Source organism: Nitrincola tibetensis, assembly GCF_003284585.1.
Lineage (GTDB): Bacteria > Pseudomonadota > Gammaproteobacteria > Pseudomonadales > Balneatricaceae > Nitrincola > Nitrincola tibetensis.
The window spans coordinates 403,701-456,481 of sequence record NZ_QKRX01000002.1; the positions used below are offsets into that span (position 1 = coordinate 403,701).

The window sequence follows — 52,781 nt, forward strand, 5'->3', positions numbered from 1 at the left end:
GCGCATATTATCGCGTAAGGTATTCAATCTAGCCCACTTGAAGTCTAGGTGGGCCAACATCACAACGTTCAACGACCATCGCCACACTCTTTGCAACGCCCGTATAAAATAATTTCGTGATCTTCCACCCTAAACCCTGAGGGTGCCATCATCTGTAAATTACCGGGACATGCATCAACATCAAACACACGCTCACATTGTCTACACTGAAAATAATGATGATGTGTGTGCACTTCAAGCTCGTAGCGTGGATTCTGGCCAGGCAGCACTACACTCTTAATCCGGCCTTCACTCTGAAGGGCTTTGAGATTTCGGTATACCGTTGCAAGTGACAGACTTGGCACATGACTCGTTGCTAAGTCCAAGACTTCCTGAGCGAGCAACGGACGCCCGGCTGTCGCAATCACGTCAAGGATGGCTTCATGTTGACGGGTTCTTCGTTCCATAGATTTTCACTCATTTGTTATCAAAGGTACCTACCAAGATACCAAGCAATGACATAAGAGCCGGATATTGACAGCTATACTTAACTCTTGTCAATTCACTAATGATAATGCATTATTATTAGCAATAATGCAGACATTTTAAGACACATGCTAACTTTGCACTCAGTTAAGTGCCCAAACCGGATACTATAGATGAACGCTCTACTTCCTGATGTTTCATTAACCGATACAGCACCCGCGTTACGCCCTTTACAGTGGGTAGGCATGCAAAATATTGATATCCCTGTCACTTTAGAGGAAATCGGTTATCGGCGAGAGCTTCATGCACGTGCCGACGTACAGGTTAACTTACCTGCGCCCCATATAAAGGGCATTCACATGTCCAGACTCTATCAACTGCTGGACAAGCTCAGTCATGGGGTGGCGCTGTCACCCGCTAACCTACGAGAATTGCTAGAAGCAATGATCGCTAGCCATCACGATTGCCACACCCAGAGCGCTAGATTGCGGCTGAACGTTGATCTCCTAGTACGCCGACCCGCGCTGGTCACACAAGGCCTATCCGGATGGAAGTCTTACCCCCTTCGCCTAGATGCTGAGTTGATCGACGGTACCTTCCACTGTCAGCTTAGAGTAACGGTTAACTACTCATCGACCTGCCCTTGCTCTGCAGCATTATCACGCCAACTTATAGCACAAACATTCCTTCAGGAATTTGGCAGCACCGCTCAGGTGGAGTCATCAGCAGTTACATCTTGGCTTCAGCAGTTTGCCAGTCTTGCTACGCCTCACAGTCAACGCAGTGAAGCAGAAGTAAAGGTTAGTTTACCCCCTGATGCTGAGATGCTGGGCGCTTTAAAACTCATAGAACGCATCGAACACGCCGTTGGCACCCCTTTACAAACAGCCGTCAAGAGAGCCGATGAACAAGAGTTTGCTGCGCTCAATGGTCAAAATCTGATGTTCGTGGAAGACGCCGCACGCCGCATAGAATCGGCCCTTTTCGATTACACAAAACCCCAGGTTCATGTACGCCATTTAGAAAGCCTTCACCCTCATGATGCCGTGGCCTGGACGATGCCAGCTTGAAGGTAACCCCTTATCACTCAATCAACCGGAGGTTGAGCACCGTATGCCACCCAAATTAACGCTCGATAAACGACTAACGCAACAACACGCCGACCTGCTGATCAAAAGCGGCATCGCCATAACCCCCAGTGGGGCTGAACAACTTGATATTGCCTGTATCGAAGGCACCATCGTGGCACTCGGTGCGCTGACCGGAACCTGGACAGCGGATACTGAACTTGATGCGCGAGGGTTACATATACTTCCCGGCGTTATCGATAGCCAAGTGCATTTTCGTGAGCCAGGTCTGACCCACAAAGAAGATCTGGAAACAGGTACACGTGGCGCTGTATTGGGTGGAGTCACAGGTATTTTCGAAATGCCGAATACGAACCCACTCACGCTTTGGCCAGATGACTTACACGCAAAGCTCGATGCTGCAAAAGGGCGTGCTTGGTGCAATTATGCTTTTTATATGGGCGGCTCAGCGGTGAATGCGGATCAGCTTCATACCTTAGAAAAAATGCATGGCTGCGCAGGAATCAAAGTGTTTATGGGGAGTTCATTTGGTGATTTGCTGACCGATGATGACACAGTGTTACGACGTATTTTAGCAAATGGCCATCGACGCATGGCCGTCCATGCAGAGGATGAAGCGCGTTTGCGTGAGCGAAAAGCAATCGTTGAAGCCAGTCGGGACGTTCGTCAACATGCGATCTGGCGCGATGTTGAAAGTGCACTTAAAGCAACTCAGCGGATTGTTAATTTAGCCATTGAAGCGGAACGTCGATTGCACCTGCTGCATGTTTCAACAGCAGACGAAATGGTGTTCTTAGTGAGGCACAAGCGCTATGTCAGTGTCGAGGTGACACCCCACCATCTCACCCTATGTGCACCCGAATGCTATGAGCAACTGGGCAGTTTGGCACAGATGAATCCTCCTGTGCGTGAGAAGCGCCATCAAGACGCTTTATGGGAAGCCGTTCGAAACGGACTTGTCGATGTCATTTGCAGCGACCATGCACCTCATACCCTAGAAGAAAAGGCTCAACCCTACCCGAACTCTCCCAGCGGAATGACGGGCGTACAAACCCTGCTCCCCACTATGCTGAATCATGTGAATTCCGGTCGCCTGACGCTGCAACGCTTAGTGGATTTGACCAGCGCAGGCCCCGCACGCATTTTTGGTATTGCCGGAAAAGGACGCATCGCCTTGGGCTATGATGCCGATCTAACCCTAGTCGACCTATCGGCTAAGCGCAGAATTGAAAATAACTGGATTGCCAGTCGTAGCGGATGGACACCTTATGATGGCATGGAAGTCACTGGCTGGCCGATTCACACGGTCATCCATGGGCAAGGCGTGATGATCGATGAAGCGTTGGTGGGGAAACCCATCGGGCAACCCATACAGTTTCTAGAGATTCCCTCGAAAGCCTTATCTGACGTTTGAGACACACATCCACCTTACCCAGATCAACGCTTATCTGGGTAAGGTTATGAGTGAATAATTAGAATGTTAGCTTCACACCGACATACGCTGAACGCCCCATCCCTGGAACGGCTATGCCCCACGGAATACCATTGATTGCCATTGTTCGACCTTGTCCCATGTATGCCCCACCTGTAGGTAGGCTGTAATTGCGGTCAAACAGGTTTTCTACACCAAAATCCAAACGCACTTGCTTCCAACTGTGACTTGCACGCACATTGACCAAATGATAACCGGAGGTCTCTATCTCGTTACGAACCCCTGATACCTTCCGCTTATCATCTACCAGAATTAACTCCATGGCATTATCCCAGTTATTCTTTTGATGGGTTAGGGTGAAGCGAGCATTTAAGGGCATGATATTGTAGAGCCGATCACCACTGTCTCGATTCTTACCATCCGTGTAATTGATCACTGTATTAAGCCCCCATTGTCCCCAATCATTAGACATCAAAGGCAAACCCATGGCTAAATCAACACCGTATAAACGAGCCGACTGATTGGTAAACTGCAAGACATTAAATTGATTTGCTCCCCAACTAGGCCTTTTGATGGCGTCGATATAATCATCCACATGGGTATAAAAAGGCGTTGCGCTGATATTCCAACGACGGTCACGAGCATGCCAATCAAAGGTCGCAGATGCGGTATACGCCGTTTCGGGCTTAAGATTCACATCACCTATGTAGCCGTTGCCGTCCCCAACAAAATTGTTCATTGTCGCCGCCATCGGCCAACTTGACCAAGTATAGCGTTCGTACAAATTGGGTGAGCGTACTTTTCGTGCAAGCCCTAACTCAATGTCTAGGCTGTCACTGTGACGATAACGTGCCAACAGTGCTAAATCGATATTATGATCGGTTTGTTTACGATGCTGTGCGTTGAAAGCGGTCGATTCTGCTAGCTGATTGCCGGGCATATTCGCTGCTGCATATCCCTGCACGGCGTCAGCATTCATACGAACATGCTCATACCGAATCCCTGACAGGCTGCTCCAACGCTCACTGTGCTGTTGCTCTACTTCAGCAAACACAGCTGTGCGATCACGCTGTCCATTATTGATGTTTAGAAAGGTATTCGGTCCCATACCACCGCCCGAAGCGGTCCAATAATCATCCAAACGGTAACGTTGCAGATCAGAGCCAACTCGTAACAAGCGAGAGTTTGTCAGCTCAATATCGCCTTTTAAACTAACGCCTGTATTGTCACTTTCCGAATACATGGGCATTCCTGCTGCACAGGTCCCCGCCGGATCTCCATGAAAACGTATTGGATCACAGGGGTTTCCTGGCCCAGAGAGGGTTCCATACCAAAAACGCTTATCCGCACCAAAATCCATAAAATGGTCAACCCTTTCATGGTATACGCGCGCTTCCATTAACCCCCAATCAAAATCACGTTTCCACCCAACATTTACCAGCTTTTGAGTGTTTTTCAGTAAATCCATACGCTGATTCGGAAAGAGTTGTTCTGGCATCTCCTGATAACTGAAGCGAGTGTCAAAAAGGTTATCACCGGCTTGTATTGCGATACCGAGTGCATGATTCTGAGTATCATAGGCTGTCGAACCGACCTCATCTAAGCGCAGGGTGTGGCCTGGACGATCCGTGCCAGTGAAGTCTTTAAATGTGCCTCCCGCTTTGTAGTTGTCTGCTTGACTCCACGCTCCATCGTATTGAATGTTGATTTGTTCAGTTGCATAACTGGCTTTAAGATTTCCGCCTAATGCATTGTTATTGCTTCGATAAAAGGCACCAACCTCTCCTTTAACCCTAGACTCCTCTCCAGAGGATGCAAATTCAGGTACGGCACGTTCAGCGATAATCGTACCACCAATACTATCGCCTCCTACACTGACGGGAGTGATCCCAGCGTAGACTTTTAACAGGCTAATATTGCTTGGCTCAACATACGAAAGTGGTGGATTCATGTGATTCGGACATGCAGCAATCAAATCCATTCCATCCACTTTGACTCGTAATCGATCATCGGCCAAACCACGAATAGAAGGTAAACTCGATACACCACCCGCCCCGTATAGGCTCACACCCGGAATATCCCTAAGTAAACTGGCGGTGTCATTGGTAATTGATCGTAGCATTTCGATGTTGGCTGGACTTTGCCTGATAGCGGCATCCATGTTTAGCGGTAAAGGTTTAGTAACCTCCAATCGGGTATCCGCATGCACTGGATTAGCACCTCCTGTCTGACTGAATAGAATACAGGCAATCGCGCAGGATAAGGATGTCGGTTTAAAAATCAGCTCTTTTATGTTCACACGCATGTTATTTCCCAAAGAGTGGTATATCCACTTCAACGCCTTTTCTAATCCTAAATGTCCAGAAGACCCTCATGATTAGAAAAAACTACATTAGATATTAAATACCGATAAATTTTATGGGAAAAGCAGGAACATTACGTGTGACATGATGTCGCATCAGGCAGGTGACTCTGATCGCGGTATTCCCAGAGCTGAGCCTGAGCAGTGGTTAGTCACCGTATTTCATAAAGACGGCCTCTTCACCGTAACTTGCTAGCTTGCGCTTTAATGTATCGCTCGGGGTCGCTGGACAAAATCCATAACGCTGCCAATAGGCTTGAGAGCCTTGAACCGCTGTAAGCGTTGCCCGCGAGAATCCAAATGCTTCCGACGTGGTTAAAAACTGCCGCACCAGCAATTGCCCTGCTCCGGTTTTACGCGCATATGGGCTGACGGCCAAATCGTGTAAATAAACACAATCAGGTTCTTTACAGGCTTGATCATTGACTCGATTTAACTCAGGTGGGGCTGATGATGTCCAGGGTAAGGCCAATAGATAGCCAACAACCTTCTCTCCCTCACATGCAACAAAGCAAGTCTCTGGAGAGACCGCTAACTTTGAAGCCAAAGACTCGATAGATTCAAGAACCACTTCGGTATAACACATCGCTTGAATCTCAACGACCGACGCCAAGTCCTGCAACACCATACGTCTAACACTAGGCAAACCTGCCATTTACAACTCCAACAAGTAGATCCGTTAATTAAAAAAGAGCACTTAAGCGTAATGATCTATAGAATTCAACTCAAGTTTTGGTTAATTTAGCGCAGATTAATTGATGTCACTACGTTAAGGGTGAATCGGCACCTTATCCAACCCTTAAAGTAGTGACAAGAGCCCATGACTGAGATTCAAGGAGTGAACATGGCATCATCATTAGAAGTCAAATCGGCCACCTCTTCCATACTGCTGCTTTGCATCACAGCCTATTTCACATTTGATATACTTTGGGTTTGGCTATTTGTTCTTCTGATTGTCTTGCCTGTTTTATCAAGTCGATTTCCAGCCATTGGCTACCTTTTTGGTGCAAGTTTACTACTCACTCCATTCGTGATCATGCGTTTTGACACGTCGGTTTATCTTCTGCTGTTTTCAATCGGAGTGGCTATCTACGGTGGTTTTTTGATCAAATCGACCCACGCTCAAATTACACACCGTCAGGACTCGGCATCATCAACCCCACAAAACGCAACACGCATCGCTGAACAGACTGATCAAACGCCTTTATTTGATCAGATTAAGCAAAGACAACAGGAGCCCCTCCAAACACCCTTTCGGAAGAGTCTGTTCGAGAGCTTAGTTCGTGCCCTCGACGGCATAACGCTTGTGGCCGTTGGATTGGTCAGCATACCGACGTTTCTAGCGCTTTGTTATTTTGGTTTAAAGTGGCCAATCATACTTGGATTAATCACCTTTGCTGTGTACCTGTGGCGAGTAACCCGCTATCCAGACACTCTAGCCATCAAAAACCCTTGGGATCTGCGCTGGCACGGATTAGTGCTGTGCATGTGCTGTTTACTTTGGGTATTGCTGATCAATCTAGTGCCTCAACACACTCTACTGAGCTTCAACTCAACACTTCCAGCAATCCTGGCGAGTTCGGCTTGGTTTGAATACGGCAGCCTACTCAGCACTTACTTAAATCAAATCATTACCATGCTCACCACTGGTATTTTCTTGGCCATGTTATCAATACTCCCAACAGCTTTATGCCTTCTACTCTTGGGCTGGCTGTTTATTCGCGCGTACCTCGGCCTCTCCGGTGATATTCAGCAACGTTTTGACATTATGCGCTGGCCCTTCGCGGCCTCAATTTTAATCCTTATCATGATTTGGCCAAACCTGGAAACCGCTCACGCCTATTTATTTGATTGGATGCTCAACTACGAAATTCAACTCACTTACCTAGTTGAGCTTTTTATTATTGGTTTTTTACCTTGGCGCGTTTGGACGATTATTTTTAAATCACAACGACAAATGCTTGAATTTCAACGCACGTAAGCCATTGGCGACCACGAGTAAGCTCACTCCCATATCGGCAAAGACCGCCATCCACATGCTCGCCTGCCCCTGAAAAGCCAGCAAGATGAAGATACATTTTATCCCAATGGCCAACGCAATATTTTGCTTGAGCAATCGCATGCAGAATCTCGACAAACGAATATAGGTGGCGATTTTACGAGGGTCATCATCCATCAGGGCAATATCCGCCGTTTCAATGGCCGTATCCGTTCCTGCCGCGCCCATCGCCAACCCCAAATTTGCCTGAGCCAATGCAGGGGCGTCATTAATGCCATCACCGACCATGGCTACCTGATGCCCTTCCTTCATGATGTTTTTAATGGCTTCGAGTTTATCCTCTGGCATCAAGTTGGCTTGAACATCAGTTATGCCCACCTCCTGCGCGATAGCCCTCGCCGTATTAAGATTGTCTCCACTGAGCATAAGGGTTCTCAGACCCAACGAATGCAAGGCGTTAATGGCCTCCTGACTATTAGGCTTCAACGGATCAGCGACTCCAAACAATCCCAAAACACGAGCATCTTCTATTAATAATACACAGGATTCACCTTGCGATTCGATCCTTGCAACATCGGCGGTATAGGCTTCTAGGGGCACATTCATGGCGCGCGCAAGACGGTCATTGCCCAAACCATACCGATGCGAGTTAAGCGCCACTTGAAGACCTTGGCCTGGCAATGCAATCAGGGACTCTACCGTCAATCGTTCACCGACATGCGCCAACGTCAGCGTTTTTGAAACAGGGTGGCTGGAATGCTGAGCGATACTGGAGGCTAACCGCAGCACGTCTTCATCTGGCATCCCGCTGAGGTTTTTAAACGATCTTAGCTCTGGCTGTCCCTGTGTCAGTGTCCCGGTTTTATCAAATGCCACACGATTGAGCCTACTGCCTGCCTCTAAATGACTCCCGCCTTTAATCAAAATCCCTAAGCGCGCTGCTCTGGCAAGGCCACTGACAATCGTAACAGGCGTAGAAATAACCAACGCACAAGGACAGGCAATGACTAATAAAACAAGTGCTCTGTAAAGCCAATCCAAAAAGGCTCCCCCGAACAAAACAGGCGGTACGAGCGCCGTCGCCAAGGCGATGAAAAAGATAATCGGGGTATAGATGCGCGCAAACTGATCAACCAGACGTTGTGTAGGAGCCTTATCCGCTTGCGCCTCCTCTACACGCTTAATAATTCGTGCCAGCGTCGTATTCGACGCCTCAGCTGTCACTTGAAACTCAAACAACTCGGTTTCATTCAAGGTTCCTGCATACACCGAATCACCCAATTGTTTTTCAACCGCCAGACTCTCACCCGTGATCGCGGCTTGGTTAATAAACGTGTGCCCCTTCAAAATGCGGCCATCCAAACCAATTCTCTCACCTGGCTGCACCTGAACATGCTGACCAATTTTTACCTGTGTCACCGGAAGGCTCTGCCAGTGTCCATCGTCCATCAAGACCCGAGCGGTATCCGGTGCCAGAGACAATACGCTCTGAATCGCATGGCGAGCACGTTCAACTGACTTTTCTTCAATCCACTCAGCCAAGGTAAACAGCACTAACACCATCGCGGCTTCCGCCCAATGGCCAATCAACAGTGCGCAAGTGACCGCTAAGCTCATTAAAGCATTAATGGTTAAGTCGAGTTTAAGGAGCGACAGCCAACCTCGCTTGAGTACCTCTGTTCCACACAACGCAATCGCCACCAACGCCAACATAAGACTGATCCAGCCCCATCCCGGCAATGTCCATTCAATTACTTCCGCTAGCAAAGCAGCACCACCCGCGAATGACAGTTTGATATAAGGTATGGGGCTGACTTTCGCAGGAGCAAGACTTGGTGTTTGATTGCTAGAACAGGATGATGAGCCGCAACAGTTCGACATTTCTGGATCTCCTTGGGTTTTATCACTATAGTAAAAACCCTAAAGTTACTTCAGGGTCAAGCCCGGAGAGAAAATATGCTCAGCATTGGTCAACTTGCAAAACGGATTGAATGCCCAGTAGAAACGCTGCGTTATTGGGAAAAAGAAGGGCTGCTTCCCGCTCCCCACCGCGGAGAGAATAATTACCGTTGGTATCAAGACAGTCATCTTGAGCGCGCTTTGTTTATTCGTAACTGTCGTAATCTTGATATGAGCTTAGCGGAAATCCGTCAACTCTTACGTTACAAGGATCAACCTGACATGCGCTGCGATCAGGTCAACCGATTATTGGATGAACACATTTCGCATGTCACGGAGCGTATAGCCTCGCTTACCTTGCTCAAAGACACCCTGGAGAGTTTAAGACAGCGTTGTGTGACCGAAAAAAACATAGATGCGTGCGAGATTCTTGCGGGCTTGAGTTGCGATCAAGCACAAGGATCTACAGATAAGTGCTCATCACACCTACGCGGGGTTCATCCTGGCTCAGGTCGGAGTATTTAAAGGCAAGGGAGACTCACCTTTTACTGCACGTATTACAAAGTTGCTGTGAATGTCTTTTACAAACGGCAGCATTTGTATTTGTCGGAGCAAAAGCTCGTAATGTTGTAGATCTTTAACCACGACCTCAAGCCGATAATCTGCGGTACCGGATACCAAGTAGCAACTGATCACATTTGGCATGGCCAGTACAGACGCTTCAAACTGGCTACTGGCTTGATCGCCATGATGACCTAAACGTAGGTCAACAAACACGGTCATGCCTAGGTCAAGCGCGACACGATTAAGAGACGCCCGGTAACCTAGAATAATGCCCTCTTCTTCCAGTTGTTTAACTCGGCGCAAACAAGGCGATGGAGATAAATTCACCTTATCCGATAACTCAACATTGGTTAGGCGTCCATTCGCTTGTAACTGATCCAGAATTCGATAATCCAGCCCATCCAATTTCATCAAAAAAGCTCCAGTTTTTAAAAATGGCATTTATCATCAAAAAATAAATAATAATTGGCATTTTATGCCATAAAACTGAATTTCAACAGAGTAATTCGCAAGGACATGCGCTGTATTTTGGCATCATAATACACACTCATTTTAGTAAGGTGTTATTCAATGAGCGCATCAACTCCATCCGAACCTTCTGCTGATTATCGCGTCCTGACACAAGGGAAAGACTTTTACATGGGCGTATTGGCAGCCCTGGTCACGGTTTCTATCTGGTCAGGCTGGTTAATTTCGGTGCGTTTATCCGCATCAGGGCAACTCACCTCGTTTGACTTAGCGGTGATGCGTTATTTCGTGCCGGCCTTGGTTTTGCTGCCCTTTGTCTGGCGTCATCGTGAAAAGATCCGCAATACGCGTTTCAGGTACCTGTTTGGCATGCTGGTTGGTGCTGGCGTGCCCTTCTTTTACCTAAGCTCAACTGGGCTTCAATACGCACCTGCGGCTCATGCGGGTTTATTGATTCCCGGCACCTTTCCCTTGTTTGTCACGGCAATGGCGGTGTTTATTTATAAACAACCCTTACACCCCGCTCGCTTTTGGGGGCTGAGTTGGGTGGCACTTGGAGTGGCCGTGTTAATGAGTCACTCGTTATATCAAGGTGACTTACAAGTACTCAAAGGTGACCTACTCTTGTTGGGTGCAAGCTTTTGCTGGGCATTATTTACAGTTAGTTTACGAGTTGCAGGACTTCCACCTCTTGCTGCAGCGGGTTTACTCTGTTGTTTATCCTGTGGTGTACTCGCATTTCTTGCGCTTATGGGCTGGTATGAAACAGGTATTACCACCGCCTCCTCACAAGAGATTGCCACTCAGTTAGTCACACAGGCTCTTTTAGCGGGTTTACTGGCAGGTTTTTCATATGGTTTTGCAATCAACCGCATTGGTGCTGAAAACACCTCAGCAATTGGTGCTCTCACACCGGTTTTAACAGGTTTAGCTGCGATTCCTTTATTGGGCGAGTCACTGAGCCTTGCGGCCTTATTAGGAATGTTACTCATCGGACTAGGGGCTTACCGGGCAAGTCGTATCCGAGATGCTTAAATTGGGCATCCCACGCCCTTGTGGAGGGCACGCGCCGCCGAATCCATTGACACCATAGTCGTTGCTGATTTGGACACTGCCTTCAGAGAGCAGGTTTTTACTCAAAACCTCTGCTCCTTTACTGACGAGTAAACCGAGCAAGGCAGCTGATCCCTCTCTTGCAGTGCGAGGTTTGCTGTGTCTATTAATTTTTTCGATACTCAACAGTATAACGAATCTTGTTATTAGAACACCAATCATACGCTTGATTAGCAGAGAGGTACTCAGTGCTACGGATGTGACTATGCTCTATGCACTTACAAAATGTCTGGTATATACTTTGCTCAATATTAGAATTACATAAAATCATGTAGGTGTATTTTTCTTGCAAGCAAACACTTCAGGTATAAGTTCCGTGTTGACACATGCCCGCCGCACGTCGGAATCAGGTAGTTCCTGGTGGAAACGCCCAAGAATTTGGGTGGGAACTTGGCTATTTTACTCGCTCACCGCTCTTGGTTATCTCGCGTATGAAAGTGCACAGCGTGGATTTATTTGTGTGAGTATTTTTGGATGATGTTACGTGTAAACTGGTTTGACCATGAGGCACGTTTTGATACGTTACTGCATCCGTATCGTGTGCGTGCTGATCGTATCATGGTGGGAATGAACGCTTTTTTGCTCATTATTTGTCTTTTGTTAGTGCCACTCTACGATACCCTTTTCGCCGTAATGCTGATTGGAGTACCAACCTTGTTATTAGCCGTGCTACTTGCACGCCTATATCCCGGTGAGCTGATTACGCGCCTTTATATGGGCGCCGCATTTATGGTCTTTACTGGGCTTATCATCCATCAAAATGCCGGCGATATTGAAGCTCACTTTTCGGCTTTTGGTTTGATCGGAGTGCTGCTGTACTATCGCGATTGGCGCACTATTCTTATGGCAACGACCGTCATCTATCTGCACCACCTGATACTGGGCTATGCTCAAACCATAGGCATAGCGGTGTACGTCTTCGATACCAACACATTCTGGTTGCTGTTCTGGAAACATGTCGCTTATTTTCTTCCTTTTGTTCTTATGATGGCATATTTATCGATTTGGCTTCGTCGCGAAGGTTATGAGGATCAGCATGTAATTGCTATTGCTCAGGACATCATGCAAGGAAACCTAGTGGCAGACAAACATCTAGCAATCGACCAAAGACAAGCACCTCTGATTCAGTCGGTGCTAATGATGAAAAACCGCTTGCTCGACTTATTGCGTGTCATGCCCGTACCCGCAGCGGTGATTCGTCTCGATAATGAAACACTGGTCAATATTAATGAAGCTTGGGAACGTAAGATGGGCATCTTACCGATAGGCGCCAAAGTGCAGGATTCATTGATATGCTCTGTTCCGGGTACATGGGATCGCTTACTTGAGGCATTACACGCATCACCAGACAAACTTTTAGATAAACGTGAGATAAGTCTGAGATATCCAAATGGTAGTGAGGCCATTTGTGAAGTTTCAGTTATCCTGCACGAAGAGAGCCATCCAGTAATGGCAATCCTGACACTTGAGGATATAACCAAGCGAAAGCAAAATGAACAGACAATGCATCGTCTCGCCTTCTACGATATGTTGACAGAGCTGCCCAATCGCTCTCACTTGATGCATTATCTAGAGGATGCCTTTGTCCGTTGGTCTGAGAGCGGAATAGGTTTTGCGGTATTAACGATGGATCTCGATGGCTTCAAGCCAATCAATGATACTTATGGCCATGACTTAGGCGATAATGTACTGCAGATCATTGGCAAACGTTTACTCAACATAAAGCGAGAGAGTGATTTGATTGCTCGCTTAGGTGGGGACGAGTTTGTCGTGGTACTCAGTCACTGCATTGACCACACATCAGCATACGCTATGGCGGAGCGGGTAATTACAGTAATCACTGCGCCGATGCAATTAGGAGCAAATGATCAAAGTCGAATTACGGTTGAGGTTGGGGTAAGCATCGGCATTGCCCACATCGCCGAAGGTGCCGTAAGCATTGATGAGTTACTTAAGCAAGCCGATGTTGCTCTGTATCGTGCTAAGGAAGCAGGCAAGCGCCAAGCGGTGTTCTATCGAGCCGATTGAGCCGTGCTACCCGCTTATTCGTGTACAGCTGAGACAGCGACTACATCAAACTCACCTGTGAAGTCTGATTCGTAGTTGCAATAAACACCTAGAATACTTGCGCCGGGTGCTAAGTTTGAAAAAATATCGCCATAAAAGCGTTGCCATAGACCTGATATTTTTGATGAATCGGGATTCATCTCATCAGCGTTTCTAGTTCTAACCTTGATTCCTTTCACAATCTTTTCATCTATTTGAGTGACATACACGACTCAGTCTCCTAGTTTTTAACGCGAAATACATACTGCAGCGTAAAACAAACACCCTATACCTCAAAGCTAACACAGGAAATTTAGCTGTAATTAGCACACCTCACAGCTATTTACCCTAGCGGTACCTGTCTGTAAATGCAATGAGCTTAGGTGTTGTGTGGTACGCTATATGAATATGGCGGCCTGAAGATAATTGCCAAACCAGCTGGTTATTTTTACATGCATACGAAATACGTTTCAATCGCCCTTTTACAGGCGAGGCAATTCGCCTGAACAATCAGGCAGAATTTTAACCAACTGAGGAACTGCCATGGAAGCAAATCACGTCGAAATTCGCCACCTTACTAAACAGGATATGACAGAACTACGCGAGGCATCCGAGCAAGTCTATCAATCCGGTCCTTTGTTAACTTGGACCGAAGATGTCGTTAACGCCCTACTCACCAAGTTTCCTGATGGTCAGATTTGTGTCTGTGTTGATGGCAAAGTCGTAGGCTGCGCATTTTCGCTGATAATTGACTACAGCAAATTTGGTGATGACCACACTTACGCGCAAATCATTTCTGGCAACTCTTTTGACAATCATGATCCAGATGGTGATGTGCTGTATGGCATTGAAGTCTTTATCCATCCTGATTATCGAGGCTTACGTCTAGCTCGGCGTTTATACGATGTGCGTAAAGAGCTGTGCGAAAACCTCAATTTGCGTGCCATTATGGCTGGCGGCAGAATGCCAAACTATGAGCAGAATGCAGATAGCATGACTGCAAAACAGTACATTGAAAAAGTAAAACGCAAAGAGCTGCATGATCCCGTATTAAGTTTTCAGCTGGCCAATGGCTTCCATGTCCGCAAATTATTAAAAGGTTATATTCCCGGTGATGTTGAATCGCAAGAGTATGCAACTTTATTAGAATGGCTGAATATTTATTACACCAAGTCAGTAAAACTGATTAATGTATCCAAAGCTGAAGTACGACTAGGGCTGGTGCAATGGCAAATGCGCAGCATGGAAAGCATTGACAACCTATTTGATCAAATGGAGTTTTTTGTCGATGCCGTATCGGACTACGGCAGTGACTTTATTTTATTTCCAGAGCTATTTGCGGCCCCGTTGATGGCACACTACAACCATTTAAGTGTGCCCGAGAGTATTCGGCAACTGGCCAAATATACGGAGACCATTCGTAACAAGTTTATTGACTTTGCCATTGCTTATAACATCAACATTATCACCGGCAGCATGCCCTACATTATGGATGGAAAACTCTATAATAGCGGCTTTTTATGCCGCCGTGATGGTACTTGGGAGCAATACGACAAGGTTCATGTCACCCCTGCAGAAAGACGTAACTGGGCGATGACGGGAGGCAATAAAGTTAAAGTATTTGACACAGATTGCGGCAAAATTGGCATTATGATTTGCTACGATGTGGAGTTTCCTGAATATGCCCGTCTATTATCCGATCAAGGCATGAACATTCTGTTTGTTCCTTTTCTGACGGATACCCAAAACGGCTACACCCGAGTGCGTCATTGTGCGATGGCCAGAGCAATTGAAAACGAATGCTACGTGGCAATTGCTGGCGCAGTAGGCAACTTGGCTCGGGTAAACAATATGGATATTCAGTATGCCCAGTCAGCGCTATTTACGCCATCAGACTTTGCTTTTCCAACGACAGGCATCAAAGCAGAAGCAACACCCAACTCTGAGATGCTATTGATTGTCGATGTTGACCTGAATGCGCTAAAAGAACTTCACAGTCATGGCAGCGTTCACACCATGAGAGATCGACGACACGATGTTTATCAACTTTCTCTGGTCAATCCGACTTCGGCTACCAAATAACACACTTGTTTGATGCCTTATTTTTCAAATCAGATCAAGCCCGTACTTAGCGTTTACTAAAGCCAAGTGCGGGCGCTTCACAACAAAGATTTTCCAATGATGGTAGATGCCCCTAACTTTCGCTTCTTGCTGAGATTTTACAGCCAGCTCTTTTTACTTAAGCTGAATGAAACGATGTGTTTTCACAACGTTTACGCCTTCACAATAAGGTAGGCACCTGTGCCCACCATCAGTCCTCCAACCGTCACCTTAACAGCACCTTGCACCTTGTGTTGCGACTTTAATACGCTCGGCAAGGATACGATTTTACTCGCAGAATACGCATAGAATAACTTGACACCACCGACCGCCATCACTGTTAGCAGGCTAATCACGATGACATCTGAAGTCTTCAGGGTGGCCAAATCGACAAAAGCAGGAAACAAACTTGCATAGAAGAGAATGGCCTTCACATCACCAAGTGTAATAATTAAGCCCGTGAGAAAGCTTGCAGATAATGATGAGACTGAGCGACCTGCTGGAACCTGTACTCTAGCTTTGGATCTCAAAAGACTTATACCAAACCAGATGAGATACGCACCCGCAATATACCTTAGAATCAAGAAAAAACCGCCCATCACTTCTGCCAACGCGGTCATTCCGAAAATGGCCAGAAAAACGAAAACAAGGTCGCCGAGTACGATACCAACTGAAACAGCAGCGCCGTTTAAGAATCCAGCGGTTGAAGAACGAGCAACAACTAAGGCCACACTAGTGCTAGGAACCAGTGCTAGCATCACCATCACGGCAAATAGAACAACTATTTCAAGTATATTCATCACGACCTCTTGGCTTAACTGATAATCCTACTTTAAAAAATACCAGTGTAACGATACCTGCTTCGTCAAGCAGCCCTCCTTCTGTGGCTTCGATATTGGCCGCTGATGCGGCCAATAAAAAACTAATGTCCTTTATAACTGAGTAAAGTCCTATAAGAGTCATGCTGTTCCATGAGAATCTTGGTCGGTAGCCTTCAGCATGGCACGAATGCGGTCAATATGAATTTGAGAATCTTTAGCCCGCTGAGTGACTGATGAAGGAGCGTGTTTGCTTTCATTTTTACTCATGGTTACCAGCAAATTCTGGCGTTCTTCAAACATTCTCAGCGCTACCCAAAGCGTTTCTTCAATCTTTACAGTTTGCTGAGCCAGCAGTACCGAGGCGGTAAACGCATGACCTGTATGACAGCGGTACCTTAACAGCTCTCCTTCCTTCATTTGCCATAGAACTCCGCCACAGTCAGGGCAATTGTATGGTACCTGATCGCCTAACGTTTCGACTGAAGGCAAATCGCTCAAAACCCGCTGCGCGATTTTAGCCTCGATCATTATGTCTTCCGGTACCGGCTTGCTCTCCGGTAGCTCTCTCCTTAAAAGATCAGTCAGCAGCGCCCCCATCTCAGCTATTGGCAAGCAATAATCGGCACCAACATTGGCTATTACCGATTGTGGCATATCCGGATAAGACGCATCTTCAGGATCTTGTGCGATGCAGACACCACCGCAACGTTTGATCGCCATCATGCCGCTGGTACCATCATCCAGATACCCTGTCAGAATGATGCCTATGACTCTGTTGCCATAAGTCACAGCAGCAGAACGAAATAAGGGATCAATAGCAGGCCGTGAACGGTTTTCTCTGGCGCCTTTAGTAATCAGGATTTCCCCCTTCGCTATCAACATATGTTGATCTGATGGCGCTAGATACATAGTACCGACTTTGAATGTCTGTTTATTGTGCGCATGCACACAGGGTAGATGGCTGCTCTCATTTAATACTTTGACCAGCACGTCTCCGGTAACATCAGCGCTCATGTGTGTGACAATAAAAACAGGGGCCGAAAAATCCTTCGGAAGCTGTGCAACCAATTTTTTTAATGCGGCCATGCCACCCGCGGATGCTCCAATAACTATGAGCATTGAATTTTTGTTTTGATTCATCACCACCTCTATCGATGGAGCAGGTTCAAAAGATCGTATGTGGAGTCGCGTAACTGAAATCGAAACAAGGGATAGCGACGCCACCGTCAACTAGGATGCTTTACCCAGTGACCTATGCTATCAAATTTCGTGAGTTCCATATGCGCCATTGAGCACATACTAGCGAACATGCTCTTGATCATAGTTTTCCATTGTTTGGAAAAATAGCCCTGTGTCGTTATCCAAGGAATCGCGCACAGCATTTTGCAAAGCGCCCGTTTGATCTGCTTCCCATGTTGCATTTACAGCCAGACTAACAAGTTTAGTTGTGACTTCATGCTTAGGAACAACCGCGTTCGTGAGCAGTCGATTGTCCCTAGAAACACCTTCTGACCATGGCTTAGTTAAGTGATAATTTCTGTGCTGACCTCTGTTTTTACCGAGTTAGCAATAAAGCATTGTTCATGAGAAAGATGGTGGATTTTTTCAAGATCATCTCTTGAGGGAATCCGATCCCCTGAAAACTCTACTTTCGGGCGGAGCGTAACCTTGGTCATGGATATCTTCCCTGATCCATCTTTTTCCATGATGCCCTTAGCATCATCAGAATAACTTTCCACCACATAGCCTTTTTTGGCTGCAATTGATAGAAAAAAAAGCATATGACAACTCGACAAGGAGGCAATAAACGCTTCCTCGGGATCAACATTTGCTTCAACCGAATAAGGTAAAGGTACTACATGGGGTGACGATGAAGCAGGTACAGTAACACCCCCATCAAACTCCCATACATGGCCACGGCTATATTTATTGTCGACGAAGGGTTCATCCTTACCACGACCCCATTTCACTAAAGCAAAATATTCGGACATTTCATCTCCATATTAGTATATCTCCAAAGCTAGAACGCCCTATTCAGTTCTGGAGTGGGTTTGCTTGGTGTAACCCCAGCTATTTCCCTCCGGCCAGATCGATGAAGGATCCAGTAACATAGGATGCTTCATCTGATAATAACCAAGCAATAGCATTTGCCACTTCATCAGGTGTACCACCACGTTGCAATGGTATTTGAGGCGCTAAGCGGTCAACCCGATTGGACTCACCGCCATCGGCATGCATATCGGTATAAATAAAACCGGGCCTTACTGAATTTACACGAATACCCTGAGCGGCAACTTCCAAGGACAACCCTTTGGTCAATGAATCCATCGCCCCTTTAGAGGCTGCATAATCAATATACTCAAAGGGCGAGCCTGTCCGTGAAGCAACAGATGATACATTCACGATAGCGCCTGTCGATTTATTTCGATTGATAAATTCACGTGAGCAAAGAAAACAGCTCGTTACATTAGATAACATAACTGTGTTAAATCGTTCAACATCCATGTCGGCAAGACACGACTGAGGATACAAAATGCCTGCGTTATTGACTAAATGTGTAGCATGGCCATAGGTTTTTTCGGTTACATCGAATAACGCTACAACGTCAGTGTCTTTGGAAACATCAGCTTGGAACGAAAACGCTCTACCACCAAGCGCCGTAATTTCAGCAACGACAGCATCGGCACTTTTGGCATCTGAGCGGTAATTGACACAGACAGCATACCCTCTTGATGCTAACAACTTCGAAGTTGCCGCACCAATTCCTCGACCACCGCCAGTAACGATAACGACTTTATTCATCGTATTTCCCTGATAACACGTAATTCGAAATCACCCACCACATCATCTTGCAGCTACCTATCCGACACAGCGAGTTGTGCACCAAGACCCGCAAACGCTACCGCGCTTGTATGCATAATAGCGGCCTGGCCCAGAATAGTAGCCAACAAATGCGAAACTCCTCTGTAATTCCTTAGGTGTTACGATGACCGGCGAAAAACGCACTAAGTTCGGCATCCGGAACTTGATCATTCGAATAGTTAAACGTGCCATCTACAACCATTTCTTGCGCGGCCCTTCGCATGAGTCCGTAAGTGGCACGAGCGAGACTCCCTCCGATACTCGCTCTATAGCGAGTGGCAGGTCGAATAGTGGAGTGGATAGATCACCGGTAAAGTCTTCTATGTTTCCCCCTCCTCCATATTAATAGGGTATTCGTGTCAGCGCTTTTGTACCTGCAGTAATCGGTCAAATGGAACCGGTCCAAAGACACCGATGAACTTTACCCCGTGAAGCTCATTCCGTGGTGCCAAGAGCACGTCTCTGTGTGCCAGCCTACGAAACCTGGCCCCAAGTTCTTGCAGTTCATCTCGCATAATAGCGATGCTATGAATTTACAGTGACACACCCGCCTTGTTTCAGGATGCGCTTAGTTGAAGCTGGATTATTTGCTAACAGTGATTCCGGTCTTATAGGGCGTGGAACCAGGTTCCCGCCGCAGTTTGGGCACTGATGCTGCAAAACACTTTCTGCGCAACTTGAGCAGAAAGTGCATTCAAACGTACAGATGACCGCTTCGCTTGAATTCGGCGGCAAGTTTTTGTCACAGCACTCACAGTTTGGCCTAAGCTCTAGCATAAAGTCTCCTCTTCTGTACCTGTATAGCGCATTGCTTACTGGATTAGAACACTATTCTACGATTTTACTTGTCAGTAACTTAAAGCCAACTACTCCAAAAAATACAGCAAAAACAGCCTCAAATGCCACTTTGGATTTTAGATATTATCATTTGGCCTCAATCACGTCTCTGATAACACTTCCCAATTCGGCAATCGCAGTGTTTCTGTCTTCAAAGGACGCTGTCGTTTCTGTTATGTAAAATGCCACAAGTATCGGTAAGCGCTCTGGCGGCCAGATTACCGCCGTAATAGCTCTAGACCCGAATCCGCCCGCTCCCGTTCTATCGGCTATAACCCATTCTGCGGGCATACTTGCTCTGAATAAGCCGTCAGCCACTTTATTTCCGACGAGCCACTCTCGCAATTGGCTTTTAGAGTTGGGTGACAAAACATCACCCAGCAGCAACCCTTTAAGATTACCTACCATGGCATTGGGCGTGGTTGTATCTCGATCATCATTTGGAGTCGCCTGATTCAGCTCTGTTTCCCAACGATCCAATCGCGTGACATTATCGCCAATTCCCCTCGCAAATTCAGTCACGACCTCTGGCCCACCTATGGCCTGTAAAATGAGATTTGCAGCCGTGTTATCACTGGTCGTCAGTGTCGCTTCGCATAACTCAAAAAGTGACATTTCCCGACTATCGGCATGCTGCTCTGTAATAGGTGAGTAAGTCACAAGATCGGATTTTGAAAAACTGACTTTTCTTTCAAGTTGCTCTTCATTGCTATCAACACGCTGAAGCAAGGCCGCACAAGCTAATGTTTTAAAAGTACTGGACATAGCAAAACGTTGATCTGCATTATATTCCCAGCGCACTCCTGTCTCTGAATCATATGCGGAGAAACCGATCCGTGCATCAAGCACATTTTCTATGCGCTGGAGCTCGGTCATCAGGGCATCGTCCTGAGCCTGCACAAAAACCGAAGGGAGCATCAAACATACAGATAAAATACCGCTTAAGAAAAGCGGCCCACGGCGTTTACTCATACCTTACACTCCTTTAAGAATAAGAGTCTTCCTGAACCATTTTTCATAAGACAGATTCACGACTTTCACTGAGGGTTCAACCCTAACTCTTTTTGCTTACGCTTACTCAGCCCGAGCGAGACAATACGATAAGATTCTGACAAATAATATCTTAACTCTTCGTCCAACTCACTAAATGTGCCTATTTGCTGTATCCATTTCATACCACGGTTGGCAAAGTAAGGCGCTGGTATGTACCCATCTAGGTCGCTGAGAAGATCAAAATTCAAATCTGAAACTTTAAATGTAAATGCCGGTTGTTTATCTTTTCCCCATCCACCAATAGCAAACACCTTGCCGCCGACTTTCCAAACCTGCGAGTTTCCCCATTGCACAACGTGGGTAGTCGCTGGAAACGAACCACAAAAGTGATTGAACTCATCATAATTCATGTTTGTATTTCCCAGCCTTAAAATGCCGTCATAAGCCGCATGTGTTACTCATTGCGATTACTCCACCTCACTGATCAATGCACCGTACCCCTGCATTGCCATTTCTTCAATTGGGATAAACTTCATCGCAGCGGAGTTCATGCAATAACGTAAACCCGTGGGAGCCGGACCATCGTTGAAAACGTGTCCCAAATGAGAGTCAGCGAAGCGGCTACGAACTTCAGTCCGTACCGAGAAGAAGCTTCGATCCTCTTTTTCAACCACCCAATCTAGATTAATAGGTCGAGAGAAGCTGGGCCAGCCGGTGCCCGAGTCATACTTGTCACGAGATGAAAATAGAGGCTCGCCAGAGACAATATCGACATAGATACCAGCTCGCTTCTCATCATTGTATTGATTCCTGAAAGGACGCTCCGTACCGTCTTTTTGAGTAACGTAATACTGTTCCTCTGTAAGACGCGCCTTAAGTTCACTGTCGCTCGGTTTTACAAATGTATCAGGGTTAAATCCCTCTACATGAATTGACTGCGGGCTAGATTCGCTAGAATGAGCGTCCCCAGACACCTCGACATTTTGCGGATGGTACAGAGAATAATCGACTTCTCTATCATTCCCCCAGACGGCGTCGATGAACTGGTAACGCCCTGAGTTGCGTGTGTAAAACGTGTATCGTACTGGATTTTTCTTGTAATAATCTTGGTGGTATTCTTCGGCCTCGTAGAATACTGTGAAAGGGACTACTTCAATTACCACTGGTTTGTCATAACGGCCAGATGCTTCCAGCGCCATCACCGCAGCATCGGCTGCTTGCTTTTCTGCTTCGTTATGATAAAAAATGGCGGGACGATATTGCCGACCTCGATCAACATACTGACCTTCAGCATCCGTCGGGTTGGCGGTCCGCCATAGAGTCTGCAGAAGCCCTTCATAGGTTATCACCCCTGGATCATAATACACCTGCACCGCTTCAGTGTGTCCAGTAAGCCCACCAGCCACCTGCTGATAGGTCGGATTTACTTCATCGCCACCACTGTAGCCGGATACCGCCTCTACCACTCCAGGAACCTTCTCAAAGGCTTCCTCTACGCACCAAAAGCACCCGCCTGCGAAGGTGGCAACAGCTAACTTAGGGTCATCGGGTGCGTATTTAGAACCTAGATCGTTGGATGCGCTTAGCTGGAATCCAGCCAGCACCATGACTGTTGCTGTGAGCATTAATAACAGATAGCGTTTCATAACTTTATCCTCATATCCTGTGAATACTGGAGTCAGTTTGCATCAGATTCATCACAGGCAGCTCTCCAATTTATTACGTTTTTATAACATCGGCACAGTTAGGTGCATACACGGGTAGCCGTATGCAGAAAGATGCCCCTCCATTCACACAGTTTTCAACACGGATATCACCGCCTTGAAGTGCCATAATCCTGCGAGCAATCGCCAGTCCAAGCCCAGCATGGCCAGAACCCGAAGAGTCTCCCCGATAGAAAGGTTCAAAGATATGCGGCAAGTCTTGTTCTGAAATACCAGGACCTGTATCACGAACACATACCTCTGGTACGCCGCTCTCCTCATCAAGGATCACTTCAATGCGCCCCCCCGCGGAGCTATAAGCAATGGCGTTGCCGATCAAGTTATCCAACACACGCTCTGTCATGGCCAGATCAGCGTAGGCGATCGGTAAATCTGGATCTCCCTTCAGGCTAAGCTCCAGTTGATTGTCTTGAGCGGCTTGACCGTGCTTCTGGACCACGTCGTGCACGAGCTCAGCAAGTGGGAAGGGCTCTGGTACGGGTTGCTTTTCTCGGGCTTCAAGTGCAGCCAGCTCGAATAACTCATCAACCAAACGGCTTAAACGCCGACCTTCCTTGAGGGCAATATCAAGAAAGCGATCCTGTTCCTGCTGACTCAGCCGATCACGTCTTAATTTCAAACTTTCAATATATCCCTGCATGGAGGCCAAGGGTGTGCGCAGGTCATGTGACACCTGTGCAACAAACTGACGGCGCTGAGCATCTTTTTCCGTCAATTGTTCGATCTGAGTGGCTATCCGGCAAGCCATATCATCAAAAGTAGCACCTAGGTAATCGATCTCATCTCTCACCACGGGTCGCTTGTCTCGCCAAGTAATTGGCGGTGTCTCGCTCATGTCACTGTTTTCAAACGCTTCGACCAGACGCGTCAAATCGGTCAGTCGACGAGTCAGCAAACGGAAAACCGCCAGCCCTGCCACCATCACCACTGCCAGACTGATCAGCAATGCCCAGACGCTTAACTCCAGCAGTTGCGCACCCCGCGCCATGGTTTCCGCAGCATCGTATTCTTCACCCCGCAACACCACATAAAGATAGCCATCAGGATTCTCTACCGATGGCACTGGGGTTACGGAAAATATTTTCTTTCGGTCGTGACTGCGAGGGTCATCACCCAAAATGGGATAACGATTCATGTCTCCCATCAGCTGGTGAAGTGGCTCCAGTGAAACTTGTTTGCGCTTAATCTTTGTCGAATCGGCTGAATACGAAAGAATCACTCCATCCAAATCCAGAAAATAAATTTCGATGCTGGGGTTGATGGTCATGTAGAGTGTAAACAACGCTTCCAAGGCGCTACGGTCTAGCTGACCCTCGCTGACAAGATTCCTGTCAGATACAAGGCTCTTAGCCAGATCCCGATGCAACGCTTGGTTGACTGATGCACTGTATTCACGAAGCGAATACTGGCTGATAAAGGTATACAGAAGGCCCACCGCCAACAAGAGTAAAAATAGCCCGAGCGCCAAGCGAGTGTAGAGTGTTTTCAACATGGGCTATTCCCGAAAGCGATAACCCACACCCCAGACAGTCTGGATAAATTCCGGTTGGGCTGGATTGCTTTCAATCTTGCCACGCAAGCGATTGATATGGGTATTAACGGTATGCTCGTATCCTTCATGATTGTAACCCCAAACGGTATCCAACAACTGGACTCGGCTGAATACTCGACCCGGATGGCTGGCAAAATGCCAGAGCAGGTCAAACTCTCGAGCGGTGAGCTCCACCTCCTGATCGTTGATGAACACACGTCGACGCACTGGGTCAATACGCAGCCCATCAAGCATCAATTCGTCACTACTCGCTTCTACAGTAGGCGCAGAGGCCATCGCATCCACCCGCCGGAACAAAGCTTTCACCCGCGCGGCTAGCTCGGCTACGCTGAAAGGCTTGGTGAGGTAATCATCTGCCCCCATTTCCAGACCCAGAACTCGGTCTAGCTCCGTACTTTTAGCTGTCAACATCAGCACCGGAACATACCCTGATCCCGCACGTATCTCGCGGCACACAGACAAGCCATCCATTCCTGGCAGCATCAGGTCGAGAATCACAAGATCGATACCCCCTTCACGAAACCGCTCAAGACCCGTATCCCCCCGCTCACAAAGAACAGGGGTCATGCCAAGCTCGGCCACATGCATACTCACAAGCTCACCAATACCGGGGTTGTCTTCAACGATCAGTACGTTTCGAGTCATATCTTAGGCTCTGGCAATACAGGAGGCGTGCTATCCATGTAAGTCAGAAAATTTTCCCACAGGTCATGAGTTCGTTGTTTGGTTAGCGTTGTTCGACAAGAAATTGTTATAACGCCTCTAATTGTTCCTTCACGCCATTGTGTGTAAACAGAATCACAATGGGACGTGTAGTAAGCCTCCCAGTCCTTTTGCGCGACTTGGATTGCCTCGACAAGCTCGGGATCATCAGCATTGTGCTCTAGACTGGCTTGAAGATAGTGTTCCATCTCACGCTGGGCCAAATCAAGCTCAATGCTTGCGCACGCGTTTATTTCAAGCGTTGAGATCGCATTTTCACAATCAAGTGACTCATCCGCAACGGACACAGACACGAAAAATACGGTGAGTGCTATACCGAATGACTTTTTCAACAACATCCTTGGTACACTCCTTGATGAATTTATCGTTTGGCTTCACGTTCCACAAGATAACCAATACATAGCCATACTCCAAGCCAAAATATGATGGCCATAACAATACCAAACCCAGATGGACTGGACCAACCCCAGCCATCAGAGCTTTGAAACACAGGTAGCCCAATCAAGTTAAATCAAAAGCTGACTTTATTACGCAGTGTCTTCGTTTTACCACGCTGAGTTTTATCATCTACTCGGCGGCGCTGAGAGCCCTTGGTGGGTTTGGTTGCTCGGCGTAATTTAACCGGTTTAGTAGCCTCCTGAATCAATTCTTTTAGCCGCTGCAGAGCATCTTCCTTGTTCATTTCCAAAGTACGAAAGCGCTGAGCTTTGATCACAACCACCCCATCCTGGGTAATCCGCTGATCTGAATAGCTCAGTAACCGCTCTTTATAAATAGGCAGCAAAGACGATCGCTGAATATCAAAGCGTAAATGCACGGCAGAAGAGACCTTGTTAACATTTTGCCCACCCGCTCCTTGGGCACGAATCGCTTGGAAGTCAAATTCCCAGTCAGCTAAATGAATATTTTCAGTAATTTCGAGCAAAAGAGCCTCTTTGTTAAGCTATTATCTGCTGATCAGTATAACCGAAATGATCGATGTAGTTGCAAGGTGAAATTTAGCTGGACTTTATTGCCAATTAAAGCGATTAATGAAGTTCTAGACGAGCAAAAGGAAAACACCATGTCTAAAATCACTCTCAGTGGTTACATTGAAGTACCCGCTGAAGACCTAGCGGCCATTTGCCTTGAGTTGCCAAACCATATTGCCTTAACTGAACAAGAAGCAGGATGCTTGCTTTTTACTATCACCCGAGATCCAGTAAACCCGCATCGCTTTGACGTATATGAAGAGTTCACCGACAAGGCCGCGTTCGAGCAACACCAAGCCAGAGTCAAGACATCCCACTGGGGCTTGGTGACAAAAAATGTCGAACGCTTCTACAACATCACGAAATCCTCTTGAACAATGCCTTAGGCTGAATAACAGTTATGTTTTTGGGCATTATTGTTCTAATCCTTAGACTGAAGCTCAAAATTGCTATGATTAATCCGTTGATCTTGCCCATAAGTCGCCAAAACGATCTCGGTGACACAAGTATAAGCGAAGATCAAACTCAAGCTGGTGGTAGTCGGGCTCCATATAACAGCAGAGCTTGTAAAATGCCTTGTCATGCTCCTTCTCACGCAAATGCGCGAGTTCATGTACTAGAATCATCCGTAAAAATGGCTCCGGAACTTTACGAAATAAAGCAGAGACCCGAATCTCGTTTTTCGATTTCAGTTTAGCGCCCTGCACCCGCGATACATACGTATGTAAACCTAGCGCATTGTTAATGATGTGAATCTTGTCATCGTAGATCACTTTGCTGATCGGCGTTGAGCTGCGCATAAACTGATTTTTAATGCCTTGGGCATAGTCGTACAAAGCCCTCTCCGACGCCAACTCATGTGCTTGCGGATACTTCTTCTGTAACCAAACACCAGATTTGTTGTTATCCAATAACGCCAGCGCCTGCTGCTGAACTTGTGGGCTGTAACAACTGAGGTAATTGAGTATTTTTGTCTGACTCATAAAACTATGTATCACCCTACTAAAAAGGATAGGCCCTTTTTAATGGTTCCCTCCTCTATACTGTTTCGGGGTTACGCCAAAGTGGTTTTTGAACACTTTGCTCATGTAACCCACATCTGTCATGCCCACTTCATCTGCCAAACGAGATAAGGAGTGATGGCTATGACGTAACCGCCAAGCGAGATGTTTCAAGCGCATTTCTTGCCAGTAGGCGCGCGCCGTCAAATCAAAATGCTCCATAAACAACCGATCCAATTGTCGCCTACCCACTCCGACCTGAGCAGCTAAAGCCTCTATACTCATAGGCTCCCCAAGAAACTGCCGCATCAACGCCAACGCTCGACTCAAGCGCCGCCCTGTATCCGGTTCGGAATGCAGAGACTTAAGTCGGTGACTCGTTTCTCGTGTTTCGTCGACTAGCATATCCGCCAAACCTTTCAGGGCTTTTTCACGGCCACAGTGGCGACTTAATAGCTCAGTTGCCAGATCAATAGCAGCGGTTCCACCCGCACAGCTGATCCGCTTGCCATCCAGCAGATAGAGCTGCTCAGTACTCATTTCAATATTGGGAAACAAGATAGCAAATTCACGTGCATGTCTCCAATGCACCGCCACTCGATGATTTTTCAAAAAACCAGCCTGAGCCAATAAAAAACAAGCATTATCAATGCTAACCAGACTCAACCCATACTGATTGGCTTGGCGTAATATCCTACGGTAGCGAGTCGTTAACGCTGCACTCTGGCCTGCTTCTCGTGCGCCAAAGATCACCAAGTATTGATAGGCAGGCCAATCCAAATGCTCTGGAGTGGTCTGAATTTTGACCTCAACCCCACAGCTCGCAGCGACACTGGCACCCACTTCGTAGCCAAGCACCTGCCAGCGGCAATAGCGCTGCTGACTTAGGTCTTCATCATCAGCCGAAAAACGCAGCTTATCAAGAAACCCGCCGAATGGCAGCAAGGCAAAACCAGGCAGCGGTAGTAATAGAAAACCAACATCTGCTCGCTTCATGCAGCATCCTGTCTAATATTTACCAAATAATGTCCAATATTTACACATATAAAGCCGAATGTCGCCTGCATACTGAGCACATTGTTAATGTTATCTTGCTAAGGAGTTTTGTATGACACTGGAAACCTGGTTGATCTATCTTGTCGCCACACTGGGACTATCTTTGACCCCAGGACCCAACAGCTTGCTGGCACTAACACATGGCGCAATCCATGGACCTACACGCACGCTGAAAACCATTGCAGGTGGAGCTGTTGGCTTTGCATGCGTCATCGCCCTCTCGATGTTTGGCATCGCTTCTTTGCTCACTCTGGCTGAGGAGTTGCTGTTGGTAATGAAAATTATAGGAGGGATATATCTAGTGTGGTTGGGTATTCAAGTCTGGCGCTCACCTGCTCCAGGGCGGTCCGACATGACCAACGACGGTGTCTGCGGTTGGCATATGGCACGCCAAGGTTTTTTGGCAGCCCTCTCAAACCCTAAGGTAATCCTATTCTTTGGTGCGTTTCTCCCACAGTTCATCAACCCTAGTAATGACCTTTGGATACAGTTCTTAATTATGATGCTCACGTTTGTGCTAATTGAATGCCTTGTCGAACTGTTTATTGCCGGATTCGCCAAAAGCGTTTCCAACTGGCTAGGACGCTGTGGCAAAGGATTCAATCGAGTGTGTGGCAGTTTGTTCGTGTTGATTGGTGTAGGGCTTCCGCTGAGTAACTAAAGCCCTTGTAAAGCTATCGAGCTCTACGCAGCAATACACACTTCATTACGACCGCCATTCTTGGCCCGGTAAAGTGCTAGATCAGCGGCAAAAATTAGCTCCTCCACAGACCCAGTGATATCAGGATAGGCCACAACACCCACGCTGATGGTAATCGTGCCTAAGTTACATCCGGCATCAGCCCAGCACTCCGATTCGATATAGCAACGAAGTCGTTCTGATATTTCGTTACAAACATCATCTCAGGAACCTGCGCAAGCAATTCGAGTATAAACAGCCGTTAAGATTAATCAAACCACCAATGTGATTGGGTCATCCCGTAAATGGATGACAGTAATTATGCGAACAAAACTCAATTTAAAATAGCCGCTACTTAGCAAAATCCGTTAAAATACGCCCTTTTGTAAAGAACTATTTCTTAATGGCCAAATCAGGTTCCGCGACAACATCAAGTGCCCCGCAATTACATCCGCGTAATCTGCATCAAGGCCGTTACAACCTGCAAGCACTTACGAGCAGCCACCCAGCCCTTGCCTCATTTATACGCGACAACCCCAAGGGCGATGCAACTATTGATTTTACGGATGACAAAGCCGTGCTCTGTTTAAATGCAGCACTGTTGGCGCATTACTATCAGATTAAATATTGGCAGATACCCGATGGCTATCTTTGTCCCCCCATCCCAGGGCGGGTCGACTATATCCATTATGCGGCAGACTTACTGGCGACCTTCAATCAACAGACGCCTCCGCAAGGGCGACGTGTTAAAGTTCTGGATATAGGTTGTGGCGCAAACTGTATCTATCCCATCATTGGGGCACGCTCTTACGGCTGGCAGTTCGTCGGCACCGATATAGATGTTATCGCCACGCGCTCAGCACAATTAATTGTTCAATCAAATGCTTCGATCAGCAAGCTTATTAAAATCCGTTTGAACTCTTCAGCTGACGATATTTTTACCAATATAATTCAACCTTCAGATCGGTTTAGCCTGACCCTTTGCAACCCTCCTTTTCATGCATCACAACAAGAGGCCGAATCAGGAAGTCAGCGAAAATGGCGGAATCTAAACAAAAAACCAAATGACACACCAAAAACCCATCTTAACTTTGGTGGCCAAGCATCTGAGCTGTGGTGTGAAGGTGGCGAGCTGGCATTCTTAACGCGCATGATCCAACAAAGTGTGGCTTTCGAATCACAGGTGTGCTGGTTTACCAGCCTTGTCTCTAAAGATAAGAATGTCCACCTGTTAAAAAAACAGCTACAACGTATAGGTGCAGTTCAAATAAAGGTTATTTCAATGTCTCAGGGGCAAAAAACCAGCCGACTATTAGCTTGGAGCTTCATGAATAACAAAGCACAAGAAGAATGGGCCCTAACACATTGGAAAGGTTAAATAAAATATTTATTTTATTACGCAGTTATTGGAGTTAAAGCATGGACATCGGTGATCTAAGAAACGAATACTGCCGCGCAGGACTAACTCGGGAAAGCCTTGCTTTAGACCCGTTTACTCAGTTTGAACAATGGTTTATGCAAGCCAATGAGGCCAAAATACACGAAGTTAACGCCATGCAACTTGCAACCGTATCGGCTGAGGGCAAACCCAGTTTACGTACGGTGCTGCTCAAGTCATTTGATGAGAAGGGCTTTGTCTTTTTTACCAACTACCAAAGTCAAAAGGCTCAACAGATAGATGCAAACCCAGAAGTAACAACACTCTTTTTCTGGAAAGAACTTGAGCGTCAAATAGAAATCAGCGGTCGAGCCGAAAAAATCTCAACGTTAGAATCGCTGAAATACTTTACCAGTCGTCCACGCGGGAGTCAGCTTGGCGCTTGGGTATCGGCTCAAAGCTCTATCATCACCTCACGCAGCCTTTTAGAAATAAAACTGGATGAAATGAAGCGCAAGTTCAGTGCAGGACAGATTCCCTTACCCGATTTTTGGGGTGGGTATCGCATTGTGCCGCATACCGTTGAATTTTGGCAGGGACGACCAGATCGATTGCACGACCGCTTTGAATATCGCCGAACAGGCCCTGAAGAGTGGCAAATAGAACGTTTAGCCCCTTAAAGTTAGCCATAATGGCATGGTAAACATGAACAATCAGCCGAGCACCGAGCATTGGGACATCTTCTGTCGAGTCATCGATAATTTCGGTGATATTGGCGTGTGCTGGCGCTTTGCACGCCAACTCTCGGCAGAGCACGGACTCTGTGTTCGTCTCTGGCTAGACGATCTAAGCGCACTGAAAAAAATCTGGCCAGATGCCTGCTTAGATGCTGAACAGTATCTTGCAGGTGTATACGTACACGCATGGCCTGATACCTTTCCATTGATTAGTGTCGATGATGTCGCAGACGTGGTTGTCGAAGCCTTTGCCTGCGACATCCCCGATAGCTATGTCATGGCCATGAGCCAGCGGCCTTCTCCTCCTCGGTGGTTTAATCTTGAATATCTAAGTGCTGAAGATTGGACTCAGGACTATCACGCTCTGAACTCCATGCATCCAAAGTTTACGCTCAACAAAACATTCTTTTTTCCGGGGTTTAACCAAAATACGGGTGGGCTTCTGCGAGAAAAAGACCTCCTGTTCAAGCGTGATCAATTTCAATCAAACGCAGACATACGCACGCGCACGCTGAACCACTTCGGTATCGAGCCTCAAGCAAACAGCTTGGTTGTTTCGTTGTTTTCATACGAGAACGAAGCCTTATATGACCTTCTTGATTCAATGAAACAGAGTGATCGCGTGGTTCACTGCCTAATACCCGATGGCAAAATACGCCCACAGGTTGAGTACTGGTTGAACCTCGATGAAATGCATGAAGGTGAACTCTACACATCGGGCCAACTTCACCTTCAACGACTACCCTTCTTGCAACAAGATATCTACGACACACTGTTGTTTTGTTGCGATATTAATTTTGTTCGTGGTGAGGATTCATTTGTTCGCGCACAATGGGCCGCTCGCCCTTTTATATGGCATATCTACCCTCAGCAGGAGAATGCGCATTTGGAAAAACTGGAGGCATTTCTTAACCTCTACACAAAAAGCCTAAAAGACAATGAAAAACAAACTATTAGATCTATTTTTTTAGCTTGGAATCAAAACTTAGGTGCTTCTCATTTATGGCAAGAAATACTAGACTTACTGCCTATCTGGAAAGAACATTCACAAACTTGGTGCCAACAACTCAGCTCACAACCTGACTTAGTTGAAAATTTGGTGCATTTTTCTAGAAAACCGCTATATTAACCCGCAATTTTATCCATTACGTTGAGAGTCAACCATGAAAACAGCTCAAGAACTGCGCGCTGGAAACGTCATCAGCATCAGCGGCTCACCCTGGGTCATCCTAAAAGCCGAATTCAGTAAATCTGGCCGCAACTCAGCAGTTGTTAAAATGAAGCTGAAAAACCTACTGTCCGGCATTGCGACAGAGTCTGTGTACAAAGCGGATGAGAAGTTTGATGACATTATTCTTGAGCGCAAGGAAGTCACCTACTCTTACTTTGCAGACCCTCGTTATGTCTTCATGGACACAAACTACGAACAGTACGAAATCGATAAAGAAGATCTAGAAGGCGTGATGGATTACATCATCGACGGCATGGAAGATGTCTGCGAAGCCGTTTTCTATGAAGGCAAAGTCATCTCTGTGACCCTGCCCAACACGATTGTTCGTGAAATCGTCTACACTGAGCCTGCCGTTCGTGGTGACACATCAGGCAAAGTCATGAAAACTGCAAAACTTGCCAACGGCACTGAGATTCAGGTGTCTGCGTTCTGCGAAATCGGCGACTCTGTCTCTATTGATACTCGTACTGGCGAATATAAGTCACGCGTCAAAGCATAACGGCCCTCTGTGTCAATTTGCCCAAGGAACAAAGCATGCACTTCCCTTGGGCAAATACTCACCGCATCACCGGATAAAGACCAAACTCAAGCGCTCAATTAAAGTATTTGACGTAGATTTATCCGGCATTTAATGCGTAGCATCAACAATCCCCCTTCGATTACATGAAAGTTCGCTTAATTATGCTAAACTGTCATCTTAGTATTTTATTATCCCCATGATGCTGTGCAACTCTTAAATCGCCTTCAAGAGGTCTATTGCGAGAGAACAGTACTTCGCTTTTATAGTCCTTGATTGAGAGACACTCCAATGCAAAACCTTACCCAAGATGGTCAACAGTTCGTTAACAACCTTTGTGCCAAATATAACCTGAGTTACGATGCGGTCATGCACATGCTAAACGCCGTCAACAACGGATATGGCACCCAAGCCCAATTCAACTGCCAAGAGCTTGGTGGTCCTGGTCAATGGATGCAAGGTGGCATGACAATGGTGGGGGATATGTTTAATCACAACTTAAAAATGATAGTAGACAATCTGTGTAGTGAGCTTGCGAACGGCCTTGCCAGCCTACAAGTATTTGCACCTCTACCCAAGGGCACTCCAGGAAGCAATCAATGGTGGCCAGGCGACTTAGGTCAACCCTTTAGCAGTGGCGCTCAAAACAATATTCGTTATGCTGTTTTCCCTAACCGCTTAGCCGTTGAACTGAATGGCCAAGTCACCGTTTACGACACCTTAAATCACAATATTGGTGGGGTAAGCCAGCAACAGGGTAACGATACATCGCTCACCTTTAGCAGCCAGTACGGCACGCTTGCAGTCAGCCAGCTACCGATTGTGTCAGGTACAGGATTAGAGCCTGCACCACAACGGAATTTTGCCGAGCCTGCGCAAAACACCCAGCAAAATGACACTCCCCGTAATTACAACGCACGCGACAACTCGTCCTTCTCTTCGGTGGACGACATTCTGCAACTGATTGAAAAGCTGGCTAAGCTGAGAGATGCAGGTGCCATTTCAGAAGATGAATACTATGCTAAGAAAACAGAATTGCTGAATCGAATCTAGATGATAGGCCTTGTCTGCGCAAAGCAAAGACAAGGCCATCCAAATACCAGACTGCTGGATATCCCTCGGGGATACAAACAGCTGTTATCCAATCCAGCCTAGCTGTGCTTCTTTATTGCAACATTATTGCTAAGCTCATCATCCGGCTCAACTCCTGGAGACTCATCCGCATGTGGATCCTCCCAACCCGTTATCATGGTTTTGATGTGGGCTACCGGCGTATGGCCTACGGTTGCAAGATACACATGCAGCAATAAAAAACACAGCATCATAAAAGCACCAAGCGTATGTAAGGAGGCGACTTGCTTAAGAGCCAGAGGTACATAGTCAGCCATACTCCCCCAGAACAAATAGACCAAACCAGAGACCCAAAGCAGCGGATTAATCACCAACTTCACACCCAAATATGCAATGCGCTGAAGTGGATTATGCTTACGGTCGGGTGTTTTATGATAGGGATGAGGCTCTTTTTTGAACATGCCATACGCATAGTAACGCGCCATCTCTATAAGCTTCTCATGCGTCGGCACATAGTGCTTCCACTGCCCCGTAGTAAAGTGCCAAAAAATTGCAAATATCCATAGGGTAATTAACAACCAGGCAGCAATTTCATGCACCTCAACGGCTGTTTTAAAACCAATGACTGCATGAGTGCCATGAATGGCGAACCCACTAAATAACAGCGTAAGCACCAAGCCAGCCTGACACCAATGCCAAAAGCGCTCAAAACGCGTATACAAATAAATACGTTGATTCATGTCAGCCCCCAGACTTTTTGTTACGTGTTACAAAACGCATCGAGCCATGCCCCGCAGCTCCCAGAAGAATCAGCCCAGCCAACAAAAAGCCTGCCTGATCGAGCAAGGACTGCCGGTGATGCCCAGGCATCCAGATTCCTTTCACGCCAGCTAAACGACCCTCGGACGTATGACAACTCGCACAATCAAGCGCCTGCTCTTTAGGGGCCACCATGTGTGTAATCGGCCAATCCATTTGCGTATCGACAAAATCATAATGTCCACTAAAGGGCCGCCCACTACTCTCGGCACCAGCCAGCAGCGCTTTATCCCAATCAAAGTTGTACCAAAATGAAGTATCATTCGGGATTGCCACCTGTGGGACGAGCAGCGTTTTTAACTCGGTATCATAGGGCTGACGACCTTCAAAACGTTTAAATGGCCAAATGCGTGCATCAGCCGAGCCTGGCTCACCTAAAAAGCGATTAATGGCCACCCTATCGCTTGGATCAATTTGGCTATCGGGCTGAATGTAACTAACATCACCGTTGAACCATTGATACACAGGTTCAACATTTTGCCCTAAATTAAAAGAACCTTTACGACTATCGTACGTAATATTCCCTTCTTCATCGTAGGTGAAAAAAGGCTTTCCTTCCTCCGTCAATTTACCCGCAACAGACCAATCCCAACCCATTCGAGTAGGAACACCTCCTCTTGAGAAAGCAGGTATATGACAAGTTTGACAAGCGATGATGTCTGCATGCTGATTTAGACGTGATGAGTGCATTAGGTCGCCCTTATGCGGATCATTGCCATGACAAGACTGGCAGCTAGCAGGGTTTTGATACTCGGAAGGATGCTGCCCTCTCATCATCGCACCACCACTAGGGGCTGCTGCCATACTGATACGACTACCGGGCACTTGGTGCTTATCCGTTTGATGGCAGTCACTGCAGCTAAAGTTAAGACCATCTGAAGCCATATGCACATCTAACTCGCGACTTGGATGAACAAGAGATGAGTCTAGATCACCGTGTTTAACGCCATCACCACCGCCTCCATAAAAATGACAACTACCGCAGGTTTCACGAGAGGTTGAGCCTATTTGTTGAGCAACACCGATAAGATCGATAGCTTCAATAAACTTACCCGATCCTTTGGGCCACTCTTGACGCTCATAGGATGGATGACCTGCCATACCCGCAATTTTTTTGTACTCGCCGGTATTATGGCAAGCCAAGCAATCGATATTTGTAGGCTCGTTAAAATCAAAGGTGTTATCTTGCCACCCGTAGCCAATATGACAGCTGTGACAAAAGGCTTCGTTGGAGCGATCACCGATACAAAACCCATTTAACATGGTTTTTTTACCTAACACCTCTCCTGTGAGCGGGTTTTCATACTCCCAAGTCCAGTGACGCGTTTGCATCACTTGGTGAGCCGCCTCGGTATGGCAACTCAAACAAGCGGCGGTTACCTCTTGACCAGATGAAAAAGGCCCTTTCAGCACCTCAAATTGACTATGATCTGCCGTTGAAGCCTGTGTACTCAAGGACAATACACTGCAAAGCATCGACAGAATAAATACGAATATTTTCTTATGTTTATAAGCCACTATTTTCCCTTCACTGGATTCTTCAAGTTATTAGAAAGCAACTCGCACTCCAGATCATCGACAGCAAATAGCGTGCCGTCTTAATACTTAAGTAGAATATACTTATAATCAAGATTTATAAGAAGAAAATAGACTTACTTTTTACAATGAAAATCACAGACAAAATAATGACATTATTTACATGTCATAAAGAAGAAGCTATGCCAAAAATGACACAAGACTCACGCGTTAACAATATGTGCGCTTGATACATCAGCATGAAAAAGCAGTCTGTTGCAGAAAGGGTATTAGGGACTGTGCTGCTGCCTCATGCTGTCGGCAATCACTAGGCTCAAAAACTCGAACCCGGCTGTTTCAAAAACTCGATTTCTTCAGACGTAGATTCCCGGCCCAGGATCTGATTACGATGCGGATAGCGTCCAAAACGATCGATGATAACCTTATGCTTGAGTTCGAATTGATAGTTTTCAGCCGGTGCATACTCGCGGTACAAACGCTCCGCCTCGACATGAATGAGCGCCGACTCACTGTGCATGTACGGAAGCAACAAAAAGGCCCGTTCTGTTTCCGAAAGCTGCTCATGAAAACCCGCAGCCACGGCCTCCTGAGCAAGAACCAATGCCATCGCATCTTGTGAAAACGCAGCCGGAGTATTACGATAAATGTTTCTTGAAAACTGGTCTAGCACAATAATTTCCGCTAGACGCCCCTTCCCATCTTTACGCCATGGATACAACTCACCTTGCGATGCTTGCGTCACAAGAGCGCCAAACCGCGTTTTGATCTGATCATCAAAATCCGAGTCTGCAACCCACCACATCTTTGGCTCAATTTCTTCAAACCAGAATTTAAGAACACTGTTGTACATAACGAATTCCTCTTTATCTGCAGCTGGCTTCATTACCGATGTTCACTGCCTTAAGCTCCAAGTAACGGGAGATGCTTCAAGCTATGATACTTCAATGCCAACTGGAGGCAATGACTTAGTGGCCCGTCTTCAATAGAAGCACTCAAGGGAATCACAATAGCTCTATTCCCTTCATACTCGAATTCATCTTGATATATTTCCTTGAAGGTTCCGATTAAACGGGTCTGACAGTGAAAATACACCTTGATGACAGATGGATCTTTAGGCTTCCAGTCGATTCGAAGGGTACTCCCTCCTTTTACAAGGTAACTGGCTTCGCCCCACTTGAGCGTTTCTTCAACTCGACCCAAGCCATTATCGTTTGCAACTGCAAATATTAGGCGGCGGACATTCTCGAGTTGCATTTGCGCTTCCAAGGGATAGGTAGCGAATTTACTTTGTATTTCAGGTTTCATAAAGTATCTAAATCCAATCCCAAGAACTCTGTCCCAGGAACTGGATTGCTTGTCACAGGTGGATGTTGCACGAACCCATACGACTTATATAATCTCAAGGCAGTCTTGAACTCAGGCAGCACATCAAGGCATATTTTCTTATAGCCGCTACTGATCGCTTCTTGCAATATTCTCTCAACCAACTTAGCACCTAAATGCCTGCCACGAGCACTTGGCCTAATATACACCCGCTTCATTTCGCATGTAGCGTCATCCAACTTTCGAAATGCAGCGCACCCTACAGGATGACCATCTATTTTCAACAGAAATATTTTGGATTCGTCAGCACTGTACTTCTCAGTCAACTGGCCAAACTCCTCATCATTACCTTGAAAAGAAAGATCAGCTGAAGTGCTATCGATATACTCGTGATACAAATCAAGAACATCTTTTAGGTCGGCAGGAAAAACAGCCCTTTCTAATTTATACAAACAACCCTCCTAGTGGCAAATTGTACGAGCACTCGCGGAACAACTACGACAGTCCTGACCGCTTCAAATTGATTACGCTCAGTATAAAGTTATGAGGTAGAAGAGATCTATAGGAAGACCACCATCCGCCCCAATAAATCAGTGGAGTAAACGATAAGAAGCGATTCAGAATTTAAAAACTTTCTTTTTATAAGCACCAAAGGTTATGTTTTATGGTTCTTTGGTTGTTATTTTCAATTTTCATTTAACTAATTGGATATAAATTCATATAGTGTCTCTTCAGTCTAACTTATCGGATTTCAAAGCAATCAATATTGCACAGACGATACAAGTAAAGATAGCATTTTCTACTGAGATAACTCTATTAACTATTACGATAAAAAATTAAGGGTTTAATATTTTGGATACATACAAATTCAATGACAAAGAAATCAATTGGCAACGACTTGAAGCCTTTGATAACTTCCAATATTTTATCTTAAACATAGACAAAACCAATAAAATAATAGACTTACTTTTTAAATTTGAGGCAAACAGCCCAATAGTGTTGCACAGGCATTGTGCTTTGAACCATACGTTTGTAGTTGAGGGAGAGCATTGCATTTACAACGCTGATGGGACACTAAAAGAGGTAAGACCTACAGGGAGTTATACCGTAAGCCCTCCTGATATCGAGCCACACCGAGAATGCGGTGGAAATCAACCAACAGTTGTTTTTTTTAGCATCCGGGATCCGGGCAACACAACGTATGAAATACTAGACGATAATCAGAATATTATCGCGACATTTGGGCTTGCAGAGTTTGAAGGACTACAGGCATTACAGAATAAGTAAATTTATCAAAATATAATGAGAAACTGGGCCAAACCAACCAATGGAAACATATGCCTATCGTAGTTTTTCTACTGGCACTTTCTTTCCATTTCCAGTTCAACTCTTAACGCTGAATGAGCATCATTCGCTGCGTATTTTATCTGATGCTCATTCAGAGGATATATTGCCCAGTTTGATTTTTGTGCGCTCTTAGTGAGCCGTTGATTAAACAACATCGCAACCGCTACTCTAGCACCAACGTGTTGTTTTACATTCACATATCGCATCACTTTTGAAGACAACTCTTCTGAGTTGATTAATGTTATTCCATACTTTCGGAAAAGAAGCTTTTTGTCTTCTTTTAACCCAAAGCCCACCTTCTTTATTTCAGGGTCGGATAACACCCCTTCGAGAACAGTAATATTTTCATGAAATTTAGTAGGGAATAAATACGCTGTAGTTTCTGTGGCGAGCTGGATCAAATGAGGCCCATCACTCACCTCCCCTTTTTTAAAACAGGGTTTACTCTCTGTGTCGAACCCTAGACAAGCGTGCTTTTTTAACTCTGCTACTGCACGTTCGGCGTCTTTCTTGTTTGTCACAACGATGATGTTGTCCTGACCAAGACCATCATAAATAGGTAAGTCTCGGATCTGCTCCTTTGTTGGCCTTTCCATTGCATTCCTTACTTTAAGAGAAAATAGTACCGATTGAACAAATGCCTGCTCGCCCTATAACATCGGAGTTCAAAGCCGCCCTGCTTGTACCGCACCCATTGGAGCACAGACTTAGGGTACAGTAACCTATAAATTTGAGGCTCTACTGTTTTAATGCATACTAGACAATTTTCAGTCTGCATTTAACTCATGAATAAACGTGTTTATATCAGGAAGATTACCATACTGAACAGAGTTATCCGCAATAGAATCCCAGACTGCTTTTGAATCTGTACAAGGATGGGCAACAATTTCGACAGAAGTTGCGTCTATCAGCGCGCCGACCGGAACCCAATAATAAGCCATTCCTCGAAGCTCATTTGGAACAGGTGAACCACAATTGCTGCAGAAATCGGATGAAAAACCTGACTCCTTCACCCAGCTCTTAATGTGACTGCGACTTGATAACCACGAAAAATTTTCCACTGGGACTATCGTACCCAAGCTTGAAGAGGTTCCACTTTGGGCTCGGCACAAAGAGCAATGACATTGATATGCTTTAATTTTTGGCAAATCCAATTGAAACGTCGTTTGACCACACAAGCATTTACCTAGAATTAACCACCTCCCGAATACTACACATCATGGTTGATTATTAAGAGCTCTATTAACCAAATGCTCTATAGCCCCTTCCGGATGACTAATTAATGTCATCTTAGAACGTAACTTCATTTCTCCTAACACCACTACAGCCTGCATCCAAGCCCCAGAATAAACCCAGCGAATATTGTTTCTCACCCAGGTAGCGATATTGATAGTATCTTGTGCCCGCGATAATCGATCAACTATCTTGTCGAAACTCTCGGGTTGGCGATGGATAAAGAACATACGTCCTTGGATAGCATCCCTGTGATCTTTTTCTATTTCGCTTAGGCGATCAGCATCTGGAACTAGCTTCAGCTGACCTTTCAAAACCAATTCGTAATCAACGCCTTTTTCTGGCCAACGCTGTTTTTTCATCTCCACCACATCATTTTTCGCTTTTTCTGCTAAGAAAAGGTCAACGATACCTTTCTCCAACATACAGTCGACATCATACCAATGTCTAGCCAATCGATGTTTATCAGGCTCCTTTTCCATGGTCGAGAACTGATGAAGTGCGGTCAGCTTTTCCCAGACGATATAAGCAGGATCGTACGCCTGCACGTTTGCCTTTGGAAAATCAAAGCCCTGTAATTCAGGGACATCAGCCAAGTAGCTTTCAACCTCATGATCCACAGTAGGTTGGCCCCGATTTCGACCGCCAAATTCTAGTAACACGTAATCTAGGTGGTAGTTGTTTTCGCTCTCGGTCACCCTCGGAAACCGAATATTAATTTTTTCACCACGCGAGTCAGCTTCAAGTTCAGCCCCCAATTCTTCAATACCATAGTCTTCAAAACGCTGATTAAGCATCTCCACAAACCGGCTGGACCACTTCATCAGACGGGAGGTTTGGCGTTCACGGAACTTTTTCTGCTGACTTGGGTTTTTAGTTGACAGCTCCCAAGCAGCAAGCTCGTCCACTTCTTCCGCTAAATCCGCCCAATGAATGGATAGATCAATATCCTCTGAGAAACGATCAATAACCTTCCAGCATTTACTGAGTGCCGTTCCTCCCTTAAACGCGACAGCATAATCCCCTAATAGCTGTTCGTCATACAGCAAGCGCAGAATTTCGGTCACCCACAGGTCTTTTTCCAGAAAAAAATCCGGAAGACCTTCAGGGTGTCTTTGAGCGCCAAGCAGTAATATTTGTTTTAGCTCTTCACGCCCACTAGGAGATTGATACAAATCAAGTATATTCATCAGAGAGCCTGCTCCAGCTGTGCCAGCTTACTCTGCCAAGCATTCAGCATAGGTACCGTACTAAGCTTTTTGGCCACTATTTTGATTTCTGCAGGTGTTAGAGACAATCGTTGCCCGGCCTTTTTCAGATCCGATACGTCTACAGACTCAGGCGGGGTTACTAGAAGCCCTCGCAAAAAAGTGCCCTCTGGAGCTTTCTCCCAGCGCAGCTTTTGGTCGCAAACATGTCGCACCTCAACAACCTGATTACCAATACTAAACTCCCTAGTTGGCCCATTGCTCCAGTAAACCGTTTTCATCGGAGCTTGAGTTTGCAACCCCAAACGATACGCCGCTTCTTGCCCCTGGCTTACTAGTTTATAACCATTCACTTTAGCCCAAGCCTTAGCGACCTGTTCAGCACTCGCCGTCGTTTTGATAGACGGAATACTGGCTAAGGGTTTCGGACGCACGTAAAAGCCCTTAGCTACTCGCACAACAACACCTTCTTGTGCCAGACGGCTGATCGACTTTTGTACAGACGTATGATTTCCCAGAGCATAAAACCCTGTAATAGGAAAGGGAACACCGCGCTTCATGCGGTTAACCCGGGACGCCACTTTCATTGCAACAGACATGGCCACCATAGATCTGACTAAAAATATTAATGTACATTCATTGTAGCTCATTATTCATAGTACTTCCCAGACAAATTATGTCAGGATTATTGTAGCCACAGACTCCCTACCCGCTTTCCTAAATTTAATCCCACTCAAGCCCGTAACGCTTTGTACATGATGTAACTATCAACATGCCCCAATTTTCCATGGCGATAAGCTCTTGGAATTGTTCCGATAATCTTAAAACCCAATTTTTGCCAGAGCTGTACCGCCACTTCATTGCTCGAAACAACTGCGTTGAATTGCATAGCTTCAAAGCCTAATGTCATCGCCAGATCTTGAGAATGCTCACAGAGTTTTTTGGCAATCCCTTTGCCACGCGCGGCTTCAGTCACCATGTAGCCACAATTACAAACATGATTACCAGGCCCCATTGCATTCGGCTTAATGTAGTAAGAGCCCAAAATCTGCTGGTTTTCTTCAAACACAAACGTCTTCAATGGCATTTTGCACCAAAGCTCATAAGCCTCCTCAAAACTCATTTTTGGATCAAAGGCATAGGTTTCTTGCGCTTGAATAACAGCCTTAAAACAAGGCCAGAATGCCTCGAAATCCGATTTAGTCATTTCTCTTATCACGTAAATGCCCTCTACGACTTTAAACTCTGCACTTGTGCACCGATTGATTGGCACCACCGCCCTTGTGGTTACTCACTTTACGCCGACGAATTAAAGCCGCCTATAAAACACCTTCCAAAAACGCCAAAAAACGCTCCGGCTGATCCCACATAATAAAGTGATAGGCATCATCAACTTGCATCAGACTGGCTGTAGTGGCTTGAGAGTAAGCAGATTGATAAAGACTCGCCAGTTTCTCTGCCGTTATTGGCATGGTCCGGTCATAGGCATACAGAACATAGACAGGAGCTGTAATTTGATCCAATAGATTTCTGGCATCATAGGCGATTACCTCTCGGGATAATTGAGCATAAATGGCACGATTCGTAGTGTTGGCCCAAGTCACAATTTTTTCAACTCCCTCCGTGGACTTAACCATAATACCCGCAGCCTGACGGACATACGCTTCATACTCCGTTGCACTCATTGCCAGAAACTGCTGCTCTAAACCCATCGCAAATGGAGCCACTTGTGCCGACGTCGCTTGGGCATTAAACAGTAAGCTAAAGAAAGGCAACGCATCCACCACAACAACCTTACTCACGGCATCTGGATTGGCACTGCCAACCATTAAAGCCAAAAGCCCGCCCATTGAGTGCCCGATCAGCGACGGCGAATCCAATCGAGCATGCTCAATATACCCTAGGAGGTCATCACGCAACGCGTCCAGATAATGCTCTGGCACTGAAGACGGTGCTTTGCTTCCGGCAAAGCCTTTGATCGTCACAATATGAACTCTATAGCGGGACTGAAGCTGATCGACAGTGCTATCCCACACCTCCGGTGAAGAGGCCAGCCCATTGACTAAAATGACATCATGCCCCGAGCCCACAACCCTCACTGACACAGTGTTCGAGTCAAACTCGGTCGCATGAAGTCCGGTACTGCAGAGAAGTACAATCCATAAACACACTAATCCTTTGACCATTTTTAACTCCTAGATATGAATAACATCTTTCGCCTTACGTAACTATACCTGTTAAAGCTTGATAGGATAGCTTCTAAAATCGTGAGTTAAACGATAGCGAACCTACTCAGGCTAAGTTCGCTCCTTTTGTCACCGCCCTCTGAAGAGGTCCGCCAAATCGTGATCGCCTTCACGGCTTGTTTGCGGATAGGCGGGATGCTCCCACAAGCGTTGCAATACACGCCGCACCGCTGGGCGATGTGAATGATCAAAGATACTGCCATCTGGGAGCATGCCTGGAAGAATGTGCAACGCACCTCGATAATTGTTAAATGCAACCCCCTCAGCAATCTTTATATAATTTCGGTCAGAATATGCCAATGTCAGCAGAAACTCTAAAAACTCCGCCAGTTGATCAGGCGGCAAGTCAAGCAAGGCAGCAGAAGCTCCATCTTTAACCCCGATTGCAACCGTTGGGTCAGCGACAAGATGTCTAACCAGAAAACTCCACCCTGAGGGGTTTTGCCTGATCTCCTGAAAAAAATCGGTACTTGCCGGCTGGAAGTCAATATCCATAAAGCGCGTTGAAAAATGCTCCTCTACCAAGGCCTTAAACTCTTCATATTCCATTTCTACCTTCCTGATACTGTGATCTCGTGTTATGTTCCATAGCATGCCAGACAAGAAAATCAACAATCCCATCAAAAGCACGATAAGTATCTTTTTATTCACTCGCCCTCCTCAATTTTCACAACTGCTTCACTATCAACTAATAGATGGCCGTAGCGTAGACAAGGCAGTACAGTATCAGCTTCGAGCCAACTAGAGCTCTGCATTGGAGCGCAGAGGCATGTATTTCATGCCCTCTGCAATCTATCAATCCAAAATGTTTTTAAAGCCGAGTCAGACGCACGTGGATAGTGCGTGACATTTCTTCGGGCCAGATGTTGGCACGCATTTCAGCATCTCCAGCATCCCCCCACCCCCAACTCTCCGGACTATAAACCCGACAATACTCGTGCATGCGCATCTCCTGTATGAATGTATAAATACCGGCCGCTAGAACAACACAGGCTCCCGCGACCCAAAGCCATTTCATGCATTATTCCTCTTGCGATTGAAGTTCAATGAAGCCCCAAGGTTGCTCAGCTGGAGTATTGCCAGTAATCGGCAGACCAATGGCCCCTCCTTTTCTCCATAGAGCGTAATTCCTTGTCCCTTCTGCTCGCCCTCTCGTAAAAGGGATATTCGTACCAAGTCCCGGATGCGGAAAAGCTTCATGATCTGGCGGTATATCAATCTTTTGCCCTTCCTGTGTTTCACGATGTTCTCGCAAGATAGTGGCAATTCTGTCTGAATCCGACGGGTCACGCAGGCATAGCTCGTAGAAAGATCTCCGATAGAATGCCCTCACCGATACATCGAAATGATCGGCAAGAGATTGCCCAAAGCCCTGTCTTGCTGTCTGGCAAGCATAAGAAAATATTCGCCCACCTAATGAGAATATATTACTTGGCAGGCCAATGAAGTCGTCAGGTTCGAGATCTATATCTGGTCTCTCAGGATAATTCCATGCAATAGTTCCAGGCGTTCCATGGCAGAAGAAAACCAGATTTCTGATTTTGTGTTCCTTGCCATCAATTACCCGATTGCGCAGATGGTTTAAAACAGTCGACTTCGACATGCAACGCACGACATTCACTCCCAGATTATCGCGCAGATGTTAGCAAATAAGGCATTTTGGCGGCATCTAGCACTGCATAAGTGACCAGCGGCGGGACTTCATTACCAAACTCGACAGAATCGGCCTCTGTCGGATCACTGTGACCGAACAGCGCCTCGCGCAGTGCATCAGGGACATTTTTCTTCGGATGAACACTGAATTGCGCATCCAAGGGAGTGATGGAGCCAAGCTCTTCGATCTGAAGCCAGTTTTTGTCTTGCTCTACCTGCTCTGACCCACGCGAGGCATAGCAATGGCTCAGAAAGGGGGTCATAACATGACCTCATTGGATTGGGGGGTATTAACGCATGAAGATTTTTGTGAAAACATCAATGTAACCTACTGTTTAGCAGGACTGATGCTCATAGAAGAACAAGGCTGATGGCCGTTTGGCTCAGCGAAATGTGACGTTCATCCATGAAGCAACGACGGCTTCCTTGTTGTAAAGCGGAAATCTTAACAATTAACAGTCAGGAAGTTCAACCAACGTTTACAAAAGCAGCGACATCGCCCTACTCTTGCAAACAATCAAAACCCAGCGCCACTCTAGAATAACCAAGTATGCAAAAGCCGACCAGGAGCAAACGCAAACCCGCCCGCAATCAGAATACCACCGACATAGACACCAATCATATTATATTGATGCGTTCTGTAATCCTTCTTACGCGCCGCAAAAAATGCCGCGGGTACCGAATAGAGCACCAAGCCACTGAATAAATGTATGAAGCCAAAATGATTCAAAAGTGTTGGACCAACCTGTGCGGTCATAAACAGCGTAATGAGCGCAGTCGACAGCATGAGCAGCATATATACCTTTCCTAGCGCCCTATGCTTCAACGTGCCTTTTCTGTTTAACAATAGAAACGTCCCTATCAAAAATGCAGGCACAACCGTGACAAGGTGCATATATGCCAGAAAAACATAGCTCATCCTAGACCCCAATCCGTTTATAAAAACGTCCTTCGCTTCTCACTCTGCATTTAACTCATTAATAAAGGTTTTTATATCGGGTAGATCCGCATACTGCACCGCGTTATCCGCAATCGAATCCCAAGTCGCTTTTGAGCTTGTACAAAGATGAGCAATAACTTCGACAGAAGCGGCATCGATGAGCGCACCAACCGGAACCCAGTAATAAGGCATTCCTCGAAGCATATTGGGAACCGGTGAGCCACAATTGCTACAGAAATCGGATGTAAAACCCGACTCCTTGACCCAACTCTTAATGTGACTGCGACCTGATACCCACGAGAATTTTGCCTCGGGGACTATCGTACCCAAATTTGAAGAGGTTCCACTCTGGGCTCGGCACAAAGTGCAATGACATTGATAAGCCCTAACTTTTGGCAAATCCAACTCAAATACGGTTTGACCACACAAGCATTTCCCTAGCATTAATCACCCCTATCAAAAACCAAGATTACCGAAATATTCAAAAACCCCATATACCACCCAGCATTATGATGACACAACACCTAGCGCTACCCTAGGATAAGGGATGGCTCTGCAAGCATCAAATACAACGGATCGCTTTATCAATAAACGCCTGATATTCTTCCTTGGGAACAAAAGATCCACCCGTTGTCCAAATCAAATGCGTACTTTTTTCCATTACTTCATCCAATTGATGGTCCCGAATCCATGCCCTACCCTCTGGCGTATTCAGCATCTGAGGCCCTAAGCATCCAATCGCCGCTGACGGCTCCACCTCGATGTTTTCCAGCTTTTTCAATTGAAGTAAATGCTGGTACAAAGCGGCATCCTCCGCTGTATAGACCCCTGCCAATTGGTCTCGAATCGCATCACAAACCCACTGAGACGCCTGACCTACAGCTAAGCCATCCGCTTCAGTATCAATCGTTAAATCAAACTCGTACACACTCACAGGCTCCGCTCCTGGCCTACCCGCCATACCCAGTAACATGCAAGGAGCCTGAACGGGCTCAGCAAAAAAGCAATGCACATATTCACCAAACATCGCTTTCAAACCAAAAGTAATTCCACCTGGCGCGCCACCCACACCCGCTGGAAGATAGACGAATAAAGGATGATCCGAGTCAACCGCAATCTGTTGCTCCTCCAGCTGTGCCTTTAAACGTAAAGCGGCCACTGCGTATCCCATAAATAATCGCGGCGAGCTCTCATCATCCACAAAATAACTGCTCGGGTTCGCCTCCGCCTCCGCCCGTCCCGCTGCAACCGCAGCGCCGTAGTCTGCATCGTGCTCAACCACTTTCACACCGCGCTTACGCAAACGGTCTTTTTTCCACTCTTTTGCATCTACCGACATATGCACGGTGGCCTGAAAACCAAGCGCCGCCCCAATAATGCCAATACTAAGCCCAAGATTTCCCGTACTACCCACCGCTATTTCATACTGACCGAAAAGCGACCGAACCTCTGGCTGCAGTACCTTTTGATAATCGTCATGGATATCTTTTAAAACTTGATGATCTAGCGCCAACTGTTCAGCAAAACACAGCACCTCATGAATACCGCCTCGCGCTTTTATCGAGCCTGCGACTGGCAAACCATGATCGGCTTTAATCAAAGTGCGTGCCCCCATGGGCGCAATTGCCTGATGTAAATGAGGCGCCAACAACAATGGAGACTCAATAATCCCATTACTAACGGCAAGCTCAGGAAACAACTGACATAATACAGGCGCAAAACGCGCTAAACGTGCTTGCGCTTCATACATCTCTAGAACATCGGGCTTTGCAGGTGCAGACGAAGGCTCTTGATACTTTGGGTTTAGCCAGAGTAATGGTTGTCCTTGCCTGATCTGGCTTTGTTGTTCTTGGGTTATTGAGAGGTGAATCATGAATACTGACCTGTATTTAGATAGTTAATACGCCAAGTATTGCTTGATTTAACGCGACCATCAAACGATAGTTATTAAACCTATCTTTAGTTTTTCTAAACACAAGGATATTGTAGGAAGAACTCAACGCACACTGATGACTCTCGAACGTTTGGAGCCAATTGAATGTTAAACGCCAGAACCCTAACCGCATTAAGAATTTTTGAGGTGGTGGGACGTTTAATGAGCTTTTCGCGCGCAGCTGACGAGCTTTGTGTGACCACAGGGGCTATCAGTCAACAAATTCGAAAGCTGGAAGAAGAAATAGGTTCGCCTTTATTTGTTCGTAGTGCTCGTTCGCTCAGGATGACAGCAACCGGAGAAACCCTATTCGCAAACATTGTTCAACCGCTTAACACACTCGCTCTTGCGGTCGACTCTGTTAAGACTCGGGACACCGAACGTATCATTCGCCTTAAAGCCACGCCTTCCTTTGCGCTTCATTGGCTGATACCTCGCTTAACCGAGTTTCATCGAACTCATCCCTTCATTAGGGTAGAAGTGCTCGCGGCTCTCAGTGTCTTAAACGATGCACCCTTAGACTACGATATCGCCATCGACTACAGCCCAAGTCATCGAGCGAGTGAACATAACGTAGGGTTTATGATGAATGAATATTTACTTCCCGTTATGTCACCCCATTATCGCAGCAACTGGGATTGGACAGCAGCAGAGGCTTGGCAAGACATTGCCTTCCTCCATGATACCGAAGCATGGGCGAGTGCTGATCGACATAGCGAATGGAACGTTTGGCTTACGCAAATGCAAATCCAGCCACTTCAAAATGCGGATCATTACTACTTTAACCGTGTTGATATGGCCATTGAAGCCGCCGCCGCAGGCCTCGGCGTTGCAATGGCTCGCCTCTCACTTGTACAGGATAACTTGAAATCGGGTCGACTCATCGCCCCCTGTGAAAGCGTGATATCGCCTGCCAGTTACTGGTTAAGAATTTCTGAAACTCGAATGGAAGATCCTCATATACTTGCCTTGGTTCAATGGATTGGGGTGCAATGTGAGGTATCGAAGGTGATAGAGTAGTTTAAACGTTTGAGTTTGGATGGTTTTGAAATTCTATTTTTTTCAGGAGGAGGCTTCTGGTCTAATATGTCATTTTTATGCGGGCAGTATCCAACACGATTCAATAATATTAGGACCGTTTTGGAATTACTGAAGAGTGAAGCTATCGAGAAAAACGATATGCAAACCCAAACAAAGACAAACCGATTACTGACCAGATAAGACCAACAATATAATTGCCTATTTGGGGGCCGAAGAAATGAGAGAAAAGAAATCCTAAACCACAAGTAGTCCTGCAACTCAAATCAGATGTGACAGATAATGTTTTAAAGCCAGGAATGTAACTTGCACCTAAGATCAAGCAAAACATACAAAGCACTGTAATTAGCAAAAATAGTTTTGATTTCATTTAGTGTTAGCCCTCCATGATCAGCTAAAAAGACATAATCGGCATTATGAATTGAGCAGCATAAAAATTAAAATCAATCGCTTAATTTTAATTAAAAATGGAGGCAATTGAGACATCAAGCCACATATTATATAAAGCAAGAATAAGCATAAAATATCCAAAACAGCATAAGAAAACTAATATTACCTCTTCAAAAAAACCCCTCTATGTAAGGATTTAAAAATGGAATCGCGCACCCATACACGAACTTAATAAATAAAAAAATCAAAAAATAAAACAATATCCCCATTAGCTTACTACCAGAAAACTTCCTAAACCACCATGAAGAGAAGCCAAGCCAAAATAAAAATATAGGAACAATTAATATGGATGCAACAAGAGCACCGAAAAGTGAGTTAGGTCGAGCTACCAAGCAGGCTATTATAATAAGCAACACTAACTTTTTTAGGTAGCCAAAACGATCTTTTTTATACAAAGGTATATTAAGCTCTTTCATTATTTTATTTATCTATCAAGTCACTTCATCAACAGCCCAATAGAAAATCCTGAATTAAACTATATTAAAAAATTTTATTTTCATTTGCTTTATGGATAAAAAATCAAGAAAATCAGAAATAAAACATTCACTAAAACCAGCCTGCCTAAACAATTTTTTGACGTAATCAGGAGCGCATTTAGGACACCTAAATTGTAAAAAAGCTTGAAATTTATCACTTAAAATATCGAATTTACAGTTAAACGCATCAAGTATCAAAAGGCATCCTCGGATCTCTAACAATTTTAACAACTCTGGAATCACCGTTATCTCATTGCTTTTTTCCGCTGTTTTAAGCAGCTCAATCACCATACTATTTTCAACACAAAATGCACTAATCATATGGATTGCACCGCGCTGATCCGTACCAAAACTTTTGGACATCTTGCTAAGTGAGCACAATCACTTAACGAAGTGAATCATGTCAACAAAGAAAGTCCGCAAAACACATACCGCTGAATTTAAAGCTGAAGCACTGAAGCTGGCTGATAAGATCGTCGTAGCTGCCGAAGCCAGAGAATTAAAGCTTTATGAATCTCAATTGTATAACTGGCTCTCTGCTGACGAGAAAAAGTCTAATACCAGTGAGCGTGAATCTGAGCTTGCGGCTGAAGTGACACGTTTGAAACGACAATCAGCTGAGCAACCAGAGGATTTAGCCATCCTAAAAAAGGCGGCCACCTACTTCGCGAAGAACCAAAAGTAGCGCGGTTTAAGTTTATTCTGGAGCTTCAGCACCTGTTCTCGTTAATCAGAATGTTACCATCTTGGTTTGGTTGTAATCGTAGTGTTTATACCGCGCCATCCCTTGCCATCTCTGATGGTAAAGTTTAGTTAACGGTTTCTAGCCTTCATCCCCTGCCACACAAGCCAAGGGCTCTGGGACTAATCCGACAGTCTCAACGCCAGCCACACACGCGAGCAACTTGTTGCGAGTCGAGCGCCCAAAGGGCGCGTTTGTGCTGGCGTTTGTTAGGCCAACTTAAAACGGCGAATCAATGTCATCAATATGGTCACGTTGTTTTTCAGGATATTTGTCCTGAAGGTAGCGTTCCATTTGCTTTTGATAAAAAGTCATCTTTGCGAACTCATCATCCACTCTCATGTGAATTGAAGTACCGTCTTCCATTGGATGAAGATGTGCTTCGCCACTATTTAATGCAATCAGAATATTTTGATACTGGGCAAGCGTTTGAACGCTTGAATTAAGTACTGCAGAAAGCGCACCAATATGAGTTTGCTTTTTTTGTTCATTCTCTGATTCCGCAAGCTGAGCTTTTAATTCTCGAAGCTCAATTTTTTGTAAATGAACAGAAATCATTAACCAAACTACCGCTAAGCATGCAGCTAAAACGCCTATTGTACCGCTAACATAGCTACCAAAATCGTCCCAATCGCTATGTTTTGTAGATGCTCCCCCACTGAATGTAATGAAATACACCCCAGTAAAGAAAATCACTGCAAGCAGAAGCACTGCCAAGCTAACAATTATCGCAATATTATTTTTTATGAATTTCAACATCGAGATTCCATCAGGTGACCTAACGAGCTTGTAGAAAAACCTAATCTCGACAAGTTTTTCCGCCAGAGCCCAGTCTATATTATTCTTTTCAATTGCTGACTTCAGTCAGCAATCACGTATTTCATCTGTCTTTTTAGCTTTTACTTTTATAGGTCTTAAGCAATTGCCCCTTCAGAGCCTCACTCAAAAGCCATATCATCCTGATTTCCGCCTCATCCGCTCAATCCACCGTATTTCGCTAACTTCTCTACATTATGCACCAAACAGTACAATTGCCACTGACCCTGAACCTTGTTTTTACCTCGCAGGCTAAAACGACTGAGCCCTTTATTGGTACCAATGTTACCGAACACAGGCTCCACAACAGACATTCGATGGCTATAAATTTGCTTCCCTTTAGGACTATCCACTCGGTGATTCATCCAGTCAGTATAGGTCGGCGCACGCTGGTCGTTAAGTGCAATCGTCATCTTAACTGACTCTGGATCAGTGATATTGCTCTTCACTTCCTTGCTGCGCTTGCCTTTGCCCATCCTCGGCTGGTTCTGCTTTAAAAAAGCATCGATCTTATTGGCAGCCGCATCCAGTGTTTGAATGGTTTGAGTCTTGCGATTATTACGTTCAAGTGATTCTTCACTTTCACAGGTATCTTTTTCTTGATGCTCACTGAGATGATACTGGATCAAGCGCTTGAGTTTGTGACGCTTCTGTTCCAGTTCTTTAAAGGTGCCAGACCATTCCTTGGATGCATTAGAGCGCATCTTACAACCATCAATGGCAAAGAGTTCATTGCCTAACAGTCCTTGTTGATCACAGATGAGTAGCACTTGTTCAAATAAGCTTTCAATCGCCTGAACTCGGCTGCTGACAAAGTGAGCAATCGTAGTGAAGTGCGGCACGGTGTCGCAAGATAAGGCTTTGAAGATGATATTCGTTTCGCAGCACCACTGGATCTCACGGCTGGAGGTAATGCCCTTTGAATAAGCAAATACTAGAATTTTGAGCAGTATCGCTGGGTCGTATGCTGGGCGACCTTCAGCATCATTTTTGTAAGGCTTGTGAAAAGCCGATAAGTCGAGTTTTTCAGAGATCAGGTAATGCAGTGCAAACTCAAACGTACCAGGTTGGATCTGTTCTAGGTAGTTAATCACCACCATCGACATCTGGTTGTAATCATAATGTTTGAACTTTGCCATCCTGAAGCCTCCGTTTCCTGAAAGTCTTATCAAAGCATAGATAAAGAGCTTTTTCTACAGCCTGAACGCCTCCGGCGTTTTTCAAGCTAGTTGTCACCATTAGCCGTTTTAAGCGGCTCGTTTTTCTACTTGTTTAGTCGGCTGTTTTTCTGGATTCAGTGTTGTCGGTCCCACTGGTGTGCAGTTTCGTACT

59 protein-coding genes and 2 pseudogenes (1 of these 61 only partly in view) are annotated in these 52,781 nt (G+C 45.9%); 18 read left to right on the forward strand and 43 right to left on the reverse strand.

Annotation, left to right across the window (positions count from 1 at the left end; all coding sequences use genetic code 11):
• Positions 1–18, forward strand: the 3' end of a protein-coding gene (gene fabI, locus DN062_RS03985; RefSeq protein ID WP_112157735.1) for an enoyl-ACP reductase FabI. It extends 771 nt beyond the left edge of the window; 18 of the gene's 789 nt are visible here — the last part of the coding sequence; its start codon lies beyond the left edge, outside the window; the stop codon is at positions 16–18.
• Positions 19–68: 50 nt separating this feature from the next.
• On the opposite strand, the gene DN062_RS03990 is transcribed toward fabI, so the two are convergent.
• Complete coding sequence (locus DN062_RS03990; RefSeq protein ID WP_112157737.1) at positions 69–446, reverse strand: Fur family transcriptional regulator; 378 nt, start codon at positions 444–446, stop codon at positions 69–71.
• Positions 447–638: 192 nt separating this feature from the next.
• Between DN062_RS03990 and folE2 the strand changes: the two genes are divergently transcribed.
• Together folE2 and DN062_RS04000 are read left to right on the forward strand one after the other, a co-directional pair.
• The gene (gene folE2, locus DN062_RS03995; protein ID WP_112157739.1) at positions 639–1,535 is read left to right on the forward strand and encodes a GTP cyclohydrolase FolE2; all 897 of its coding nucleotides are present in this window, start codon (positions 639–641) and stop codon (positions 1,533–1,535) included.
• Positions 1,504–2,967, forward strand: a complete 1,464-nt coding sequence (locus DN062_RS04000) for a dihydroorotase (RefSeq protein WP_239995686.1) — start codon at positions 1,504–1,506, stop codon at positions 2,965–2,967. The genes folE2 and DN062_RS04000 overlap by 32 nt, the downstream gene beginning before the upstream one ends.
• A 58-nt stretch (positions 2,968–3,025) precedes the next feature.
• Here the strand turns inward: DN062_RS04000 and DN062_RS04005 are convergent, their stop codons facing one another.
• Both DN062_RS04005 and DN062_RS04010 read right to left on the reverse strand, forming a co-directional pair.
• Complete coding sequence (locus DN062_RS04005; RefSeq protein WP_112157741.1) at positions 3,026–5,290, reverse strand: TonB-dependent receptor; 2,265 nt, start codon at positions 5,288–5,290, stop codon at positions 3,026–3,028.
• Positions 5,291–5,495: 205 nt separating this feature from the next.
• Positions 5,496–6,002: a GNAT family N-acetyltransferase gene (locus DN062_RS04010; RefSeq protein ID WP_112157743.1), complete on the reverse strand. Its 507-nt coding sequence runs from the start codon at positions 6,000–6,002 to the stop codon at positions 5,496–5,498.
• Between the two features lie 189 nt (positions 6,003–6,191).
• On the opposite strand from DN062_RS04010, the gene DN062_RS04015 reads away from it, so the two are divergent.
• Positions 6,192–7,328: a hypothetical protein gene (locus tag DN062_RS04015; protein WP_112157745.1), complete on the forward strand. Its 1,137-nt coding sequence runs from the start codon at positions 6,192–6,194 to the stop codon at positions 7,326–7,328.
• On the opposite strand, the gene DN062_RS04020 is transcribed toward DN062_RS04015, so the two are convergent.
• Positions 7,293–9,227, reverse strand: coding sequence for a heavy metal translocating P-type ATPase (locus DN062_RS04020; RefSeq protein ID WP_112157747.1), 1,935 nt, complete (start codon positions 9,225–9,227; stop codon positions 7,293–7,295). The two genes, DN062_RS04015 and DN062_RS04020, sit on opposite strands and share 36 nt — an antisense overlap.
• Positions 9,228–9,302: 75 nt before the next feature.
• On the opposite strand from DN062_RS04020, the gene cadR reads away from it, so the two are divergent.
• The gene (gene cadR / locus DN062_RS04025) at positions 9,303–9,770 is read left to right on the forward strand and encodes a Cd(II)/Pb(II)-responsive transcriptional regulator (RefSeq protein WP_112157748.1); all 468 of its coding nucleotides are present in this window, start codon (positions 9,303–9,305) and stop codon (positions 9,768–9,770) included.
• Here cadR and DN062_RS04030 read toward each other — a convergent pair.
• Entirely contained in the window at positions 9,753–10,220 is a 468-nt protein-coding gene (locus DN062_RS04030; protein ID WP_112157750.1) for an Lrp/AsnC family transcriptional regulator, read from the reverse strand. The genes cadR and DN062_RS04030 overlap by 18 nt on opposite strands.
• A 159-nt stretch (positions 10,221–10,379) precedes the next feature.
• Here DN062_RS04030 and DN062_RS04035 point away from each other — a divergent pair, with 159 nt between their 5' ends.
• Together DN062_RS04035 and DN062_RS04045 are read left to right on the forward strand one after the other, a co-directional pair.
• A complete protein-coding gene (locus tag DN062_RS04035; protein ID WP_112157752.1) occupies positions 10,380–11,312 on the forward strand; it encodes a DMT family transporter in 933 nt (310 codons plus the stop codon).
• 552 nt (positions 11,313–11,864) lie between these two features.
• The gene (locus DN062_RS04045) at positions 11,865–13,418 is read left to right on the forward strand and encodes a diguanylate cyclase (protein ID WP_133256741.1); all 1,554 of its coding nucleotides are present in this window, start codon (positions 11,865–11,867) and stop codon (positions 13,416–13,418) included.
• A 14-nt stretch (positions 13,419–13,432) separates the two neighbouring features.
• Here the strand turns inward: DN062_RS04045 and DN062_RS04050 are convergent, their stop codons facing one another.
• A complete protein-coding gene (locus DN062_RS04050; protein WP_112157755.1) occupies positions 13,433–13,666 on the reverse strand; it encodes a GyrI-like domain-containing protein in 234 nt (77 codons plus the stop codon).
• A 313-nt stretch (positions 13,667–13,979) separates the two neighbouring features.
• On the opposite strand from DN062_RS04050, the gene DN062_RS04055 reads away from it, so the two are divergent.
• Positions 13,980–15,518 (forward strand): bifunctional GNAT family N-acetyltransferase/carbon-nitrogen hydrolase family protein, encoded by a 1,539-nt coding sequence (locus DN062_RS04055; protein ID WP_112157757.1) that lies wholly within the window; start codon positions 13,980–13,982, stop codon positions 15,516–15,518.
• A gap of 191 nt (positions 15,519–15,709) precedes the next feature.
• Here the strand turns inward: DN062_RS04055 and DN062_RS04060 are convergent, their stop codons facing one another.
• The 13 genes from DN062_RS04060 to arfB all read right to left on the reverse strand — a co-directional run bounded on the left by DN062_RS04060 (position 15,710) and on the right by arfB (position 25,973).
• Entirely contained in the window at positions 15,710–16,336 is a 627-nt protein-coding gene (locus tag DN062_RS04060) for a LysE family translocator (RefSeq protein ID WP_164498070.1), read from the reverse strand.
• Positions 16,323–16,499 (reverse strand): hypothetical protein, encoded by a 177-nt coding sequence (locus tag DN062_RS18510; RefSeq protein ID WP_156460551.1) that lies wholly within the window; start codon positions 16,497–16,499, stop codon positions 16,323–16,325. Before DN062_RS18510 ends, DN062_RS04060 begins: the two co-directional genes overlap by 14 nt.
• Positions 16,496–17,497, reverse strand: a complete 1,002-nt coding sequence (locus DN062_RS04065) for a chemotaxis protein CheB (RefSeq protein ID WP_112157759.1) — start codon at positions 17,495–17,497, stop codon at positions 16,496–16,498. The genes DN062_RS18510 and DN062_RS04065 overlap by 4 nt, the downstream gene beginning before the upstream one ends.
• Before the next feature lie 383 nt (positions 17,498–17,880).
• Complete coding sequence (locus DN062_RS04075; RefSeq protein WP_036510057.1) at positions 17,881–18,348, reverse strand: OsmC family protein; 468 nt, start codon at positions 18,346–18,348, stop codon at positions 17,881–17,883.
• 79 nt (positions 18,349–18,427) lie between these two features.
• The gene (locus tag DN062_RS04080) at positions 18,428–19,159 is read right to left on the reverse strand and encodes an SDR family oxidoreductase (protein ID WP_112157763.1); all 732 of its coding nucleotides are present in this window, start codon (positions 19,157–19,159) and stop codon (positions 18,428–18,430) included.
• A gap of 585 nt (positions 19,160–19,744) precedes the next feature.
• Positions 19,745–19,996, reverse strand: a complete 252-nt coding sequence (locus DN062_RS04085; protein WP_112157766.1) for a DUF1272 domain-containing protein — start codon at positions 19,994–19,996, stop codon at positions 19,745–19,747.
• 147 nt (positions 19,997–20,143) lie between these two features.
• Positions 20,144–21,028, reverse strand: coding sequence for a class A beta-lactamase (gene bla, locus DN062_RS04090; RefSeq protein WP_112157768.1), 885 nt, complete (start codon positions 21,026–21,028; stop codon positions 20,144–20,146).
• A 65-nt stretch (positions 21,029–21,093) separates the two neighbouring features.
• Positions 21,094–21,459, reverse strand: coding sequence for an MmcQ/YjbR family DNA-binding protein (locus tag DN062_RS04095; RefSeq protein WP_112157770.1), 366 nt, complete (start codon positions 21,457–21,459; stop codon positions 21,094–21,096).
• Positions 21,460–21,516: 57 nt separating this feature from the next.
• The gene (gene msrB, locus DN062_RS04100; protein WP_112157772.1) at positions 21,517–22,695 is read right to left on the reverse strand and encodes a peptide-methionine (R)-S-oxide reductase MsrB; all 1,179 of its coding nucleotides are present in this window, start codon (positions 22,693–22,695) and stop codon (positions 21,517–21,519) included.
• A 73-nt stretch (positions 22,696–22,768) separates the two neighbouring features.
• A complete protein-coding gene (locus DN062_RS04105; protein WP_112157774.1) occupies positions 22,769–24,265 on the reverse strand; it encodes a HAMP domain-containing sensor histidine kinase in 1,497 nt (498 codons plus the stop codon).
• 3 nt (positions 24,266–24,268) lie between these two features.
• Positions 24,269–24,970 (reverse strand): response regulator transcription factor, encoded by a 702-nt coding sequence (locus DN062_RS04110; RefSeq protein ID WP_112157776.1) that lies wholly within the window; start codon positions 24,968–24,970, stop codon positions 24,269–24,271.
• Complete coding sequence (locus DN062_RS04115; protein ID WP_112157778.1) at positions 24,967–25,386, reverse strand: lysozyme inhibitor LprI family protein; 420 nt, start codon at positions 25,384–25,386, stop codon at positions 24,967–24,969. Before DN062_RS04115 ends, DN062_RS04110 begins: the two co-directional genes overlap by 4 nt.
• Positions 25,387–25,559: 173 nt before the next feature.
• Positions 25,560–25,973 (reverse strand): alternative ribosome rescue aminoacyl-tRNA hydrolase ArfB, encoded by a 414-nt coding sequence (gene arfB, locus DN062_RS04120; protein WP_112157780.1) that lies wholly within the window; start codon positions 25,971–25,973, stop codon positions 25,560–25,562.
• Between the two features lie 138 nt (positions 25,974–26,111).
• On the opposite strand from arfB, the gene DN062_RS04125 reads away from it, so the two are divergent.
• Positions 26,112–26,393 carry a putative quinol monooxygenase gene (locus tag DN062_RS04125; RefSeq protein ID WP_112157904.1) on the forward strand — a complete coding sequence of 94 codons (282 nt, stop codon included), beginning with the start codon at positions 26,112–26,114 and terminating at the stop codon, positions 26,391–26,393.
• Between the two features lie 81 nt (positions 26,394–26,474).
• Here DN062_RS04125 and DN062_RS04130 read toward each other — a convergent pair whose 3' ends face one another.
• Together DN062_RS04130 and DN062_RS04135 are read right to left on the reverse strand one after the other, a co-directional pair.
• A complete protein-coding gene (locus DN062_RS04130) occupies positions 26,475–27,002 on the reverse strand; it encodes a M48 metallopeptidase family protein (protein WP_112157782.1) in 528 nt (175 codons plus the stop codon).
• 39 nt (positions 27,003–27,041) lie between these two features.
• Positions 27,042–28,016: a GlxA family transcriptional regulator gene (locus DN062_RS04135; protein ID WP_112157784.1), complete on the reverse strand. Its 975-nt coding sequence runs from the start codon at positions 28,014–28,016 to the stop codon at positions 27,042–27,044.
• A 112-nt stretch (positions 28,017–28,128) separates the two neighbouring features.
• On the opposite strand from DN062_RS04135, the gene DN062_RS04140 reads away from it, so the two are divergent.
• Positions 28,129–28,737, forward strand: coding sequence for a LysE family translocator (locus DN062_RS04140; RefSeq protein WP_112157786.1), 609 nt, complete (start codon positions 28,129–28,131; stop codon positions 28,735–28,737).
• A gap of 23 nt (positions 28,738–28,760) precedes the next feature.
• Here the strand turns inward: DN062_RS04140 and DN062_RS19180 are convergent, their stop codons facing one another.
• A complete protein-coding gene (locus tag DN062_RS19180) occupies positions 28,761–28,961 on the reverse strand; it encodes a GGDEF domain-containing protein (RefSeq protein ID WP_112157788.1) in 201 nt (66 codons plus the stop codon).
• 197 nt (positions 28,962–29,158) lie between these two features.
• Between DN062_RS19180 and rlmF the strand changes: the two genes are divergently transcribed.
• The 5 genes from rlmF to DN062_RS04170 all read left to right on the forward strand — a co-directional run bounded on the left by rlmF (position 29,159) and on the right by DN062_RS04170 (position 33,671).
• On the forward strand, positions 29,159–30,133 hold the full coding sequence (gene rlmF / locus DN062_RS04150; RefSeq protein WP_112157790.1) for a 23S rRNA (adenine(1618)-N(6))-methyltransferase RlmF: 975 nt from the start codon (positions 29,159–29,161) through the stop codon (positions 30,131–30,133).
• 41 nt (positions 30,134–30,174) lie between these two features.
• Positions 30,175–30,813, forward strand: coding sequence for a pyridoxamine 5'-phosphate oxidase (gene pdxH / locus DN062_RS04155; RefSeq protein ID WP_112157792.1), 639 nt, complete (start codon positions 30,175–30,177; stop codon positions 30,811–30,813).
• Between the two features lie 25 nt (positions 30,814–30,838).
• Entirely contained in the window at positions 30,839–31,999 is a 1,161-nt protein-coding gene (gene earP, locus DN062_RS04160) for an elongation factor P maturation arginine rhamnosyltransferase EarP (RefSeq protein WP_112157794.1), read from the forward strand.
• Between the two features lie 34 nt (positions 32,000–32,033).
• The gene (gene efp / locus DN062_RS04165; RefSeq protein ID WP_112157796.1) at positions 32,034–32,600 is read left to right on the forward strand and encodes an elongation factor P; all 567 of its coding nucleotides are present in this window, start codon (positions 32,034–32,036) and stop codon (positions 32,598–32,600) included.
• A 309-nt stretch (positions 32,601–32,909) separates the two neighbouring features.
• Positions 32,910–33,671 (forward strand): SHOCT domain-containing protein, encoded by a 762-nt coding sequence (locus DN062_RS04170; RefSeq protein ID WP_112157798.1) that lies wholly within the window; start codon positions 32,910–32,912, stop codon positions 33,669–33,671.
• 98 nt (positions 33,672–33,769) lie between these two features.
• Here DN062_RS04170 and DN062_RS04175 read toward each other — a convergent pair whose 3' ends face one another.
• The 5 genes from DN062_RS04175 to DN062_RS04195 all read right to left on the reverse strand — a co-directional run bounded on the left by DN062_RS04175 (position 33,770) and on the right by DN062_RS04195 (position 37,819).
• Positions 33,770–34,429 (reverse strand): cytochrome b/b6 domain-containing protein, encoded by a 660-nt coding sequence (locus tag DN062_RS04175; protein WP_112157800.1) that lies wholly within the window; start codon positions 34,427–34,429, stop codon positions 33,770–33,772.
• Between the two features lies 1 nt (position 34,430).
• Positions 34,431–36,026: a tetrathionate reductase family octaheme c-type cytochrome gene (locus DN062_RS04180; protein ID WP_205126641.1), complete on the reverse strand. Its 1,596-nt coding sequence runs from the start codon at positions 36,024–36,026 to the stop codon at positions 34,431–34,433.
• A gap of 331 nt (positions 36,027–36,357) precedes the next feature.
• Positions 36,358–36,894, reverse strand: coding sequence for a DUF924 family protein (locus DN062_RS04185; RefSeq protein ID WP_112157906.1), 537 nt, complete (start codon positions 36,892–36,894; stop codon positions 36,358–36,360).
• A 50-nt stretch (positions 36,895–36,944) separates the two neighbouring features.
• On the reverse strand, positions 36,945–37,298 hold the full coding sequence (locus DN062_RS04190) for a DUF1801 domain-containing protein (protein ID WP_239995687.1): 354 nt from the start codon (positions 37,296–37,298) through the stop codon (positions 36,945–36,947).
• A gap of 47 nt (positions 37,299–37,345) precedes the next feature.
• The gene (locus DN062_RS04195) at positions 37,346–37,819 is read right to left on the reverse strand and encodes a GNAT family N-acetyltransferase (protein ID WP_112157806.1); all 474 of its coding nucleotides are present in this window, start codon (positions 37,817–37,819) and stop codon (positions 37,346–37,348) included.
• 400 nt (positions 37,820–38,219) lie between these two features.
• On the opposite strand from DN062_RS04195, the gene DN062_RS04200 reads away from it, so the two are divergent.
• A complete protein-coding gene (locus tag DN062_RS04200; RefSeq protein WP_112157808.1) occupies positions 38,220–38,654 on the forward strand; it encodes a regulator in 435 nt (144 codons plus the stop codon).
• A 68-nt stretch (positions 38,655–38,722) separates the two neighbouring features.
• Here DN062_RS04200 and DN062_RS04205 read toward each other — a convergent pair whose 3' ends face one another.
• The 13 genes from DN062_RS04205 to DN062_RS04265 form a co-directional block, all read right to left on the reverse strand.
• A complete protein-coding gene (locus DN062_RS04205) occupies positions 38,723–39,310 on the reverse strand; it encodes a 3'-5' exonuclease (RefSeq protein WP_112157810.1) in 588 nt (195 codons plus the stop codon).
• A gap of 171 nt (positions 39,311–39,481) precedes the next feature.
• Positions 39,482–39,892: a GFA family protein gene (locus DN062_RS04210; RefSeq protein ID WP_205126642.1), complete on the reverse strand. Its 411-nt coding sequence runs from the start codon at positions 39,890–39,892 to the stop codon at positions 39,482–39,484.
• 39 nt (positions 39,893–39,931) lie between these two features.
• Positions 39,932–41,137, reverse strand: a complete 1,206-nt coding sequence (locus DN062_RS04215; RefSeq protein ID WP_112157814.1) for a nucleotidyl transferase AbiEii/AbiGii toxin family protein — start codon at positions 41,135–41,137, stop codon at positions 39,932–39,934.
• Positions 41,137–41,805, reverse strand: a complete 669-nt coding sequence (locus DN062_RS04220; RefSeq protein ID WP_338039955.1) for a DUF6088 family protein — start codon at positions 41,803–41,805, stop codon at positions 41,137–41,139. Before DN062_RS04220 ends, DN062_RS04215 begins: the two co-directional genes overlap by 1 nt.
• Positions 41,806–41,888: 83 nt before the next feature.
• Positions 41,889–42,362 (reverse strand): GNAT family N-acetyltransferase, encoded by a 474-nt coding sequence (locus DN062_RS04225; protein WP_205126643.1) that lies wholly within the window; start codon positions 42,360–42,362, stop codon positions 41,889–41,891.
• 112 nt (positions 42,363–42,474) lie between these two features.
• Complete coding sequence (locus DN062_RS04230) at positions 42,475–43,341, reverse strand: alpha/beta fold hydrolase (RefSeq protein WP_112157815.1); 867 nt, start codon at positions 43,339–43,341, stop codon at positions 42,475–42,477.
• A 129-nt stretch (positions 43,342–43,470) separates the two neighbouring features.
• On the reverse strand, positions 43,471–44,052 hold the full coding sequence (locus DN062_RS04235) for a hypothetical protein (RefSeq protein WP_133256742.1): 582 nt from the start codon (positions 44,050–44,052) through the stop codon (positions 43,471–43,473).
• A gap of 160 nt (positions 44,053–44,212) precedes the next feature.
• Positions 44,213–44,419, reverse strand: a complete 207-nt coding sequence (locus tag DN062_RS04240) for a hypothetical protein (RefSeq protein WP_112157819.1) — start codon at positions 44,417–44,419, stop codon at positions 44,213–44,215.
• Positions 44,420–44,422: 3 nt separating this feature from the next.
• The gene (locus DN062_RS04245; protein ID WP_112157821.1) at positions 44,423–45,004 is read right to left on the reverse strand and encodes a hypothetical protein; all 582 of its coding nucleotides are present in this window, start codon (positions 45,002–45,004) and stop codon (positions 44,423–44,425) included.
• Positions 45,005–45,029: 25 nt separating this feature from the next.
• Positions 45,030–45,317 (reverse strand): hypothetical protein, encoded by a 288-nt coding sequence (locus DN062_RS04250; RefSeq protein ID WP_112157823.1) that lies wholly within the window; start codon positions 45,315–45,317, stop codon positions 45,030–45,032.
• A gap of 272 nt (positions 45,318–45,589) precedes the next feature.
• Positions 45,590–45,973: a DUF2306 domain-containing protein gene (locus tag DN062_RS04255; RefSeq protein WP_112157825.1), complete on the reverse strand. Its 384-nt coding sequence runs from the start codon at positions 45,971–45,973 to the stop codon at positions 45,590–45,592.
• A gap of 39 nt (positions 45,974–46,012) precedes the next feature.
• Positions 46,013–46,438, reverse strand: a complete 426-nt coding sequence (locus tag DN062_RS04260; RefSeq protein ID WP_112157827.1) for a GFA family protein — start codon at positions 46,436–46,438, stop codon at positions 46,013–46,015.
• Between the two features lie 118 nt (positions 46,439–46,556).
• Positions 46,557–47,867 carry a D-serine ammonia-lyase gene (locus DN062_RS04265; protein WP_112157829.1) on the reverse strand — a complete coding sequence of 437 codons (1,311 nt, stop codon included), beginning with the start codon at positions 47,865–47,867 and terminating at the stop codon, positions 46,557–46,559.
• 165 nt (positions 47,868–48,032) lie between these two features.
• On the opposite strand from DN062_RS04265, the gene DN062_RS04270 reads away from it, so the two are divergent.
• Positions 48,033–48,947, forward strand: coding sequence for a LysR substrate-binding domain-containing protein (locus DN062_RS04270; RefSeq protein ID WP_112157832.1), 915 nt, complete (start codon positions 48,033–48,035; stop codon positions 48,945–48,947).
• Positions 48,948–50,053: 1,106 nt separating this feature from the next.
• On the opposite strand, the pseudogene DN062_RS18790 reads toward DN062_RS04270, so the two are convergent.
• Positions 50,054–50,230 (reverse strand): annotated as a pseudogene (locus tag DN062_RS18790) (ISAs1 family transposase); the annotation flags it as partial.
• A gap of 61 nt (positions 50,231–50,291) precedes the next feature.
• Here DN062_RS18790 and DN062_RS04285 point away from each other — a divergent pair.
• Positions 50,292–50,671: pseudogene (locus tag DN062_RS04285) on the forward strand (transposase); the annotation flags it as partial.
• Between the two features lie 181 nt (positions 50,672–50,852).
• Here the strand turns inward: DN062_RS04285 and DN062_RS04290 are convergent.
• Positions 50,853–51,392, reverse strand: a complete 540-nt coding sequence (locus tag DN062_RS04290) for a hypothetical protein (protein WP_112157838.1) — start codon at positions 51,390–51,392, stop codon at positions 50,853–50,855.
• 212 nt (positions 51,393–51,604) lie between these two features.
• Positions 51,605–52,588, reverse strand: coding sequence for a transposase (locus tag DN062_RS04295; protein ID WP_112157840.1), 984 nt, complete (start codon positions 52,586–52,588; stop codon positions 51,605–51,607).
• Between the last annotated feature and the right edge of the window lie 193 nt (positions 52,589–52,781).

Coding starts and splice junctions, on each gene's coding strand:
- DN062_RS04140 (WP_112157786.1), top strand. CDS start 28,129: ATGACACTGGAAACCTGGTTGATCTATCTTGTCGCCACACTGGGACTA.
- DN062_RS04005 (WP_112157741.1), bottom strand. CDS start 5,290: ATGCGTGTGAACATAAAAGAGCTGATTTTTAAACCGACATCCTTATCC.
- rlmF (WP_112157790.1), top strand. CDS start 29,159: ATGGCCAAATCAGGTTCCGCGACAACATCAAGTGCCCCGCAATTACAT.
- DN062_RS04225 (WP_205126643.1), bottom strand. CDS start 42,362: ATGACTAAATCGGATTTCGAGGCATTCTGGCCTTGTTTTAAGGCTGTT.
- pdxH (WP_112157792.1), top strand. CDS start 30,175: ATGGACATCGGTGATCTAAGAAACGAATACTGCCGCGCAGGACTAACT.
- DN062_RS04135 (WP_112157784.1), bottom strand. CDS start 28,016: ATGAAGCGAGCAGATGTTGGTTTTCTATTACTACCGCTGCCTGGTTTT.
- DN062_RS04250 (WP_112157823.1), bottom strand. CDS start 45,317: ATGACCCCCTTTCTGAGCCATTGCTATGCCTCGCGTGGGTCAGAGCAG.
- cadR (WP_112157748.1), top strand. CDS start 9,303: ATGCTCAGCATTGGTCAACTTGCAAAACGGATTGAATGCCCAGTAGAA.
- DN062_RS04255 (WP_112157825.1), bottom strand. CDS start 45,973: ATGAGCTATGTTTTTCTGGCATATATGCACCTTGTCACGGTTGTGCCT.
- DN062_RS04125 (WP_112157904.1), top strand. CDS start 26,112: ATGTCTAAAATCACTCTCAGTGGTTACATTGAAGTACCCGCTGAAGAC.
- DN062_RS04290 (WP_112157838.1), bottom strand. CDS start 51,392: ATGTTGAAATTCATAAAAAATAATATTGCGATAATTGTTAGCTTGGCA.
- DN062_RS04185 (WP_112157906.1), bottom strand. CDS start 36,894: ATGTACAACAGTGTTCTTAAATTCTGGTTTGAAGAAATTGAGCCAAAG.
- DN062_RS04055 (WP_112157757.1), top strand. CDS start 13,980: ATGGAAGCAAATCACGTCGAAATTCGCCACCTTACTAAACAGGATATG.
- DN062_RS03990 (WP_112157737.1), bottom strand. CDS start 446: ATGGAACGAAGAACCCGTCAACATGAAGCCATCCTTGACGTGATTGCG.
- DN062_RS04260 (WP_112157827.1), bottom strand. CDS start 46,438: ATGCTAGGGAAATGCTTGTGTGGTCAAACCGTATTTGAGTTGGATTTG.
- DN062_RS18510 (WP_156460551.1), bottom strand. CDS start 16,499: ATGACTCTTATAGGACTTTACTCAGTTATAAAGGACATTAGTTTTTTA.
- DN062_RS04095 (WP_112157770.1), bottom strand. CDS start 21,459: ATGAATTATGATGAGTTCAATCACTTTTGTGGTTCGTTTCCAGCGACT.
- DN062_RS04220 (WP_338039955.1), bottom strand. CDS start 41,805: ATGAGCTACAATGAATGTACATTAATATTTTTAGTCAGATCTATGGTG.
- DN062_RS04265 (WP_112157829.1), bottom strand. CDS start 47,867: ATGATTCACCTCTCAATAACCCAAGAACAACAAAGCCAGATCAGGCAA.
- earP (WP_112157794.1), top strand. CDS start 30,839: ATGAACAATCAGCCGAGCACCGAGCATTGGGACATCTTCTGTCGAGTC.
- DN062_RS04205 (WP_112157810.1), bottom strand. CDS start 39,310: ATGGAAAGGCCAACAAAGGAGCAGATCCGAGACTTACCTATTTATGAT.
- DN062_RS04115 (WP_112157778.1), bottom strand. CDS start 25,386: ATGTTGTTGAAAAAGTCATTCGGTATAGCACTCACCGTATTTTTCGTG.
- DN062_RS04270 (WP_112157832.1), top strand. CDS start 48,033: ATGTTAAACGCCAGAACCCTAACCGCATTAAGAATTTTTGAGGTGGTG.
- DN062_RS04085 (WP_112157766.1), bottom strand. CDS start 19,996: ATGCTAGAGCTTAGGCCAAACTGTGAGTGCTGTGACAAAAACTTGCCG.
- DN062_RS04080 (WP_112157763.1), bottom strand. CDS start 19,159: ATGAATAAAGTCGTTATCGTTACTGGCGGTGGTCGAGGAATTGGTGCG.
- DN062_RS04000 (WP_239995686.1), top strand. CDS start 1,504: ATGATGCCGTGGCCTGGACGATGCCAGCTTGAAGGTAACCCCTTATCA.
- DN062_RS04065 (WP_112157759.1), bottom strand. CDS start 17,497: ATGAATCAAAACAAAAATTCAATGCTCATAGTTATTGGAGCATCCGCG.
- DN062_RS04075 (WP_036510057.1), bottom strand. CDS start 18,348: ATGTCCGAATATTTTGCTTTAGTGAAATGGGGTCGTGGTAAGGATGAA.
- DN062_RS04020 (WP_112157747.1), bottom strand. CDS start 9,227: ATGTCGAACTGTTGCGGCTCATCATCCTGTTCTAGCAATCAAACACCA.
- bla (WP_112157768.1), bottom strand. CDS start 21,028: ATGAGTAAACGCCGTGGGCCGCTTTTCTTAAGCGGTATTTTATCTGTA.
- efp (WP_112157796.1), top strand. CDS start 32,034: ATGAAAACAGCTCAAGAACTGCGCGCTGGAAACGTCATCAGCATCAGC.
- DN062_RS04295 (WP_112157840.1), bottom strand. CDS start 52,588: ATGGCAAAGTTCAAACATTATGATTACAACCAGATGTCGATGGTGGTG.
- DN062_RS04190 (WP_239995687.1), bottom strand. CDS start 37,298: ATGCAACTCGAGAATGTCCGCCGCCTAATATTTGCAGTTGCAAACGAT.
- msrB (WP_112157772.1), bottom strand. CDS start 22,695: ATGAAACGCTATCTGTTATTAATGCTCACAGCAACAGTCATGGTGCTG.
- DN062_RS04010 (WP_112157743.1), bottom strand. CDS start 6,002: ATGGCAGGTTTGCCTAGTGTTAGACGTATGGTGTTGCAGGACTTGGCG.
- DN062_RS04240 (WP_112157819.1), bottom strand. CDS start 44,419: ATGAAATGGCTTTGGGTCGCGGGAGCCTGTGTTGTTCTAGCGGCCGGT.
- DN062_RS04035 (WP_112157752.1), top strand. CDS start 10,380: ATGAGCGCATCAACTCCATCCGAACCTTCTGCTGATTATCGCGTCCTG.
- DN062_RS04245 (WP_112157821.1), bottom strand. CDS start 45,004: ATGTCGAAGTCGACTGTTTTAAACCATCTGCGCAATCGGGTAATTGAT.
- DN062_RS04170 (WP_112157798.1), top strand. CDS start 32,910: ATGCAAAACCTTACCCAAGATGGTCAACAGTTCGTTAACAACCTTTGT.
- DN062_RS04110 (WP_112157776.1), bottom strand. CDS start 24,970: ATGACTCGAAACGTACTGATCGTTGAAGACAACCCCGGTATTGGTGAG.
- DN062_RS04215 (WP_112157814.1), bottom strand. CDS start 41,137: ATGAATATACTTGATTTGTATCAATCTCCTAGTGGGCGTGAAGAGCTA.
- DN062_RS04230 (WP_112157815.1), bottom strand. CDS start 43,341: ATGGTCAAAGGATTAGTGTGTTTATGGATTGTACTTCTCTGCAGTACC.
- DN062_RS04130 (WP_112157782.1), bottom strand. CDS start 27,002: ATGAGTCAGACAAAAATACTCAATTACCTCAGTTGTTACAGCCCACAA.
- DN062_RS04175 (WP_112157800.1), bottom strand. CDS start 34,429: ATGAATCAACGTATTTATTTGTATACGCGTTTTGAGCGCTTTTGGCAT.
- folE2 (WP_112157739.1), top strand. CDS start 639: ATGAACGCTCTACTTCCTGATGTTTCATTAACCGATACAGCACCCGCG.
- DN062_RS04045 (WP_133256741.1), top strand. CDS start 11,865: ATGATGTTACGTGTAAACTGGTTTGACCATGAGGCACGTTTTGATACG.
- DN062_RS04030 (WP_112157750.1), bottom strand. CDS start 10,220: ATGAAATTGGATGGGCTGGATTATCGAATTCTGGATCAGTTACAAGCG.
- DN062_RS04105 (WP_112157774.1), bottom strand. CDS start 24,265: ATGTTGAAAACACTCTACACTCGCTTGGCGCTCGGGCTATTTTTACTC.
- DN062_RS04015 (WP_112157745.1), top strand. CDS start 6,192: ATGGCATCATCATTAGAAGTCAAATCGGCCACCTCTTCCATACTGCTG.
- DN062_RS04060 (WP_164498070.1), bottom strand. CDS start 16,336: ATGAATATACTTGAAATAGTTGTTCTATTTGCCGTGATGGTGATGCTA.